Consider the following 55945-nt stretch of genomic DNA (forward strand, 5'->3'; position numbering starts at 1 on the left):
CTCGATCCTCATCGACGAAGCGCGCACGCCGCTGATCATCTCCGGCCCCGCCGACGAATCGCAGGATCTGTACCACGTCATCGACGCGATCGTGCCCAACCTCTCGCGCCAGAAGACCGAGGAAAGCGAAGGCGATTACTTCGTCGACGAGAAGGGCAAGCAGGTCCACCTGTCCGAAGCGGGCATGGAACACGTCGAAGACCTGCTGCGCGAAGCCGGCGTCCTCAAGGGCGACGAAGACGCGCTGTACGCCGCGCAGAACATCCACGTCGTGCACCATCTCAACGCAGCGCTGCGCGCGCATGCGATCTACCAGCGCGACGTCGACTACATCGTGCGCGACGACGAAGTGGTCATCGTCGATGAATTCACGGGCCGCACGCTGCCGGGCCGCCGCTGGTCCGACGGTCTGCACCAGGCGGTCGAAGCGAAGGAGCGCGTTGCGGTGCAGCGCGAGAACCAGACGCTCGCCTCGATCACCTTCCAGAACCTGTTCCGCATGTACGGCAAGCTTTCGGGCATGACCGGCACGGCGGATACCGAAGCCTACGAATTCCAGAACATCTACGGCCTGGAAGTCATCGTCATCCCGACGCACCGCCCGATGGTCCGCAAGGATCATTCCGACCTGGTGTTCCTCAACCGCGCCGGCAAGTACCGCGCCGTGGCGAAGGAAATCCAGGAGTGCAACGCGAAGGGTCAGCCGGTGCTCGTGGGCACGACCTCGATCGAAGTCTCCGAACTGTTGTCCGAGCAGCTGCAGGCGCTCGGCATCGTGCATGAAGTGCTCAACGCCAAGCAGCACGAACGCGAAGCGCACATCGTCGCCAACGCCGGTCGCCCCGGTGCGGTGACGATCGCGACCAACATGGCCGGCCGCGGTACCGACATCGTGCTCGGTGGTTCGCTGGAAGCCGAACTCCAGGCGCTCGGCGAAGACGCACCGGAAGCCGACAAGGCCCGCGTGCGCGAAGCCTGGCAGCAGCGCCACGACGCGGTGAAGGCGGCCGGCGGCCTGCATATCGTGGGCACCGAACGCCACGAATCGCGCCGCATCGACAACCAGCTGCGCGGCCGATCGGGCCGCCAGGGCGACCCGGGTTCTTCGCGCTTCTATCTGTCGCTCGAAGACAACCTGATGCGCATCTTCGCGGCCGACTGGGTGCAGCGCGTCATGGCGCGCATGGGCCTGAAGGAAGACGACATCATCGAAAGCCCGCTGGTGACCAAGCAGATCGCCAACGCGCAGCGCAAGGTCGAGGCCCACAACTTCGACATCCGCAAGAACCTGCTCGACTTCGACGACGTCAACAACGACCAGCGCAAGGTGATCTACCAGCAGCGCGACGAACTGCTCGACGCCGACAGCGTCGAAGAGAACGTCATCGGCATCCGCGAGGACGTCGTGGCCGATCTCGTCGCGCGCTTCGTGCCGCTGAACTCCATCGACGAGCAGTGGGACCTGCAGGGCCTGGACGCTGAGTTGAACAACGAGTTCAACGTCGAGCCCGGCATCGCCAGGGTGGTCGCCGAGCGCAAGGAAATCGACGCCGAAGGCATCGCGAAGGAAGTGCAGCAGCGCCTGGCGCAGCTGTTCGACGACAAGCAGGCGCAGATCGGCCCCGAGAACATGCGCATGCTGGAAAAGCACATCATGCTCAACGTGCTCGACCAGAACTGGAAGGAACACCTCGGCCGCATGGATTACCTGCGCCAGGGCATCCACCTGCGCGGTTACGCGCAGAAGCAGCCCAAGCAGGAATACAAGAAGGAAGCGTTCGAGCTGTTCGGCGAGATGCTCGAGAAGGTGAAGCGCGAAGTGGTTTCGCTGCTCGCCCGCGTGCGCATTCGCGACGAAGCGGAGATCGCGCAGGCCGAAGCCGCCGATCGCGCGCGCGCCGAAGCGATGGCCCGCCAGATGCAGTTCCAGCACCCCGAGACGGGTGGGCTGGGCGCCGACGAAGAAGCCGCGCAGGTCGCCGCCGGCACGCAGACCACGCTCGAGATGCTGCCGCCCGGCCGCAGCGAACGCGTCGGCCGCAACGATCCGTGCCCCTGCGGCAGTGGCAAGAAGTACAAGCACTGCCACGGCCAAATCGTCTGAGATGAGCGGTCCGGTCGAAGTCGTCGCGGGGGTCATCCGCGACAAGACCGGCCGCATCCTCCTCGCACGCCGCACCGAAGGCCGCGACCTCGCCGGCCTTTGGGAATTCCCCGGCGGCAAGCGCGAACCCGGCGAGTCGCCCGAAGCGGCGCTCGCCCGTGAACTCCACGAAGAACTCGGCATCGACATCACCTGCGGCGCGCCGGTGATCGCGGTGCCGCAGCGCTATCCGCACAAGCGCCTGCGCCTGGACGTGCGCCACGTCGCCAGTTGGCGCGGCACGGTGAAGGGACACGAAGGGCAGGCGCTCGTCTGGGCGCCACCGCATACGCTCAGTGCGTACGCGATGCCGTCGGCGGACATCCCCGTCGTCGCCGCACTGCTGCAGCCGGATCGTTATCTCGTCACGCCGGCGCCGAATGGATCGGATGCGGCGTGGCTCGAATCACTCGAAGCTTCGCTCACCGCCGGCATCCGCCGCGTGCAACTGCGCGCGCCGCATTGCCCGCCCGCGCGCTGGGCCGGCCTGGTCGAAGCCGCGGTGGACGCATGTCGCCGCCATGGTGCGGAGGTGTTGATCAACGGCGACATCGCACTCGCGCAGGCGATGGACGTCGGCGTGCATCTGCGATCGGCGCAGTTGGCCGAATTCGACACGCGGCCGTTGCCGAAGGAGCAGCGCGTCGGTGCGTCGTGCCACACGCTCGACGACCTGCGGCGCGCCGAAGCGATCGGTTGCGACTTCGCGGTGCTGGGCCCGATCGCGGAGACGGCGACGCATCCCGAGGGCCAGCCGCTCGGATGGGAAGGATTCGCGGCGTTGCGCGAGGACGTTGCGCTGCCGATCTATGCGATCGGCGGGATGGGCATCGCAGACATCGCGATCGCACGCGCGCATGGCGCGCAGGGCATCGCGGCGATTCGCGCCTTATGGGGTTGAGAGGGCGCGGTAGCGCCGATCCAGCGCCGCCACGTGCGCATCGAGATCCTCGAGCGCGCCATCGTTCACCACCACGTCGTCCGCGATCGCCAGCCGCGCCTGGCGGCTCGCCTGCGCCGCCAACATGCGTTCGGCCAGCACCGCGTCGATGCCGTCGCGTCGCATGACGCGCGCGACCTGGATGTCGCGATGCACGTCGACCACCAGGATGCGGGCGAGCCACTGATACACCGCGCGGCCGCCACCTTCGGCGAGCAACGGGATCGCAACGATGCAGTAGGGCCCCGGTGCGCGTTGCGCATCGTCGTGGAGCATCACGCGAATGCGGGGATGCAGGATCGCTTCCAGGCGCCGACGCGCGCCGTCATCGCCGAACACATGGCGACGCAACGCCGCCCGATCCAGTTGCCCGTCGGCCTGCAACACGTCCGCACCGAACACCTGCGCGATTTCCGCCAACGCCGGTTGCCCGGGCGCGACCACGTCGCGCGCGGCGACATCCGCATCGACCACTGCGATGCCGCGCTTTGCGAACAACGCCGCCACTGCACTCTTGCCCGAGGCGACCCCGCCGGTCAGGCCGATCGCGAACACCGGGCCGCCCGCGGCCATCGCCTTACTTCAGACCGAAGAAGGACAGGTAGGCATCGACCAGCGAATCGCTCCAGAAGAACGCGATCCAGCCGGCGATGGCGAGATAGGGGCCGAAGGGAATCGGCGTCGCGCGGTCGCGGCCCTTCATGGCCAGCCACGCAGAACCGATGATCGCGCCGACGATCGACGACACCAGGATCGTCGGCAGGATGCCCTTGAGCCCCACCCAGGCGCCGATGGCCGCCAGCAACTTGAAGTCGCCGTGGCCCATGCCTTCCTTGCCGGTGAGCTGTTTGAAGACCCAATACACCGACCAGAGCGAGAAGTAACCGGCCATCACGCCCAGCAGCGCGGCCTTCTGCCCGATGTAGACGTTCTCCACGCTCGCGATCAACCCCAGCCACAACAAGGGCAGCGTGAGTTGGTCCGGCAACAGGCGCGTGCGCAGGTCGATGCCCGCCAGCGCCACGAGGAAACAGGTGAACAGCACCGCGCCGAAACCGCGCCAGCCGAACCCGAACTGCCACACGCAGGCGAGCACGAGCACCATCGTCAGCGCTTCGACGAACGGGTACTGCATCGAGATCGGCGCGCGGCAATGGCGGCACTTGCCGCCCTGGACCAGCCAGCTGACGAGCGGGATGTTCTCGTACCAGCTGAGGCGATGCTTGCAGTGCGGACAGTGCGAGGGCTCGACGACGATGCCCGGCGGCGGCGGATCGTATTCCTCCGGCTCGCCGAGCACTTCGCGGCTGTCGCGCCGCCACTGCCATTCCAGCCGGCGCGGGAGGCGCAGGATGACGACGTTGAGGAAGCTGCCGAGCGCGAGCCCGAACGCGGCCGCGGCGGGAAAGCCGAGGCCGGGGTTCTGGTCAAGGAACGCCATTCAGGTCAGACGACCGAGGCGAGCTTGAAGATCGGCAGGTACATGGCGACGACCATGGAGCCCACGATCACGCCGAGCATGACGACGATGATCGGTTCGAGCAGCGAGGCCAGCGCGTCGACCGCGTTGTTGACCTCCATCTCGTAGAACTCGGCCACCTTGTACAACATGGTGTCGAGCGCGCCGGCTTCTTCGCCGATCGCGGTCATCTGCACCACCATGTGCGGGAACAGGTTGGTCTGCTTCATCGCCAGGTTGACCTGGTAACCGACCGACACGTCGTCGCGGATGCGCAGGACCGCCTTCTCGTACACCGTGTTGCCGGTGGCACCGGCGACGGTGTCGAGCGCTTCCACCAGCGGCACGCCGGCGGCGAAGGTCACCGCGAGTGTGCGTGCGAAACGTGCCAGCGCCGCCTCGTGCATGATCTTGCCGATCACCGGCAGCTTGAGGATCAGGCGGTCGAGGAAGTGCGCGAAGGCCATCGAGCGCTTCTTCAACATGAAGAAGGCGACGAAGGCGCCCGCGATCACCGCGCCCAGCAACCACCACCACTTGACCATGAACTCGGACAGGTTGATCACGAGCATGGTGAAGGCCGGCAGCTCGGCGCCGAAGTTCGCGAAGACTTCCTTGAACTGCGGCACCACGAACACCAGCAGGATCGCGCTGACCAGCAACGCCACCGCGACGACCATCGCCGGGTAGAACATCGCCTTCTTGATCTTGCCCTTCAGCGCTTCGATGTTTTCCTTGTACGTGGCGACCGTGTCGAGCACGGTGTCGAGCACGCCCGCGGATTCGCCGGCCTTGACCAGGTTGCGATAGAGCTCATCGAACTGCACCGGGTGCTTGCTCAGCGACTCCGACAGCGACGAACCGCTCTCGATGTCCGTCCGGATGCTGTTGACCAGGTCGCGCATCTTCGGGTTCTTCTGGCCGCCCGAGATGATTTCCATCGAGGTCACGATCGGCACGCCCGACTTGAGCATGGTCGCGATCTGGCGCGAGAACACCGCGATGTCCTTCGGCGTGACGCGCGAACCGCCGCCGCCGAAGAGCGGCTTGGTCTTCACCTTCACGACCGTCGGGGTGATGCCTTGCTTGCGAAGCTCGGCGCGCACCAGGTTCGCGTTGCGCGCGGAAGACTCGCCCTTCATCTTGACGCCGCGCTTGTCGTTGCCTTCCCACACGAAGATGGGCATGGCATCGGCGCGCCTGACGGCGGTCGGTTGCTTGGCGGCGGTACGTGCTGCGTTCTTGGTCACGGCCATGCGGCGTTCCCCCAATCCCTGTCTCGTTAGTCTTTCGTCACGCGGTTGATTTCCGCGAGGCTGGTTACGCCGTTGCGCACTTTCATCAATGCGGATTGACGCAGGTCTCGCACGTTGGAACGTTGCGCGGCTTCACCGATTTGCATCACGTTGCCGCCGGTCAGGATGATGTCCTGGATCTCTTCGGTCATCGGCATGACCTGGTAGATGCCCGTACGGCCCTTGTAGCCTTCCGTGCAATCCGGGCAGCCCACGGCTTCGTAGAGCTTGAAACCGGAGTGGATCTCGTCGGCGCTGAAGCCTTCGGCCAGCAGCGCGTGGTCGGGCAGGTGCACTTCGCGCTTGCAGTCGTGCAGGCGGCGCGCCAGGCGCTGGGCGATGACGAGCGTGACCGACGAGGTGATGTTGTAGGGCGCCACGCCCATGTTCATCAGGCGCGCGATGGTCTGCGGCGCATCGTTGGTGTGCAGCGTGGAGAGCACCATGTGGCCGGTCTGCGCGGCCTTGATGCCGATCTCGGCGGTCTCCAGGTCGCGGATTTCGCCGACCATGATCACGTCCGGGTCCTGTCGCAGGAACGAGCGCAGCGCCGCGGCGAAGGTCATGCCGCGCTTGACGTTCATCTGCACCTGGTTGATGCCCGGCACGCGGATTTCGACCGGGTCTTCGACGGTGGAGATGTTGCGCGTTTCGTCGTTGAGGATGTTGAGCGCGGTGTACAGCGACACCGTCTTGCCCGAACCGGTCGGGCCGGTGACCAGCACCATGCCGTAGGGCTTGAGCACCGCTTCGACGAAGAGCTTCTTCTGGTCTTCCTCGTAACCGAGCTTGTCGATGCCCAGCTTGGCGGCGCCGCCGTCGAGGATACGCAGCACGACCTTCTCGCCGAACAGCGAGGGCAGGGTGCTCACGCGGAAGTCGATCTGCTTGGACTTGGACAGGTTGAGCTTGATGCGGCCGTCCTGCGGGATGCGCTTTTCGGCGATGTCCAGCTGCGACATGACCTTCAGTCGCGCGGCGATGCGCGAGTGCAGCTTCACCGGCACCTTGGCGACCTGCTTGAGCAGGCCGTCGATGCGCAGGCGCACGCGGTATTCGGTTTCGTAGGGCTCGAAGTGGATGTCCGATGCACCGCGACGGATGGCGTCCACCAGCACCTTGTTGATGAACTTCACGACCGGCGTGTCGTCGCCCTTGGCGTCGACGCCCGAGTCGTTGGACAGGTCGTCGTCGCCGCCGGTGGTCTCGAGGTTCTCGAGGCCCTCGCTGTCGTTCATCTCGTCGGCGAGGGCGTCGGCGTTCTCGAGCCACTGGTCGATCGTGCGGCGGATCTTGTCGTCGTCGACGAGGATCGGCTCGACGGCCAGGTTGGTGTGGAACTTGATCTCGTCGAGCGCGTGGCTGTTGGTCGGATCGGCCAGGCCCACGAACAGGCGGCCGCCGCGCTTGAACAGCGGCAGGACACCGTGCTTGCGGACGAGCTCCTCGCTCACCAGCTTGATGGCCGACTGGTTGGGATCCAGCGAGCTCACGTCGAAGATGGGCATGCCGAACTCGGCCGAGTTGGCCGCGGCCAGCTGGGCGGAGGTCACCATTTTCTTTTCGGCCATGAACAACGCGAGCGGCTTGCGCTCACGGGTGGCCTGGTCCATCGCCTCGCGGGCGCGGGCCTCGTCCAGCACGCCGTCCATGACCAGTCGCCGGGCAATGCCCGTGATGCCCACCAGGTTGGCGGAAGCAACGGTCGCCATGTCTTTCCCCCAATACTTGTGTCGAAGATACCGCAAACCCCACGTCACACAACGGATGGCCGTCGCTATTCCGGTCGTTGGCGGACCGGTTAACCTGTACGGATCAGCGGAGCGGCCATGCGTATCTCGATCATCCTTCCGGCAAAGAACGAAGCCAACGGGCTGCGGCAGACCCTGCCCGGCCTCAAGGCCGCCTACCCGGAAGCCGAAATCATCGTCGTGGACGACGGGTCCACGGACGACACGGCGGCCGTGGCCACCGAACATGGGGTGCGGGTGCTCTCGTCCCCCTACTCGATGGGCAACGGCGCGGCCATCAAGCGCGGAGCCCGCGCGGCCTCGGGCGAGATCCTCGTGTTCATGGATGCCGACGGCCAGCACAACGCCGGCGACATCCCCAAGCTGCTCGAACGCCTCGAAGCCGGCTACGACATGGCCGTGGGCGCCCGCAACGCCGGCGGCCAGGCCAACGTCGGCCGGGGCGCGGCCAACGCGCTCTACAACCGGCTGGCGAGCTGGATGACGGGCCACCGCATCGCCGACCTCACCTCGGGCTTCCGCGCCGTGCGCGCCGAGCGCTTCCGCGAGTTCCTGCACCTGCTGCCCAACGGCTTCAGCTACCCCACCACCAGCACGATGGCGTTCTTCCGCAGCGCCTACCCGGTGGCTTACGTGCCGATCGAAGTCGCGCGCCGCATCGGCCGCTCGCACATCCGGCCGTTGCGCGACGGCGCGCGCTTTTTGATCATCATCTTCCGCATCGCCACGCTGTATTCGCCGCTCAAGCTCTTCGCGCCCGCGGCGCTGGGCTTCGGCGTGCTGGGCGTTGCGTATTACGCCTGGAGCTTCGCGAAGTACGGCCGCTTCACCAACATGAGCGCGCTGCTGATCAGCGCGGCGGTGGTGGTGTTCCTGATCGGCCTGGTGTCGGAGCAGATCACGGCGCTGACCTATCGCCGCGATGACTGACCCCGCAAGGCGACGCGCCTCCCACAAACCGACCGTCCTCGTCCTGGCGTCCACCTATCCGCGGTGGGCGGGCGATGTCGAACCCGGCTTCGTGCACGAGCTTTGCAAGCGGCTGTGCGCGCGCTTCCATGTGATCGCGTTGGTGCCGCATGCCGAAGGCGCGCAGTCCGGCGAGATCGACGGCGTCGAAGTCATCCGTTATCGCTACGCACCGGCGAAGCTCGAAACGCTCGTCTACGGCGGCGGCATCGCCGCCAACCTGCGGCGGTCGAAGTGGAAGCATCTGCTGCTGCCCACCTTCGTCGGCATGCAATGGCTTGCGGTGAAGCGCTTGTTGCGCACGCGCCGCATCGATGCGATCCACGCACATTGGCTCATCCCGCAAGGTTGGGTCGCGAGCAAGGCCACGCGCGATGTGCCGTTCCTCGTGACCTCGCATGGCGGCGATCTGTTCGGCCTGCGCGGCAAGTTCCTCGAAGCGATGAAGCGCGACGTCGCGAAGGCGAGCGCCGCGATGACCGTCGTGAGTTCGGCGATGGCGGCCGAAGCGCGCCGCATCGATCTCGCGCCGCCGCGCCTGGACATCCTGCCGATGGGCGTGGACCTGCGCGAACGCTTCGTGCCCGACGCCACCGTCGCGCGCGCCTCCGACGTGCTGCTGGCCGTCGGCCGCCTCGTGCCGAAGAAAGGCTTCAACTTCCTGCTCGATGCGATGCCCGCGATCGTGCGTGCGCGCCCGAACGTGCGCCTGGACATCGCCGGCTTCGGCCCCGAAGAAGCCGCGCTGCGCGCGCAGGCCGAGCGCCTGGGCGTCGCCGACCACGTGCGTTTCCTCGGCGCGATGCCGCAGGACAAGTTGCCGGCGCTGTATCGGTCATCGTCGCTGCTCGTCGCGCCGTTCGTGCGCGACGACGCCGGCGACCAGGAAGGCTTGCCCGTCGTGTTGATGGAAGCGATCGGTTGCGGTTGCCCCGTCGTCGTCGGCGATGTCGCGGGCGTGGACGATCTGCTCGGCGCGATGAAGGCCGAGGTCTGTGTCGATCCGCGCAGCACCGAACAACTCGCGAACGCCGTCATCGCCGCACTCGACGATCCGTCCGCACTCGCGCGCCGCGCCGAAGCGATTCGCGCGATAGCGGCCTCGCGCGTGGACTGGGACCACATCGCGACCGCCTACGGCCACCTCATCGCGCACTGCATCGACGGTGTGCGCGCGTGAACACCGCCGTGCGCCAACCGCACATCGCGCCGGACCTCGCGTCGCGCAAGCCGAAGGCGGAAAAGATCCTGCGCCTGCTCGACCTGCAGCCGCGCGCCACGCCGTATCGCGTGCTCGAAGTCGGCACCGGCAGCGGCGGCATCGCGCATTTCCTCGGCACGCATCCGACCATCCGTTGCGAGGTCACGTCGGTGGATGTCGTCGACTTGCGCATGGTGCATGACGGCTACACGTGGCAGCGCGTCGAAGGCACGGCCTTGCCGTTCGCCGACGCCGCCTTCGATGTGGTCATCACCAACCACGTGATCGAACACGTCGGCGAACACGCCGACCAACTGCATCACCTGCGCGAATGCCGCCGCGTGCTCGCGCCCGAGGGTCGCGGCTATCTCGCGGTCCCGAATCGCTGGGGCGTGGTCGAACCGCACTTCCACCTGGCGTTCCTGAGCTGGCTTCCGCGCGCGTGGCGCAGCCCGTACGTGCGCGCGATGGGGAAGGGCGAGGCCTACGACTGCGAATTGCTCACGCTGCCCGGCATCGAAGCGCTGTTCGCCGAAGCGGGGTTGCAGGCGCGCAACGTCGGCGTCGAAGCCTTGCGCGCGATGCTCGCGATCGAAGGCACGCGCGGGATGTTGCGCAAGTGCGTGGCCGCCGTTCCCGATGGCGTGTGGCGCGCGTTGTCGCCGCTGATTCCGACGCTGATCTACCGATTCAACCGCTGACCAGGCGCCGCATCGTCGGTTCGATGGAAGCGATCACCTCGCTCCAGTCGCGGATCGGCACGTCGGCCTTGCGCGGATTGCGCAGCTGCGTTTCGAGCTTGTCGGCGAGGTCTTCCGCGCTGCCCGCGCGGTAGAGGAACTCCGGCATGTCGGCGAACAAGTAGTGCATCGCGCCGACATCGCCCACGACGACGGGCAGGTCGCATGCCAGCATCTCGTAGGCCTTCTGCGGGAAGCAGTAACGCCCGAATTCGGTGTCGAGGATGCATATCGCGCCGACGTCGAGCGCACCGAACACTTGCGCGACGCGCTCGTGCGGCAAGGGCCCGAGCGAATGCACGCGGTCCCCGGTCGGCGGCGGAAAGCCGTGCGGACCGGCGAGCACGAGGTGCACGTTCGGCATGCGCTTTTCGAGGATCGCCCATGCCGCGTACAAGGCTTCGATGCCCTTCTCGCGATTGAGCCCGCCCGCGGTGCCGACGAGCAACGCATCCTGCGGCAAGCCGAGTGCGGCACGGCAAGCAGCGCGATCGCGCGGATGGAACACGGCGCGATCGATGGTGCTCGGCATCGCGACCACGATGCCCTTCGCGCGATACGTGTCGACGACCAGTTCGCGCAACGGCTCGCTCGTCGTCAGCACGAGGTCGGCCTTGCGCGTGGCCCAGCGCAGCAACGACACGAAGCCCGGGATCTTCGCCTGGCCGAAGCCTTCGAAGTTGTCGTACAGATCGACCACCAGCGGCACGCGCAACTTGCCCTTCAACCACGCGCCGAGCGCGACGTGCGGGATGTCGGTGCCCGCGATGATCAGGTCCGGTTTGAACTTGCGCAGCGCGCGCAGCAACCGCCACGGATACGTCGGCAAGCCCGGCATCGCCGGCTCCGAATGCCACGTCAGCGTGCCGGGCGCGGCGTCATGCGTCCACGTGCCTTCTTCGCGTTCCTTGCGATAACTCAGGCACCACGCTTCGACCTGGTGGCCGCGCGCGGCGAGTTTCGCGGGGACTTCGTACACGCGCGCGTAGCGGTCCAGGACCACGTCCTTGCTCATGTAGCGGCGCTTGCACAGGTACGCGATGCGCATCGTTGTATCAGTCCAGCAGGCGGCGCACGGCGGCGAGCGCCGCGCCGACCACCTGGTCCATGTTGTAGTAGCGGTATTGCGCCAGGCGCCCGACGAAAGTGACGTCGCGTTCGTCCGCGGACATCGCCTCGTAACGCTTGAACAGCAACTCGTTCTCGGTGCGCGGAATCGGGTAGTACGGATCGCCCTCGGCCTGCGGATATTCGCGCACGATCGACGTGCCCGCATGTTGCTGGCCCGTCAGGTGCTTGAACTCGGTGATGCGCGTGTAGGCGTGGTCGTTCGGATAGTTCACCGTGCCGACCGACTGGTACTCCGCGACATCCGGCAGATGCTCGTGCGCGAAGCGCAGCGAACGATACGGCAGGCGCCCGTGGCAATGATGGAAGTAGGCGTCGATCGGACCGGTGTAGACCGTGTGCGCGAACGTCCCGCGCCGGCGCACGTCCTCGAAGTCGACGTCGAGTTCGACGCGGATGTTGGGATGATCGAGGATTGCCTCGAACATCTTCGTGTAACCCAACTTCGGCATCGCCTGGAAGGTATCGGTGAAATACCGGTCGTCGGTGTTGGTGCGCACCGGAATGCGCGCGGCGACGCCGGCCTTCAACTCCGACGGATCCAGCCCCCACTGCTTGCGCGTGTAGTGCAGGAAGAACTTCTCGTACAGATCGCGGCCGACGCTGTTGAGCACGACGTCTTCGCTCGTGCGCACCGGCTCGCGCGGCTCGCGCACGCGTTCGAAGAACGCCGCCGCACCGGCCTCGTCGAGGTCCAGCCCGTACAGCGCATTGAGCGTGTCGCGATTGATCGGGAACGGATACTCGCGCCCATCGACCACGCCGCGCACTCGGTGTTCGTACTCGCGCCATTGCGTGAACCGCGACAGCCACTCCCAGATGCGCTCGGCATTGGTGTGGAAGATGTGCGGCCCGTAGCGATGCACGAGCACGCCGTGCGCATCGAGCTCGTCGAACGCATTGCCCGCGATGTGCGGCCGCTTGTCGATGACGCGCACGCGCTTGCCGGCATCGGCGAGTTCGCGGGCGACGACGCTGCCGGCATAGCCGGCGCCGACGATGAGGATTTCGGAAACTGCGCTGGACATCAGGGGGTGGTGCCTTCCGGAATGCGGTGGGGTTGGCCGGCGAGCGCCGCGTCGATCTCCGCGCGATCGCGCAGGTGTGCCAGGCGTTCGAGCCAGGCGTCCGACAGCAGGCGATGCCCGCGCAGCCAGTGCGCCACGATCCGCGGGCCATCTTCCCGGCTCCACAGCGCGCGCGCGGTGCGCAGCGTGATGGGCCGGCCGGTCGTGCGCAAGAGGTTGAACAGGTGGGATTTGCGCTGGGCGGGCGTCATCGCCCCGCGATACTTGCGCCAGACGCGCAGGACGCCCTTCCGGCGGCGGCTCGACGTGCTCACCCGCGCCCGCGCCGCCTGTGCGTGGACCACCTGCAGCGGCGCGGACAGGCCCACGCCGTCGCCCGCCTGCGCGGCGAGCCGGATCCAGAGGTCGTAGTCCTGCGAGGCCGTCAGCGCTTCGTCGAAGCCGCCGCAGGCGATCACGTCGGCCTTGCGCGCGAGCACCTGGTTTCCGACGACATTGCGCCTGAGCAGCATGTCGTGGGTGATGCGCGCCGGCCGGCGGGCGAGGTGGCGCGTGCCGTCGTCGCGTTCGACCACGTCGGCCGCGGCCACGAAGCCGACGCCCGGTTGCAGGGCTTCGACCAGTTGCCGAAGGCGATCGGGCAGCCACGCGTCGTCGTCGTCCAGGCCCGTGACCAGGTCGAAGCGCGCCTGCGCCAGCGCGAAGTTGCGTGCCGCCTGCGCACCGCGCGGCGCATCGAAATGGAAGGCGCGCACGCGCGGGTCGCCGGTGAAGGCATCCAACCACTCGCGCGTGCCATCGCGCGAACCATCGTCGACGACGATCACTTCGAAATGCGGCCAGGTTTGCGCGAGCACCGAACGCAGCGCGCGTTCGAGGAGCGCACGTCGTTCGTGCGTCGGGATGTAGACGCTGACGAAGGTGGGCGCGCTCATCGGCGCGCTCGCTGCGGCACGTGCGCCATCTCGCGGATCGCGAGCAACCACGGGCGATTGATGAGCGCGCTGAGGCCGAGATAGATCACGCCGCCGACGACGCCGCCGACCGCCATGCGCACCGTGCCGTGCGGCAATGCATGCGCCGCTGCCCACGCACCCGCGCCCGCGAGGAGCGCCGCGACGAGCGGGATCGTGATCTCGCGCAGATAGGCGCCGAAGGGCAAGGCGCACGAGGGATGCACCAGCCAGCGCCAGGTGGGCCACACCAGCAGCACTTGCGTGGCGACCACGGCGACCAACAGGCCGTCGAGGCCTTTGCTTTGCAGTCCGATCCAGTACGCGAGCGGGAACAGCACAAGCAGCACGAGATTCCAAACGAACGCGCGACGCGCCTTGCCGACGGCGTACAACACGCTGCCCGCCGGATTGCCGACTGACCGCAGCAATCCCCACACCGCGAACACGCGCATCAAGCCCGCCGCATCGCGGAAGCGCTCGCCGTACAACAGCATCACGACTTCATCGGCGAACACGCCGATGAAAACGAACACGGGGAAATTCACCGATGCGGTCATGCGCATCGTCTTCGCATAGATGTCGGCGAGCGCGATCGGATCATTCTTGACACGCGACATCACCGGGAACGTCACGCGCGTGACGACCTGGTTGATCATCATCGAAACGCGCAGGTTGAGATCGCGCGCCAGCGAATACAGGCCGAGCGTCGCGCTTCCGAGGAACCAGCCGCCGATGAAGATGTCGGATTGCCGCGTCAGCGTCGAGGCGGCGTTCTCGCCCATCATGTAGCCGCCGAAGCGCAGGAATGGCATCGCCTCCTGCAAGTCCATGTGGAAGGTCGGGCGGTGGCCGGCGGACAACCGGAGCCACGCGAGTGCGGCGCCGACGATGGCCGTCGCCAATGCACCCGCGACGAGTGCGAACACGCCCGCGTGCAGCCACACGGCGGCCACCACGCACGCGATGAAGCCCACGAGCGCCGCGGCCAGTTCGTTCTGCGCGGGCTTGGCGAACTCCAGTTCCTTCTCCGCGAGCACGTTGAACTGCTGCCCCAGGCTGCTGACGAACAGGATCTGCGCGGTCCACGCCAGCACCCACGTCAGCGCGGGCAAGTCATAGAAGCGCGCGATGAACGGTGCCGACACCACCACGAGGGTGGAAAGCGCGGCAGCCAGCAGTACGTTCAACCAATACAGCGACGAACGCGTGCGTTGGTCGACATGATCGAAGTGGATGATGCCGCGGCTGATGCCGAAGTCCGCCAGCACGCTCAACACGCCGAGCAGCGCCATCGTGATGGCCATCAGGCCGAAATCCGAAGGCGCTAAAAAGCGCGCCACGACCACCACCTGCAACATCTGCAGGCCGCTGCGGCCAAGCGCGGAGACCGTCGTCCATCGGCCCGCGGAGATGGCGCGCGTGCGCAGCTTCATGGCTTGCGCGCCGTGACGAAATAGCCGGCCGTCTCACGATCCTCGTGCCAGACCCGATCCAGTTGCGGCGCGATCGCCTGCGCGAGCCACCAGAACACGATCAACGGCGCGCGCATCGCGGCGCGCATCCAGCGCGGACCGCGCGGCAGGCGTGCGAGTTGGTAGTTGAGCTTCAGCGTCCACATCGACCAGAAACCGGTGGTGTTGCGCACGACGATGTCGACGAACCCGGCCTTCTCCAACTGGTAGCGCAGCCCGTGGCGCGTGAAGCGCTGGTAATCCCACGGCGCTTCGTGCTCCCACCACTGGAACGGTGCGGACAGGGTGAGCTGCCCATCGTTGCGCAGGATCCGCGCGGCTTCGCGCAGCATCGTCCCCGGTTCGGCCAGGTGCTCGATGACTTCGAACGACACCACGTGGTCGGCCATTGCGTCGGGCAAGGGCAACGGCTGATTGAGATCGGCGACGACATCCGCGCGCGAATCGTGCAGCGTGTTGGTCCAGTCCACCCCGACGTACTCGCGCGCGTTGACCAGGATGTCGTCGCGAAACGGCGCGGTGCCGCAACCGAGATCCACGACCGTGCCCGTGATCGCCGGCAACCGTTCGCGAACGAGCGCGTTGATCGCTCGTTTCAGCAACCGGTTGTGCGCGAACGGGTCTTCCGAATACATGGGTCAGGCGGCGACGCGGCGGTAGAAGTAGAAGTCGGCGAAGGAACTCACGCGGTTGTCGCCGGTGTCCGGATAGCGATTCGGCACATGCCGCTCGAGTGTCCATTCGCGCGCGTTGGCGTCGATCCAGTCCGTGAAGCGCCGGTGGCGCACGTGCGGCGAATCCGGAAGCTGCGGGCGATCGTCATTGGACGCGTAGATGCCGATGAACCGGCCGCCGGCATCGAACAAACGGCGCATGTACGCATCGAACACCGCGTCCTCCACCAGGTGGAAGATCACATCCAGCGACAGGGCGAGGTCGGCCTTGCGTCCATCGTACGCATCGACGCGTTCGAACGACTTGGTCGCGTCGGCCGCGAACTTGCTGCGGCAGATGTCCACGGCCCGCTGGCTGACGTCGTACCCGATGTAGGCCGGATACTGCGCCAACGTCAGCTGGTTGCCGTCGCCGCAACCGAATTCGATCACCGAGCGCACATCGTGCTCGCGCACGAAGGCGTTGAGGACCTCGGCCTTGAACTCGGCCAGGATCGAGTACGAGCCGGCGCCCGAGTTGCCGCCGGACCGGTATCGGCGTTCCCAGTAGGTCGCCGACGAATCGAATCGCGATCCGCGAAGGAAGCGCATCAACTTTGCAAACATTGCATGACTCCGGGTTGCACCTGCGTTGCGTTGGCGACGTGGTCGTAGACCGCCTCCAGGGCAGGTGTCAGCGAATCGATATCGAAGGTCTCCCGCACGAAGGCAGGGGCGCGCTGCGACATGTGGTTGGCCAGCGCGTCGTCGGACAGCAGCGTCGCGAGCGCCGTGGCGAGCGCATCGACATCGCGCTCGGAAAACGAGAATCCGGTCGTGCCTTCGACCAGTCCTTCGACTGCCCCGCCGCGCGCCGAGGTCACCACCGGCACGCCGCAGGCCTGGGCTTCGAGCAGGACCATGCCGAAGCCCTCCGCATCGCCGCTGGCGGCGACGATGCTCGGCAGGCAGAACACGCGGGCAGACGCGAGTTGCGCACGCACACCGACATCGTCGAGCGTGCCGAGGAATTCGGTGGGAACCGCGAGGTCGCTCGCGAGCGCGGCCAGTGTCGCGCGCAACGGTCCGTCGCCGACGATCGCCAGCGTCGCATCGGGCAAGCGGGCGCGCACGCGCGCCATCGCTTCGATCAGGTAGCGCACGCCTTTCTTTTCCACAAGGCGGCCCACGAAAAGCACGCGACGCGGGCGTTGCCCGGCCAACGTTCCGGCAGGCGTGAACTTGCGAACGTCGATGCCGATCCTGCGCGTCACGATTTTCTCGGGCGGCATGCCCAAGGTGATCGCATGCGCGCGAATGGCATCTGAGACGGCAATGAATCCGACCCGCGGCTCGCGAAACAGTCGCGCTAGCCGGGCGGGGTAGGGAATTCGCGTCAACCCACCGCGCCCACTCCACCACCAACCCTTGCGGGTGGTGATGTCGTATCCGTGCAGCGTGACGAGCATCGGCAGGCCCGCGCGCTTCACCGAAGGCCAGGCATCCACGGCATCCAGGCCGAAGTGCACGTGCACGAGATCGGCATGGGCCTCGAACGTTTCGACCAGCCCGCGATCCGCGACGCCCAAGCGTTGGCGGAGGCGCCGTTGCGACGCGCCGCCGCCCGGAAGCCGGACGTCCATGCCCGACAGGTCCAGGCCATCGCGCACGCGGAAGTTGCCGACCAGCGTCGGCTTCCACGCGCGCAAGGCCCTGGCCTGGTCGCGGACGAACGTCTCCGAACGCGGGAGCAGCACGTTGCGATAGATGGCGACCCGATTCACTTGAAACCCCACGCCTCCCGTCGATCAGCGCGTGGACGAGTGTGCGGGGGCACCCGGGGAAAGTCCAAGGCGCCGCTCCAGTTCCATGGCAGCCGCCTCGTTCTCCCCGAAGCGCCCGAGCTCGCGCAGCGCCGCGATTTCCCGGAGCGCGGCATCGCGCTTGCCCAGCGCGATCTGGACCTTGGCCAGGTTGACCCGGTATTGCGACTCGTTTGGACGCATGGGGACGACGCCTTCGAACAGCTTCAACGCACGCTCGGATTCACGGAGCACGTTGAGCGTGTAATCCGCATACATCGTCTGCATGTCGGGATTCGGGCGCGTGAGCGCCGCTTCGAACATGTCGACCATGTGCCGTTCCGAGAAGTCGCATTCGCGGCTGCGCGCGCAACGCATGATGCTGCCGACGGCATTGACTTCCTGCGGGCCGATCGGGCCTTTGCGCAGGCGTGCGGTCATGTCGGTCCACCACGCTTCTTTTTGCGGCAGGTTCGCGTGTGCGGCCAGCAACAGGAGGGCGCTGTGCGGGAGGATGCCGCTCTTCGGCAACGCGATCGCGCGCTCGAGTTCCTTGACGGCGGGCTCGACGTACGGCGAGTCGGGCTTGTACTGCGATGCGATCACCAGCATGCGGCCGTAGCCGTACGTCGAACGCGGCGACTCCGGGCGCTTGTGCGCTTCGCTCGCGGCGAAGCGCAGCGGGTGGGACCATTCGCGCGCACGCAGGTGCGTCGTTGCGCCGTAACCCAGCACCAACAGGATCGCGACCAGTGCACCGACGCGCCGCAGGTTGTCGCGCGGCAGGAGCAGCAGCAGGTCGGCGAGCACCATCAGCACGCCCACCGAGGCGAAGTAGTTGCGATGTTCGTACACCAGTTCCAGCGGCACGACGGTCGCGGTCAGTGCCTGCGCGGCGAGGAACCACAGGATGCCGAGCGCCATGAGCGGGCGGCGCGCACGCAGCCACCACGCGAAGGCCGCGAGCGCGGCGAGACCGAGCAGCGAATACAAAGTCGATGGCGGCGACATCCATCCGCGCGAGACGACGTAATCGTCGTGGTACAGCGTCAGTTCTCGAAGCGGTGGTGCCACGGTCCAGCGCAGGTAGTCGACGAGGACGCGGCCTTCGGTCAGCAGCCGCTCGACGAGCGTGAAGTCGCGGGTGATGAACGCGCGTGGCGCAGTCACGCGCGGGAATAGCCAGAACAGTCCGGCGACCAGCGGCAACCACAACACCGCCGCGAACAACTTGCGCACGTCGCCCTTCTGCGGCGAATTGCGCAGCGCCGGGATGCAGGCTTCGGCGAGCCATGCGTAGAGCGGCAACAGCACCGCCGACTCCTTGCACAGGATGCCGAGCGCCGTGCAGCCGAACAGGCCCGCGGCGATCCACCAGCGCCCGCTTTCGCCCGCCAGTTGCCGCTGCCGGCCGATCAGGTACAGCCACAGGCCCGCGAACACGAACGTATGCGCCAGGCTCTCCATCCGCTGCACGATGTACAGCACGCTCATCGTGTTGATCGGATGCACCGCCCACGCGACGGCGACGAAGGCGGCGGCCCACGTGCGGCGCCGCGCATCGACACCGGGCGCGGCGAGTGCGAACAACAACTGCACCAGGCCCAGCACCAGCAGCGCATTGATGCCGTGGATGACGACGTTGGTCGCCTTCATCGCGACTGGATCCATGCCCGCGAAATACGTGTTGACCGCGAAGCTGAGCATCGCGATCGGGCGCTGCAGGCTGCCGGCATCCGACGAGAACGCCGCCGCGCGCCACGCAGGCCCGTCCAGCGTGTCGATCTTGAGCGTCGGGTTCTCCACGATGTTGGGGTAATCGTCGAACACGAAGCCGCCGAACAGACCGGGCCAGTAGATCGCGAGCACGAGCAGCGGCAGCGCGATGCACACGAGCCATTTGCGGTTGAAGGCGGGGAAACGCATCTGTGTCATCGGCATTGGGTGGCGCCGTGTTGGCGCAGATCGTCGTCGAGGGTGGTGCGCATGTGCACGAGTGCGTTGGTCCAGTAACGCTGCTTGTGCAGCACCGTTTCGTGGAGCATGGACATCGCGCCGGTCGCGCGCGCGAGGTGCGGGATAGAGTCGCGGGCTTGCAGCGCTGCGAGATGATCCAGGTGGTCGCGCGCCTGCGCGTAGCAACCGGCGGAGGCGAGCATCGCGGCTTGTTGCAATGCGGCCTGCGGGGTGGGCCACGCGTCGAGCGCGCGGTCGAATTCGATGAGCGCCGCGTCGGGCTCGCGGCGCGTGAGCGCGAGATCGCCGGCGATCGAATGCAGTTCCTGCTGGCGCGGGGGCGCGGCGAAGCGCGGATTCGCGCGCGCGGCGGCGATCCAGGTGTCGACGGCCTCGAGATTCAGGCCACGACACGCGCGCGTCCGCGCGAGGTTCAGCGCGTCGGCCAGCCACGTCACTACCAGGGCGTCGCCTTCCGTCGCGTTGCGCAGCGCGTAGCTGACGGCATCGACCTGGCTGTGCCTGAGCCCGCGGGCGGCGCAACGTGCATCGGCCAAGTTCACCGCGAGCTGCAGGTCGGCGGGGTGTTTTTCGGAGAGGGGTTGCAGCCGTGCGATGGCGAGGTCCGGACGACCGGCGCGCATTTCGAAGATCGCCGCGGTGGCCTGCGCGCGCGAGGACGCGGGATTCGTGCGCGCCCACAGGGCCGCCATCTCATCCTGTCGGGCCCACAGCGATGCGCGTTGCCAGGTGATCGTCGCGAGTCCGCCGAACATCAGCACGACGATCGCGATGCGCGCGCCCGCCGGAATCTTCCAGCGCATCAGCGCGCGGCCGATCGGCCAGCCGAGCAGCAGCGCCGGCAGGTAGTTGCGATGCTCGTAGTACAACTCCAGCGCCAAAATCGTGGATTCGATCAGGTGCCCGGCGAAGAAGAACAACAGCGCGCACGCGAACACCGGTGCGCGGCGACGCAGCGCGAATGCCGTGGCGACCAGGGCGAGCACGAAGACGATCGCAAGCCAGGTCGACGCCGGCGACGCCAGGCCGGTCGATGCGACGTACGCATCGTTGTACAAACCGGTCGACAGCACGCGTGGCACTGCGAGCAACTGCAGGTAGTCGACAAGTACGCGCGGTTCGGTGAGCAGCCGTTGCGCAACGGTCCATGGGCGCGAGGCGAGGTCGACGTGCATGGCCGGCAGCTTCGAAAGCAACCAACCGAAGATGAGCACGCTGGGCAGGATCAGCATCACCGCGCGCAATGCGCGGAGCCGCAGCGTGGATTGGGTTGGATCGTTCCGGCGCAGGATCACCGAATCGATGACCCACGCAAGCACCGGCAACAACGCACCGTTCGCTTTGCTGGCCACGGCGAGCACGGTGCAAGCACCGAATACGACCACCATCCAAAGCAATGCGGTGCGTGGCGAGTCAGTGAGCCGCGCGCGCCCATGCACCCACGCCAACAACCCGAGCAGCGTGAACGTTGCCGGCAACATCGCTTCGCGCTGCACGATGTACAGCGTCGTCGACACGAACAACGGATGCAGCACCCACAGGCCCGCACCGACCAGGGCAGCGCCGTCGCGCGTGCGTGCATCGTCGGCAAGGCGGCCGCCGAGGACGCGCAGCAGCACGAACAACAGCGCGCCATTCAGCAGGTGCAACACCAGGTTCGTGCGCAGGAAGGGTGCAGCGTCCGTTGGCCAGTCGCGCGCATCGATCAGGAACGTCAGCAGCGAGAACGGGCGCCCGGTGGGATCGGCGAATCCGGAGGTGATGTAGCGCCAGAAGGCCGGTGCATCGACGATCGGCCCGTACTTGCCCAGCGCGGGCAGGTTGACCAGGTCGTCGAACAGGAATCCGCCCGACAGCCCCGGCCGATAGGCCAGGAAGGCAAGAAGCAGGACACCGGCGAAGGCCAGCGGGGCCAGGTGGTCCTGCAGTCGGGACGAGCGAGGGGTCATGCGGCGCCTGTGGAACGCCGCTTTCGGCGCAGGCGCATCCTAACGAAACCCCGTCGCCGGCGGCGACGGGGCGCAAGCAGAAATCAGATCAGTGACGGCAGATCGGCGGGACGTACTTCTCGCTGAGCGTGTTGGAGCGGTTGCAGACCCACTCGATGCTGCCCGTGTGGATGATGGGCGAGAAGATCAGGTGCTGCCCCTGGATGTTCGCGTGCGAAGTGCCACCGAACGTGACGTCGATGATGCCGTTGGACGCATCGAGCTGGCTCACGTAACGACCCGAGATGGAGACCGGAGTGGCCAGGCCGAAGGACTGGTTGTCGGTGCCGAAGCGCCCGAGGTTCTGGTAGTACTCGGCGATCGACGACTTGACGCCGTCGGCCAGGGACGCGCCTTCGGAGACCTGCGCGCGGATCGCGTAATCCTGGTACTGCGCGATCGCGATGGCCGCCAGGATCGCGATGATCGCGACGACGATCATCAGTTCGATCAAGGTAAAGCCGGAATGCTGGGATTTCATGCGGCGCCCCCCCGGGCATGAATGCGTGAGGTGTCTAACCGGTACGACGCAAGCAACGTGCCACACCGGCCGCTGGGAGTGTGCCCTCCCTCACAAAAGAGAAGGGCCGCTTGCGCGGCCCTTCGGGTCTTGCAACCAGCTGCGAGGATTAGTCGCGGCAGGGGGTCGGACGGTACTTGTTGTCGACCGTCGTGCCGGCCTGCGCGTCGCAGGACCATTCGATCGAACCGGCGTGCGGGATCGGCGAGAACACGAGGTTCGTGCCCTGGATCGCCGTGTGGGCGGACGCGCCGCTCATCGCCACGGTGATCTTGCCCGGGGCCGTACCAACGTCAACGCCGGAGACGTACTTGCCGACGATCGAGGCCGGGTCCGACAGACCATACGACTCGTTGTCGGCGGCGAAACGACCGTAGTTGTTGTAGAACTCGGCGACCGCGGTCTTCGTGCCGTCGGCGAGCGACGAGCCTTCCGACACCTGCGAGCGGATCACGTAGTCCTGGTACTGGCTGATGGCGATGGCGGCCAGGATCGCGATGATGGCGACCACGATCATCAGTTCGATGAGGGTAAAGCCCTGTTGCTTCTTCATTTGTGTATCCCCTAGGAGTGTTTTGAGCTTCACGTGCCTCGTTCGGCCCGGCTTTCCGGATCCGTCGGGCAGCCGTGCAACGGTGCACGTGCTCCGAAGGATACGCAGGTTGTGTGCCAAATGGGACAGGTGGAACCGTTATCGGGGCAAGAGTGCAACCCATCACGAATTCACGTGTTTTTCCGGGGTTTTCAGACGCTTGGCGCACCATCGCGTCACATTGTGACGCGCCTTGTCACGCCACTTTATGGCCGGTCGAGTTGATCGCGTCACTCGACCGCCGTCGGCGCGCCAAATCTGTGATGCAGGACAGCGCCGTCATGACCAGCACGGCCTCGAGCCCCCGGTAGGCGATCGCGTACCGCGGTTCGGCCTGCAGCACGACGTGCACGAGCGTGACGTACAGGGCCAGCGCACCGGTGGCGACGACGGGGAGATTCGCATCGCGACGCAGTGCGGCGAGCGTCAATGTCAGCGCCGCGATCAGCGCCAACGTCGTCAGCAAGGGGTTGAGCGTCCGGTACGTCACCAGGAGCGTGCGCAATGCGCCCGGTCGATCGAACGGCGAGCGCCGCACGTCGTGATAGGCGATGTCCGTCGCACCGATCCGGATGCGCCAGCCCCACAGCATCCACGGCTTGGTGGCGTACCACTTGAGGTACATCGCAGGGTCGGCGGCCATGCGTTCGCCCATGCGCGTCAGTCCGGCGGACGCATCGCGTCGCAAAGTGGCGTGCTCTGCGTCGATCTCGTGCGTGATGGCCACCGCGGTCGGATCGCCGAGCCGCAACAGGTTCGCGGCCTGGTGGTAATCGGGCCACGAGCCCTGCACGAAGTTGAGCAGCGCGCGATCGGTGCCGCGCCCCGCGCCTTCGATCTGTGCATTGCGCACGCCCATCGCGACCACGGGCAACAGGAACACGCCGAGCAATACGGCGGCGGGCACGCGCGCGCCACGCACGAACATCAGCAACGCCAGGCACGGCGGAAACAACAGCACGAGCGGATTGACGAGATACGCGTAACCGAACGCGATGCCCGTCAACACGAACCACGCCGCGCGCCTGCTTCGCCATCCACGCGCGAACGCATACAACGCCGCCATCATGCAGAACCCGAACAACACTTCCGAGAGCAGGGTGTTCGTCGCCGCCACGTGGTGCGGCCACAACGCGAGCAGCAAGCCCGCCGCGATCGACCACGTCGCGCTCAACCACTGCCGCGCAAGCAACGTCGTCAGCACGACCGTCAGCGTGCCGAGCAGCACCTGCACCTGCAGCACGAACGGATACCAGCCGCCCAGCGTGATCCACGACGGATCCTGCGGGAACAGGCGCATGCCGAGCGCGATCAGCCATGGATAACCGGGCATGCGGTAGTCGTCGGGAACGGGCACGCCGGGCGGCGGCGTGCTGCCGAACACGTGGTGTTCGACGACATTCCACGCGTAGAAAACGTACTCGCGAATGTCGCCGCGCACGGGATGGTCGACGATCGCCGTCAACACGTAGTGTTCGCGCACCACGAAGGCGAGGAGCGCGAGCAGGCCCAGCAACAGTCCGAAGCGTGGCGCCCGCGGGGCGGACACCGCTTCGCGCATCAGTCGATCCCCAGCTTCTTCAGCTTGTACCGCAGCGCGCGGAAGGTGATGCCCAGTTGCGCGGCGGCCTTGGTCTTGTTGTAGCGGTTGTCCTCGAGCGCCTGCTGGATCGCGTTGCGCTCGATTTCCTCGATGTAGCTGGGCAACGCGCTGGTCATGCTGTCGCGCGGATCGGCGTGGCGCGGGTCGCGCGCCATCGGTTCGCGCGGTGTTTCGCGCATCGGCGTCGACGGACGCGGCTGCGATTGCATCGACGGCGTCGGGCCATACACCGGCAGGCGCAGGTCGCTGGCTTCGATGCGGTCGTCTTCGGCGAGCGCGAGCGCGCGTTCGAGGATGTTTTCCAGTTCGCGCACGTTGCCGGGGAACGGATAGGCGCGCAGTGCGTCGACCGCTTCGGGCGTCAACGCGGGCAGGGCACGGCCCTGCTGGCCCGACAGGCGCTGCAGGATCGCGGCGCACAGGCCCGGAAGATCGTCGAGGCGCTCGCGCAGCGGCGGCACGCGCAACTCGATCACGTTGATGCGGTAGTACAGATCGTGGCGGAAACGCCCGTCGTCGATCTGTCCAGCGAGATCCTTGTGCGTGGCCGACAGGATGCGCACGTCGACCGGCACTTCGATGTTGGCGCCGACCGGACGGATGCACTTTTCCTGGATCGCGCGCAGCAGCTTGACCTGCATCGGCAGCGGCAACTCGGCGACTTCGTCGAGGAACAGCGTGCCGCCGTCGGCCGCCTGGAACAGGCCCGGCTTGTCGACATGCGCGCCGGTGAAGCTGCCCTTCTTGTGGCCGAAGAACTCGCTTTCCATCAGCTCGGCGGGAATCGCGCCGCAGTTCACCGGCACGAACGGACCGGTGGCGCGCGCGCCCTGCTCATGGATCGTGCGTGCGACCAGTTCCTTGCCCGTGCCCGATTCGCCGGCGATGTACACCGGCGCCTGGCTGCGTGCCACTTTGCCGAGCGTCTGCTTCAACGCGACGATCGCCGGCGAGTCGCCGTACAGGCGCGTGGCGAGCGCATCGCTGGCCGGTGCGCTGCCCGCGGGGCGGCGTGCGCCCTTCTGCGGAAGATCGAGCGCGTGCTTGACCAACCCGCGCAACACCGCGAGGTCGACCGGCTTGCTGACGAAGTCGAAGGCACCGGCCTTCAGCGCTTCCACCGCGGCTTCCATGTTGCCGAAGGCGGTGATCATCGCCACCGGCGTGTGCGGGTATTGCGCCGAGATCTCGGCGATGAGGTCGATGCCCGAGCCGTCGGGCAGGCGCATGTCGGTCAGGCACAGGTCGAAGCGGTGCGCGGCGAGGAGCGCGCGGGCTTCGTTGAGGCTCGATGCCGTCTCCGTGCGCAGGCCCATGCGGCCCAGCGTGAGGACGAGCAGTTCACGGATGTCCCGCTCGTCGTCGACGATCAAGGCGCTGCGTTGGTCGTTCATTGGGTTCCCTTGCCCCCTCTCGACACATTACCGCGCGATGCGGGGGCGACGGAAGCGCGCGCCGTCACGCCGGAAGCAATGAATGCGGGCCCGCGAGGCGAATCCGGAAGCAACACCCGCCTCCGGGCATCGCGACGTACTCCAGCGTGGCCTGGTTGGCCCGGCACAGCTCGCGCGCGATATAGAGCCCCAGGCCCGTGCCGTGGCCGGAGGTCGTGAAGAAGGGGCGGAACAGCTGCGAGGCCACCATTTCCGGGATGCCCGGCCCGCGATCCTGCACGTCGATCTGCGGCCCGTGCGCGTTGGAGACGTGGAGGTGCACGCGCGCCGGTTCCCCCGGCATGCGGCCGTAGGTCAGCGCGTTGTGGATCAGCGCGACGAGCACCTGGTGCAGCTGGCGCGGGTCGGCCAGCGCCGGCACGGACGGTTGGTCGGCGCTGACATGCAGTGTGTCGCCTTCGAGCGGATGGTTGGTGCGGTACTCCTCGATGAAGCGCCGCGCGAAGCCCACCAGTTCGACGTACTCCGGCTGCGCCCGTTCACGGCGCGCAAGGCCGAGCACGTTCTCGACGATGCCGTTCATGCGCTGCGTCTGCTGGTGGATGATCTCCAGCAATCGCCGATCTGCGTCGAGGATTTCCTTCGACTCTTCCAGCAACTGCGTCGCATAGCTGATCGCCGCGAGCGGATTGCGGATCTCGTGCGCGAGGCTCGCGGAGAAGCGGCCCAGCGTCGCGAGCGTGAGCGATTCGGCGCGGCGCGAGAGCAGCGAGGTGTCGTCGAGGAAGACGAGCGACTGGTCGCTGTCGGCGAGCAGGCGCGTGAAACGCGGCACGATTTCCGGCAGGTCGGGGCCGAATTGCATCGGCGTTTCATCCGCAACGCCGTCGTGGCGCCAGCGGCGCAGGCGGCGATCGAGATCCGGTGAAAGCCCGTGCAACGAATCGCCCTGCGAACCGGCGATCAACAGCAACGCAGCTTCGTTCGCCAGGCGCACCGCGCCTTCGCCATCGACGAGCAGCACGCCGGTGCGCATGCGGCGGATGATCAGTTCGCTGACCTCGGCCATGTTGGCGGCCTGCGCGCCGCGGTGTTCGGCGAGCGCGACGCTCGCGCGCATCTGGCGTCCGAGCAGGTTGGTGAGCGTGCCGACCGCGGCGAAGCTGATCGCGTACATCAACAGCTCGGCCGGCTGCCGCGAGGACGGCGCGCCATCGGCCGCGCTCCACAGGTATTCGAGGATCAAGGCGACGCCGGCCAGCGCGGCGATCGCGATGCCCGTGCGCATCGACAGGAACAACGCCGCGGCGCCCACGTTGAACAGCAGCATCAGCGCGATGCCCGACGCCGCGCCGGGGAGTGCGTGCATCGCCAGCGTCGCCGCCGCGATGTCGACCAGCACGCCGACCAGCGCCTGCACCTGCAGCGAGCCGCGCCGGCCGGTATAGAGCAGCACGACCGCGGCGATCAGATAGCCGGTGGCAGCGATGCCCCCGAGCATGGGCAGGCGCGGTTCGACGAAGTAATCGCCGAACGGGCTGAAGACCACCAGGGCCAGCAGGCCAGCCTCCAGCGCGCGATACAGGGTGAAGAAATAGAGTTCGCGACGAAGCGCGCTCTGCGTGCTGGCGGGGGCGGGCGTGCGCGGCAAGCGGGGGTCCCCGATGAGGTTGGCCGGAGTATAGGGGGAGCCGGCTTTGCTCCGGGGGTCCCGCTTCGGCGACAATGCTGCCCCTTTTCGCGCATAACCCCCCATGAACTTCCACGAATACCAGGCGAAGCAGTTGTTTGCCGATTACGGCATCGCGGTCCCGGCCGGGCGCGTTGCCCGCACGCCGGAGGAGGCCGTGGATGCGGCGAAGGCCATCGGCGGCGACTTCTGGGTCGTCAAGGCCCAGATCCACGCAGGCGGCCGCGGCAAGGCCGGCGGCGTCAAGCTCGCCAAGACCTACGACCAGGTGCGCGAGTACGCCAAGGGCATGCTCGGCACGAAGATGGAGACCTACCAGTCCGCCGGCGTGGCCCTGCCCGTCGATTGCGTGCTGGTGACCCAGGCCACCGACATCGCCAAGGAGCTGTACCTCTCGGTGCTGGTCGACCGTTCGAGCAAGGCGATCACCTTCATCGCCTCGGCCGAAGGCGGCGTGGAGATCGAGAAGACCGCCGAGGAAAACCCCGACGCGATCAAGACGCTGCACGTGAACTACGTGCAGGGCCTGCAGCCCTACCAGTGCCGCGAGATGGGCTTCGGCCTGGGCCTGGATGCCAAGCAGGTGAACCAGCTGACGAAGATCATGCTGGGCCTGGCGAAGCTGTTCAACGAGAAGGACCTCGCGCTCGTCGAACTCAACCCGCTGGCGATCATGACCGACGGCAACCTCGCGGTCCTCGACGGCAAGATCAACTCCGACGACAACGCGACCTTCCGCCATCCCGACCTGGCCGCGATGCGCGACATCCGCCAGGAAGACGAGACCGAGGTGCTGGCCAGCCAGCACGACCTCAACTACGTCACGATGGACGGCAACATCGGTTGCATGGTCAACGGCGCAGGCCTGGCCATGGCGACGATGGACGTCATCAAGCTCAATGGCGGCGAGCCGGCGAACTTCCTCGACGTGGGCGGCGGTGCGACGAAGGAACGCGTCACCGAAGCCTTCAAGCTGATCCTGCGCGATCCGCACATCAAGGCGATCTTCGTCAACATCTTCGGCGGCATCGTCCGCTGCGACATGATCGCCGAAGGCATCATCGCGGCGGTCAAGGAAGTCGACGTCAAGGTGCCGGTGATCGTGCGCCTGGAAGGCACCAACGTCGAAGCCGGCAAGGAAATCCTCAAGAATTCGGGCCTGGCGATCATCGCCGCCGACGACATCAACGACGGCGCCAAGAAGGCCGTTGCGGCCGCGGCCGGCAAGTAAGGGACCCACGAAACCATGAGCGTTTTGATCGACAGGAACACCAAGGTCATCGTGCAGGGCTTCACCGGCTCGCAGGGCACCTTCCACGCCGAACAGATGATCGACTACGGCACCAAGGTCGTCGGCGGCGTCACGCCCGGCAAGGGCGGCACGCAGCATCTCAACCTGCCGGTGTTCAACACCGTGCGCGAAGCGGTGGAAGCCACCGACGCCGACGCCTCCGTCATCTACGTGCCGCCGCCGTTCGCGGCCGACGCGATCCTCGAAGCCGCCGACGCGGGCATCAAGGTGATCGTGTGCATCACCGAAGGCATCCCGGTGCTCGACATGCTGCGCGTCAAGAACGCGCTGGCCGGTTACGAAGACGTCGTGCTGGTCGGCCCGAACTGCCCGGGCGTGATCACGCCGGGCGAGTGCAAGATCGGCATCATGCCGGGCCACATCCACAAGCCGGGCGTGGTGGGCATCGTGTCGCGTTCGGGCACGCTCACGTATGAAGCCGTGAAGCAGACCACCGACGTGGGCCTCGGCCAGTCGACCTGCATCGGCATCGGCGGCGACCCGATCAACGGCACGAACTTCATCGACGCGCTGCGCTGGTTCCAGGACGATCCGCAGACGCAGGGCATCATCATGGTCGGCGAAATCGGCGGCAGCGCCGAAGAAGAAGCCGCGGAGTTCATCTCGCAGTACGTCACCAAGCCGGTCGTCGGCTTCATCGCCGGTGCGTCCGCGCCGAAGGGCAAGCGCATGGGCCACGCCGGTGCGATCGCCTCGGGCGGCAAGGGCACGGCGGAAGGCAAGTTCGAAGCGATGGAGAAGGCAGGCGTCACGACGGTGAAGTCGCCGGGTGACCTCGGTGCTGCGATTGCGGCGCGTTTGAAGAAGTAATCGCGCTCGACGCCGGAATGAAAAAGCCCCGCAGTTGCGGGGCTTTTTTTTACGACGAACGCACCCTCGAGAATCGCTGGCGGATCTCCGGGAGGAAGTAAACCAGGGAGGCCACCAGTGCGGTCAGGGCCCCTTTTATTACCAACGGCATCATGAAGCTCGACGGCGTGCCTGCGTTGTAGCTCAATTTTCCGATCAGCAGACCGGACGCGCCTCCCACCAGAACCGGGATGAAAAACGGGCCGTACTTGATCTTCAGCGAAAGAAACAGCGCCACGAAGCCGATAACAAAAACAAAAAACAGCGAATACAGGTACGCAATGCCGCCCAGTACAAGGAACGTGGCCAGGTCCAACGAAGAATCTGACGAGGCCACAACGCTATAGCCCAAGGGAACCAGGCCTGCGATCAGAAAAGCAGGTACGGCACGAACCACGTTCATGCGTGCCGGTTTCCACGCTGTCTTTTGTGTCGCGATATTGGTGTTCATATCACGATGCGAGCCGCTTCTTTCTACCGAGCATCCAGACGACGCCTGTCGCCAGCAGCGCGCACAGCGGAAGCAGCGCCAACCACCACCAACGCACGACGGTCGCGCCGAGCGAACACGCGAAGCCTGTGTCCGTCTGACACTGCGCCACCTGGTGATTGATCAAGGGCTGCAATCCGAACGGGATCGTCGCTGCGAGCACCACAACGAAGAGGAAGAACGACAGCAGCCAGATTGGAATGTGCCTCAAGCCTTGCTCCCCTCGTTTGTCGCCGATGCCGGTCGATCGTTGGCGAACAGCATGACGGCGACCATCGCCGTCGACAATGCCAACGGGAGGAGGTTATCGCGCTCGAACCAAAAAACGCGTACTGCTCACCTCAATCCAGAGGGCTGCCCCTTCGATAACGATCGGGGCAGTGCGAAGCTTGCTTCGCACCCGCCAACGAAGGCTCGGGCGAAAGCGCCCGATCGAAAGCCAACCTCGCAAGGTGATGCCCCAGCGTTGTGAGTTTGAAATTTTTTTCCCAAAAAAATTTTGAACTCACAACGTTCGGGCGGCGCGCCAATGCTGGTGGAAAAACTCAGGGCTCCAAGAAAATCAGCCAGGCGGCAACAGCGATCAGCGCAAACCCCGCCCAATGATTCCACTTCAGCGGCTGCCCGAGATACCAGGCCGAGAAGCCGGCGAACACCACCAGCGTGATCACCTCCTGCATGCCCTTCAACTGCGGCGCCGAATACACCGCGCTGCCCCAGCGATTGGCCGGGACCATCAGCGTGTACTCGAACAACGCGATGCCCCAACTGGCGAAGATCGCCAGGGCCAGCGGCGCCGACTTGTACTTGAGGTGCCCGTACCAGGCGAAGGTCATGAAAATGTTCGATCCGAGGAGCAGGAGGATCGGGAGGAGGCGGTCGAAACCCATGGGCGGCGGTCCGTAGAGGGGCGGGAATGGCACGGATATTGACGCGGATGAGCTTCTTCACGGAGTCTCGACCCGAGGATCGGCACCTTCACGAACCTGAAGACCCACCCAGGAGCCCCTCCATGCGCAGCAGTGAAGAACCCGCTGGCCTTGTCCTCATCGTCGAAGACAACCGCAACATCTCGGAAATGGTCGGGGAATACCTCGAAGGCCGGGGATTCGAAGTCGACTACGCCTCCGACGGGCTCGACGGCTACCGCCTCGCGGCCGAGAACAGTTACGACGTGATCGTCCTCGACCTCATGCTCCCGCGCCTGGATGGCCTGGAAGTGTGCAAGCGCCTGCGCGAGGAAGCCCGCAAGTCGACCCCGGTGCTGATGCTCACCGCCCGCGACACCCTCGACGAGAAGCTCACCGGCCTGGGCGCCGGCGCCGACGACTACCTCACCAAGCCCTTCGCGATCCAGGAACTGGAAGCGCGCCTGCGCGCCCTGATCCGTCGCGAACGCCGCCAGGTGGGCGCCGAAGTGCTCAAGGTCGCCGACCTCGTGCTCGACCCCGCTTCGCTCCGCGCCACCCGCGCCGGCAGCGAACTGCAACTCTCGCCCATCGGCCTGAAGCTGCTGACCATCCTGATGCGCGAATCGCCGCGCGTGGTGAGCCGCCAGGAAATCGAGCGCGAGATCTGGGGCAACGGCCTGCCGGATTCCGACACGCTGCGCAGCCATCTCTACAATCTCCGCAAGACGATCGACAAGCCGTTCGAGAAGCCCTTGCTGCACACCGTGCAGAGCGCCGGGTACAGGATCGCGGACATCGAACAACCGCCCGCCTGAGGATCGAAGTGCCCCAAGGGTTGCCACGCAAGATCCGGATCGCCTTTCTTCTCCAGGTGGTGCTGGTCAGCCTCGCGGTCGTGATCGCGGGCTGGCTGGTGTCGCTGGTGATCCGCGTCGGTTTCATCCGCTCCGCCTCGGAAGCCGAGGCGACGGATTTCTTTGCGCAAAAAGCCCTCGATTCGACGTACCAACTTCCGCACGGGCGCAACTTCAAGAGTTGGTTCGTGCGCGATGGCTACATTCCGATCGGTTTGCCGGCCGGCGTCGCCCAGTTGCCCGTCGGCCATCACGACCTGCGATCGCAGGACATGCAGGTGCGCGTGGCGAAGGGCGCGGGCGGCACGCTGTACATCGTGTACGACCAGGATCGGATCGACCGGTTGATGTATGCGTACGCGGTGTTGCCGGTGGCGTTGGGCCTGGCGGCGGTGTTCGCGGTATCGCTGCTCAGTTATCGCGTGTCGAAACGGCTGGTGACACCGGTCAACTGGCTCGCGCGCGAAGTCGCCGCGTGGGATCCACGGCAACCGAACATCGATGCACTCGCGCCGCATCGGCTGCCGGCCGACATCGGCAGCGGTGAAGCGCGGCAACTCGCGAAAGCCTTGCATACGCTCGGCGAACGCGTGGAAGCCTTCGTCGCGCGCGAACGAAACTTCACCAGAGATGCAAGCCACGAGCTGCGCACGCCGCTGACCGTGATCCGCGTCGCCGCGGATCTTCTCGAAGGCGAGCGCGAACTCAGTGCGCGCGGCGAGCGATCGCTCCGTCGCATCCAGCGGGCGAGCCGCGACATGGAAGCGGTCATCGACGCTTTCCTGATCCTGGCGCGCGAAGCCGACATCGAACCGCAGGCCGAGCACTTCGCGGTTTCGGACATCATCGACGAGGAAGTCGACAAGGTGCAGCCGCTGCTGGCCGGCAAGCCGGTGGCGCTGACCGTCATCAAAGACGCCAACCCCGAATTGCATGCGCCCTCGCGCGTGCTCGCGGTGATGGTGGGCAATCTGCTCAGCAACGCCTGCCAGTACACCGACAACGGCGATATCGAAGTGCGCATCGGGCAGGACCGCGTCACCGTGCGCGACACGGGCATCGGCATGTCGCGCGAAACGCTGCAGCGGGCGTTCGATCCGTTCTATCGCGCCGACCAGGACACCGGCGGCATGGGCCTGGGCCTGTCGGTCGTGCGTCGCCTGGGCGAACGCTTCGGCTGGCCGGTGGTGTTGGAGAGCGTGCCCGGCAGCGGCACCCTGGCGACGATCCAGTTCGTCCCCTGAATCGCGGAACCTCCGATGGCGCGCGCGGTCAACGCGCGGCACGATTGCGCGTTCGCGTCGTCGACACCCCTTTTCCGGACCAGACCCCTTCCGCATGGCTGCTTCCCGTTCCGCGCCCGCCCGCAAGAAGCGTTTCGCCCCCCCGCCGCGTTCCGTGGCCGTCGTGCTGGCCCTCGTTGCGCTCGTCGGCGCCGGTTGGTGGTGGAGCCAGCGCAAGGCGGAGGCCGCCGAAGGCGCGTTCCGCACGGCGGCGGTGGAGCGCGGCGACATCCGCGTGGCGATCTCCGCCACCGGCACGCTGAGCGCGATTTCCACGGTCGATGTCGGCAGCCAGATTTCGGGCCAGGTCACCGCGGTGCTCGTCGACTTCAACGATCGCGTCAAGAAGGACCAGGTGATCGCGCGCATCGATCCGAGTACGTACCAGGCGCAGATCGCGCAGGGCGCGGCGCAGGTCGCGAGTGCGCGGGCCAACCTCGAAACCGCGCGTGCCGCGCTCGCCAACGCCGAAGCCGACTACACGCGCAAGGCCGATCTGTCGAAGGGACAGTTGATCGCGCGCAGCGATCTCGACCTCGCGAAGGCCGCACGCGACCAGGCACGCGCACAAGTGGCCGCCGCGCAGGCGCAGATCACGCAGCAGCAGGCCTCGACGCAGACTTCGCAACTCAACCTCGATCGCACGGTGATCCGTTCGCCGGTCGACGGCGTCGTGCTCACGCGCACGATCGAACCGGGCCAGACCGTCGCCGCGAGCCTGCAGGCGCCGGTGCTGTTCCAGATCGCCGAAGACCTGTCGAAGATGGAGATCGTGCTGCAGATCGACGAGGCCGACATCGGCCAGGTCAAGGCCGGGCAGGGCGTGAACTTCACCGTCGATGCGTTCCCCGATCGCTCGTTCCGCGGCCAGGTGCAGCAGGTGCGCCTGTCGGCGACGAATACGAACAACGTGATCACCTATCCGGTTGTCGTGTCGGTCGACAATCGCGATGAAGTGCTGCTGCCCGGCATGACGGCGAATGCGGAGATCGAAGTCAGCCGTCGCGACGGCGTGCTGAAGCTGCCGAATGCGGCGTTGCGCTTCAAGCCCGCGGACGACGCAGCGTCGGGCGGCGCGCCGACGCAACCGCGTGGCGCGCTTGCCGGTGAGTTGCCGAAGGTCGCGGCATCGCTGCAGTTGAACGCTTCGCAGCAATCCGCGTTCGACGACGCGCACAAGCAGATACGCGAACGCATGGCCGCGCGCCAGGCGCCCGCGACGACGCAGCAGGGCGGTGGCAGTGCGCTGTTCGGTCGCGGTCCGGGGGGCGGCCCTTCGAGCGGCGGCAACAACAACAGCGGTGGCGCGAGCGGCGCGGTGCGCCAGCGCATGCTCGAACGCTTCAGCCAGCAGTTCGCCGCATTCCGCGCGACGCTCGACGAAAAGCAGCGCGCGCAGTGGGATGCCGGCATCGCGGGCCTGGTGAGCGCGCGTCGCGCGCCGATCTACAAGCTCGTCGATGGCAAGCCGCAGATGGCGACGGTGCGCATCGGTGTGTCGGATGGTTCGAACACCGAAGTCTCCGGCGACATCGCCGCGGGCGACGCGGTCATCGTCGGCGCCGAGCGTGCGTCGCAGAAGGCCGCGCAATGAATGCCGTGGCCCGCGACGCCGCCCGCGCGGCGGCCGTGATCGAAACGCAGTCGCTCGGCAAGGTCTACGCGGAAGGTAGCGAGGCGGAAGTGGTCGCGCTGCGTGATGTCGACCTGCGCATCGGGCGCGGCGAGTTCGTCGCGATCATGGGGCCGTCGGGTTCCGGCAAGTCGACGCTGATGAACCTGCTCGGTTGCCTCGACACGCCGAGCTCCGGCACGTATTGGTGCGACGGCGTGGATGTCGCGTCGCTCGACGCCGAAGGCCGCGCGCGCCTGCGCCTGGACAAGATCGGCTTCGTCTTCCAGGGCTTCAACCTGCTGCCGCGGATGGATGCGCTGGAGAACGTCGCGATGCCGATGGGCTACGCGAACGTGCATCGCGACGAACGCTTGAAGCGCGCGCACGAAGCCTTGGAAGCGGTGGGCCTCGGCAATCGTCAGCATCATCGGCCGAGCGAGATGTCCGGTGGCCAGCAGCAGCGCGTCGCGATCGCGCGCGCGCTGATCAATCGTCCGCCGATCCTGCTCGCCGACGAACCCACCGGCGCGCTCGATTCGAAAACCGGCGAGGAAATCCTCGCGCTGTTCAAGCGCCTGCAACAGGACGATCACACGGTCGTGCTGATCACGCACGATCCCGACGTGGCGCATCACTGCGACCGCATCTTCACCATGCGCGACGGCCTGCTGACCGAAGAGGTGCGCGCATGAATCCGATGGAAGTCCTGCGCACCGCGTTTTATGCATTGCGCGGCAACTGGATGCGCAGCGCGCTCACCTCGCTCGGCGTGATCATCGGCATCGCGGCGGTCATCGTCATGGTGTCCGTGGGCCAGGGCACGCAGGCGGAAATCGACAAGATGGTCGCGGGGCTCGGCTCCAATCGCCTCGACATCAGCTCGGGCTCGGGCCGCGGCTTCGGCGGCGTGCGCATCGGCAGCGGCACGATGTTCACCCTGACCGAAGACGACGCGCACGCGATCCGCACGGAAATTCCCGAAGTGCAGTTCGTCGCGGGCAGCCTGCGCGGCAACAGCCAGCTCGTGTACGCGGAGAACAACTGGTCGAGCAACTGGCAGGGCGTGGAAGCCGACTGGTTCGACATCAACGGCTGGAAGATGGCCAGCGGCGACGGCTTCGACGCGCGTGCCTACACCGGCGCGGCGAAGGAAGTGCTGCTCGGCGAAACCGTGCGGCGCGAGTTGTTCGGCGAAGACGATCCGCTCGGGCAGACAATCCGCATCGGGCGCGTGCCGTTCACCGTGGTGGGCACGCTGAAGCCGAAGGGACAGGGCGGATTCGGCCAGGACCAGGACGACATCGTCGTGGTGCCGCTGGAAACCGCGCGTCGCCGTTTGATGGGCGCGATGGGCCTGCCGCCCGGCGCGGTGATGCAGATCGCGCTCGGCGTGGCGAATGCGAACGACCTGGATTACGTGCAGGGCGAAGTGGAGGCGCTGTTGCGCCAGCGGCACAAGATCCAGCCCGGCGCCGACGATGATTTCAACGTGCGCAACATCGCCGAGATCATCAGCACGCGGACGGCGACCACGAACCTGATGTCCAAGCTGCTCGGCGCGGTGGCGACGATCTGCCTGATCATCGGCGGCATCGGGATCATGAACATCATGCTGGTGTCGGTGACCGAGCGCATTCGCGAAATCGGCCTGCGCATGGCCGTGGGCGCGGGACCGCGCGACGTGCGGCGACAGTTCCTCGCCGAAGCGATGTTGATCTCGATGATCGGCGGTGTGATCGGGATCGTCATTGGAATTGCAGGCGCCTTGCTCGTCGGCAAGTTCAGCGAGTTGCCGGTGCAGGTGAACGCGAATGTCGTGGGCCTGGCGGCGGCGTTCTCGATCGCCACGGGCCTGTTCTTCGGCTACTACCCTGCGCGCAAGGCGTCGCTGCTCGACCCCATCGAGGCGTTGCGCCAGCAGTAGCGCTATGCTCCGGCGCATGTCTTCCGGAGACCGACATGCGCCGCTCCCTGCTCGCCCTTGCCCTGTTGTCCTGCGCCTTCGCGACCGCCGTGCACGCTGAGGAAACGGGCAAACCGAAGACCGCGCTCGTCCTCCACGGCGGCGCGGGCGTGATCGAACGCGGTTCGATGTCGAAGGAAACCGAAGCGCAGGTGCGCGCCGCGCTGGACAAGGCGCTCGATGCGGGCAATGCAGTGCTCTCGAAGGGTGGCAGCGCGCTCGACGCGGTGGTCACGACGATCCGCGTGCTCGAGGAAGACCCGCATTTCAACGCCGGCAAGGGCGCGGTGTTCAACGCTGACGGGCACCACGAACTCGATGCCTCGCTCATGGAAGGCCACACCCAGCGCGCAGGTGCCGTCGCGGGCGTAACGACGGTGCGCAGCCCGATCAACCTCGCGCGCGCCGTGATGGAGCGATCGCAGCACGTGATGTTGGCCGGCGCCGGCGCGGAGAAGTTCGCCGACACGCTGCCGGACATCGAACGCGTGCCCAACACGTGGCTCGATACCGACAACCGTCGCAAGCAGCTCGACGACGCGCGTGCCAAAGAGAAGGCGAACAAGCAGGCGGGCATCGATTTCCCAGGCACGTATTTCGGCACCGTCGGCGCGGTCGCGCTCGACGCGCAGGGCCACATCGCCGCGGGCACGAGCACCGGCGGCATGACGAACAAGCGTTTCGGTCGCGTGGGCGATTCGCCGATCATCGGCGCGGGCACGTGGGCCGATGCACGCTGCGGCGTGTCGGGAACCGGTTGGGGCGAGTTCTACATTCGCGCCGCAGTCGCGCACGACATCTGCGCGCGCGTGGCCTACAAGGGCGACACGCTTGCGGTCGCGGCCGAAGAAGTGGTCGACAAGATCGTCCCGGCGATGGGCGGCGACGGCGGCGCGATCGCCCTCGATGCGCAGGGCAACATCGCGATGCCGTTCAACACCTCGGGCATGTATCGCGCGTGGATCAAGCCCGATGGCTCGCGCGGGACTGCGATCTACCGCGACGAAGCGAAGAAGGACTGACGCTCAGGCGATGTTCGCCTGCGCGTATTGCGCCTTCGTCCATTCCTTCATGCGCGAAGCGAGGTCCTCGGGCGAGACGTCTTCCTTGTGCGTGCCCAGGGTCCACTTGTGGCCGAAGGGATCGACCACCGTGCCCATGCGGTCGCCCCAGAACTGATCGGCGACGGGCTTGTCGACGGATGCGCCGGCCTTGACCGCCTGGTCGAAGGCCGCGTCGCAGTCGGGCCCGTAGATGACGAAGCTGGTCGTCGCGCCGCCGCGGGCCTTCGGGCCGAGCGCGCCCATGTCCGGCCATTCATCGCAGAGCATCAGGTTGGTGTCGCCGATGCGGACCTCGGCGTGGCCGACCCGCTCGGCGCCGTCGGGGCCGGGAACGGGCAGGCGGTAGAGTTCCTTCGCGCCGAAGGCGGCGGTGTAGAAGTCGATGGCGGCGGCCGCGTCGTCGACGATGAGGTAGGCATTCACGGTGTGGTAGCCCTCGGGAATGGGGCTGACGGCCATGGCGGGGCCTCCGGTGCTGGATGCGGGCACCGTGCGCCGCCCCCCGTTATGCGTCGGTGACCGGGACGATTCGCGGTCGCCGCGGCCGGGGCGACGTGGCAGAATCCCGGCTTCTTGCGGTTCGCCGCGTCCGAAGATCGCCATGGCCGACCATTTCGGGCATTTGCCCCGCGCTCCGGGAAGGATCCTGAAGGCGGCGATGTGGTCGATGCAGGGCCTGCGGGCGGCGTGGCTCCACGAGTCGTCGTTCCGGCTCGAGGTCTACCTCTTCGCCGTCCTCGGCCCGCTCGGACTGTGGCTCGGTCAGTCGGGCGTCGAGCGCGCGCTGCTGGTCGGCAGCGGGTTGCTGGTGATGGGCGTGGAATTGTTGAACTCGTCCATCGAGGCGGTGATCGAACGGTACGGCCCGGAGTTCCATGAGCTGGCCGGGCGCGCGAAGGACATGGGTTCGGCGGCGGTGTTCGTGCTGATGCTCAATTTCCTGTTGGTGTGGGGCCTGATCCTGGGCCCGCGGTACTTCTGAAGTCGCTGGTCACGCAGTAAACGAATACGTAGAGGAATCCGATGTTCGATTGGTTGGCCGACCCACAGGCCTGGCTCACCTTGTTCACCCTGAGTGCGATCGAGATCGTGCTCGGCATCGACAATCTCGTGTTCATTTCGATCGCGGTCAGCAAGCTGCCGCACGAGAAGCGTGAGAAGGCGCGCAAGTTCGGCATCGCGGTGGCGTGCATCACGCGCATCCTGTTGCTGCTCACCCTGGCGTGGCTCGCCGGGCTGACGGCCGACCTGTTCTCGCTGTTCGGCCAGGGCATCTCGATGCGCGACCTGGTGCTGATCCTGGGCGGCGTGTTCCTGGTGGTGAAGGGCGTGATGGAAATCCGCGACCTCGTCGCCGGCGAGAACGAGTCGGAGGACATCCACACCAAGCCGCTGGCGTCGTTCGGCATGGTGATCGCGCAGATCGCCATCATCGACATCGTCTTCTCGCTCGACTCGGTCATCGCCGCGGTCGGCATGGCCAACCACACCACGATCATGGTCGGCGCGATCCTGCTCGCCGTCGCCGTGATGCTGCTGGCGGCCACGCCGCTGGGTCACTTCATCGAGCGCCACCCCACGATCAAGATGCTGGCGCTGGCCTTCATCGTGCTGGTGGGTGCCTACCTGGTGCTGGATGGCTTCGAGATGCACATCCCGAAGGGCTACCTCTACGGTGCGATGGGCTTCTCGGCCATGGTCGAAGGCCTGAACCTCTGGGCCCGGCGCCGCGCCGCACGGCGCAGTCTGGCGCCCTGACCGCCTCCGCGCGCCCCACGGGGCGCGTCTTGATTGCGGCGCAACACCGCCGGTGATGGAATGCCGCGTCCCCTCACGCGGAGCTTCCCTCATGCGATCCGAGTCACTGCGCCCCACGTCGAACGTTTCGATGGGCCTGCGCGCCCTCCTGCTCGTGTTCGTGCTGACCCTGCTCTCGGGCTGCGGGTACAACCAGATCCAGGCCAAGGACGAGGCGACCAAGGCCGCCTGGTCGGAAGTGCTGAACCAGTACAAGCGCCGCGCCGACCTCATCCCCAACCTCGTGAACACGGTGAAGGGCTATGCCGCGCAGGAGAAGGAAGTCCTCATCCGCGTGACCGAGGCGCGCGCGAAGGTCGGCCAGATGAACGTCAACGCCGAGGACGCGGCGTCGCTGGCGGCGTTCCAGAAAGCGCAGGGCGACCTGTCGCAGGCGCTCTCGCGGCTGATGGTGGTGACGGAGAACTATCCGAACCTCAAGTCCGACCAGTCGTTCCGCGATCTGCAGGCGCAGCTGGAAGGCACCGAAAACCGCATCACGGTCGCGCGCGGGCGTTTCATCACCGCCGTGCAGGATTACAACACCTACATCCGCCAGTTCCCGCAGAACTTCACGGCGAAGATGTTCGGCCACAAGGAAAAGCCGAACTTCACGGTCGAGAACGAAGCCCAGATTTCCAATGCACCGAGCGTCGACTTCGGCGCCACCGCGCCGGCGCCTGCGTCGACGCGTTGAAACGGACATCGTGATGCGTCGTTTCCTCGCCACGCTGCTGGCGTGCATGCTGTTCGCGTGCGCGCCGGCTTTCGCGCAGCAACTCGCGGCGATTCCGGCGCTCGACAGCCCGGTCATCGACACGACCAACACGCTCGCGCCGGCGCAGGTCGCCGCGCTCGATGCGCAGGCGCGCGCGCTGCAAAAGCGCAAGGGATCGCAACTGCAGATCCTGATGGTGCCCACGACGCAGCCCGAAACGATCGAGCAATACACCGTGCGCGCATTCGAGCAGTTCAAGCTGGGGCGCAAGGGCGTGGACGATGGCGTGCTGATCGTCGTGGCGAAGGACGACCGGCGCGTGCGCATCGAACCGGGCTACGGGCTGGAAGGCGCCATCCCCGATGCGATCGCCAACCGCGTGATCCAGGAATACCTCGTGCCCAAATTCCGCGCCAACGACTACGGCGGCGGGCTGGTGGATGCGACCGCGGCGCTGGTGAAGGTGATCGACGGCGAACCCTTGCCCGCGCCGATGGCGGACAACGCGCCGGCGCGCGATGGCGGCGGCGGGAACTGGTTGTTCGCGTTGTTCGCGGCGTTCATCGCCGCGCAGGTCGCGCGCGGCATCTTCTCGTTCCTGCCGGCGGGCATCCGCGGGCTCGTCAGCGGCGGGGTGTCGGGCGGGATCGCGTGGTTGATCGCCGCAAGCCTGTTCGCGGGCGGTCTCGGCGCAGTCATCGGATTGTTTATTGGCCTCGCTGGCAACGGGCCCGGCGGCCGCTTCGCGCGCCACGGCGGCTGGGGCGGCATGCCCGGCGGATGGGGCGGGGGTGGCGGCGGCGGTGGTGGCTGGTCGGGCGGCGGCGGCATGAGCGGAGGCGGCGGCGCCTCGGGGAGTTGGTGACCATGCGCCTGTTCCGACACCTCTTCGCGCCCTCTGCCCAGGCCTGGCTGCCCGAGGCGGCGATGGCGCGCATCACGCAGGCCATCGACAACGGCGAGCTGCGGCATTCCGGCGAAATCTGCTTCGCGGTCGAACCGGCGCTGCACTGGCGCCACGTATTGCGCGGCACCCACGCGCGTGAACGCGCCGAGCAAGCCTTCTCGAAGCTGCGCGTCTGGGACACCGAGGCCAACACCGGCGTCCTGCTCTACGTCCTGCTGGCCGACCACCGACTGGAAATCGTGGCCGACCGCGGGCTGCGCGGCGTGGATCCGGCGGCCTGGCGCGCGGTCTGCGAGACGATCGAAACGGGGCTGCGCTCCGACGATCCGGGCAGCGCGATCGTGCGCGGCATCGAGGCGATCTCCACGCTGCTGGCCGAACACGCGCCGCGCGTGGACGGACGCGAGGATCGCGACGAACTCCCCAACAAACCGCGCTTCCTCTAACGCCCGATGTTGCACAATTGGGCGACGCCCGCCGACGGATTCCCGCCTTGCCCCACTTGACGTACCTGCTCCAGGCCGACCCGATCGCGTTCTCCGTCGGCCCGCTCAAGATCCATTGGTACGGCCTGATGTACCTGCTCGGTTTCGCCGTCGCCTGGTGGCTCGGCAACCGGCGCGTGCGTGCCGGGCGCCTGCCGGGCGTGGATGCGCAGGGCTTCGGCGACCTGATGTTCTACGCGATGATCGGCGTCGTGCTCGGCGGCCGCCTCGGCTACATCCTGTTCTACGACCTCAACACCTACATCGCGCATCCGCTGCAGATGCTGAAGGTGTGGGAAGGCGGCATGAGTTTCCACGGCGGCCTGATCGGCGTGGTCGCGGCCGTGTGGTGGTGGTCGCGCAAGCATGCGCTGCACGTCGTGGACACGCTGGAATTCGTCGCGCCGCTGGTGCCGCCGGGGCTCGGCTTCGGGCGCCTGGGCAACTTCATCAACGGCGAGTTGTGGGGCAAGCAGACCGACGCCGGCTGGGGCGTGGTGTTTCCCTCGTCGCTGGACACGGAGCTCCGTACGATGGCGCCCGATGCGTTGCGCAAGCTGTTCGAAACCGGCGCGCTCGATCGCTTCGCGCGCCACCCTTCGCAGCTGTACCAAGCCTTCCTCGAAGGGCTCGTGCTGTTCACCGTGCTGTGGGTGTATTCGCGCAAGCCGCGGCCGCGCTATGCGGTGGCGGGCTTGTTCGTGCTGCTCTACGGCGTGTTCCGTTTCCTCGTCGAATTCGTGCGCGTGCCCGATGCGCAGCTCGAATACCTCGCCTTCGGTTGGGTCACGATGGGCCAGGTGCTGAGCCTGCCGCTGATCGTCCTCGGCCTGGTGTGGTTGTGGATGTCGCGCCGCGCGCCGACATTGCAGCCGCGCGTCGCCTGATTTTCCGGAGCATCCGATGCGCCAGTACCTCGACCTGATGCGCGAAATCCTCGAGCACGGCACGCCCAAGGGCGATCGCACGGGCACGGGCACGCTGAGCGTGTTCGGGCGGATGATGCGGTTCGACCTGCGCGAAGGCTTCCCGCTCGTCACCACCAAGAAGCTGCACCTGAAGTCGGTGGTCCACGAGCTGCTGTGGTTCCTGCAGGGCGACACCAACGTGGGCTATCTGCAGGAACGCGGCGTCACGATCTGGGACGAATGGGCGACGCAGGACGGCAGCCTCGGCCCGCTGTACGGCGCGCAGTGGCGCAGCTGGCCCACGCGCGATGGCGGCACGATCGACCAGATCACCGCGTTGATCGAAGGCATCCGGAAGAAACCGAACTCGCGCCGCCACATCGTCAGCGCCTGGAACGTCGAATACCTGCCCGACGAGTCGCGCAGCCCGCAGGACAACGTGCGCGACGGCCGCATGGCGCTCGCGGCGTGCCACACGCTGTTCCAGTTCTACGTGGCCGATGGCCGCCTGTCGTGCATGTTGATGGCGCGCAGCCAGGACTTCCTGCTCGGCACGCCCTTCAACATCGCCAGCTATGCGTTGCTCGTGCACATGGTCGCGCAGCAGTGCGATCTGGAGGTCGGCGAGTTCGTCTGGGTCGGCGGCGACGTTCATCTCTACAACAACCACCTCGAACAAGCCCGCCTGCAACTCACGCGCGAGCCGCGTCCGTTGCCGAAGCTGGCGATCCTGCGGAAACCGGACTCGATCTTCGACTACCGATTCGAGGATTTCGAGATCCGCGACTACACCCCGCACGCGGCGATCAAGGCCCCGATCGCGGTGTGAAGCGTCGCTGCCCGAAAGGGAGCCTTTGACCCGTCATCCGGCGGGCGTATGCTCGCCAGCGCCAGGGTTCAGGGCTCGCGCATGCGCATTCTGGTTGCAGACGATCACCCCATCATCTGCGTCGCGCTCGGCGAAATGTTGCGCGTGGCGTTTCCCTCGACACTCGAGGGCGTCGACACCGTGGTCGACAGCGACGCATTGCTCGCGCATCTGGCCAGCGACGCGGCGTGCGACCTGATCGTGCTCGATTTGTTCATGCCGGGCGCCGTCGGCAGCATTCCGCTGCTCGAACGCGTCGTGGCCCTGCGGCCCGGCCTGCGCGTGGTGACCTACAGCGGCGCCAACCAGCCGATGCTCGCGCAGCAAGCCTTATCCGCGGGCGCGAAGGCCTTCGTGTCGAAGGCGAGCGGGCCCGAGATCGCACTGCAGGCGGTGCGTGCTGTGCTCGCGGGACAGGTGTTCATCGACCCGCGCATCGACCTGGACGCCGCACGCAAGCATCCCTGGCACACGCTGACGCCGGGCGAACGTGGCGTCATCGTCGCGCTGGCCAGCGGGCATCACCTGCACGGCATCGCGCTCGACAGCGACCGCAGCTACAAGACCGTCACCGCGCACAAGTACAACGCGCTGCGCAAACTGCAGCTGGATTCGAAGACCGACCTGAAGCACTACCTCTCGCAGATCGGCCTGGGTTATCTGCTCGGTTCGTATTGAGGCGCGGTGGCGTCGAGCTGCGCTTCGACCAGGTCGAGCGCGGCCGCGGTGGCCGCGTTGCTCCACTCCTCGCATCCGGCTTCGCCGCGCGCGCAGGCCGCGGCCACGTCGTTCTCGCCGAGCATCATCGCCGCGCCCTTGATGCGATGGAGCAACGCGCGCAACTGCATGAGGTTGCCACTGCGCAAACAGGCGCGTGCCGCGCGCAGGTCTTCGCGTGAGGTGCTGACGAACAGCTCCCATTGCGCGGGATTGCGTGCGCTCGCGGTCGGCGCCGGCGCGCGCGTGCGCAACAAGGTGCGCAACAAGGCATCGAGCATCGCGAGCGGAATCGGCATCGGCAGGCACGCGCGCATGCCGGTTTGCATCGACAGCGGCGTATCGAGCGAAGCGTCGTTGCTGTAACCGACGATCGGGCACGCATCGATGCCGCGCGCGATCGCAAGATCGTTCATGCGCGCGGCGAGCGCGAAGCCATCGGTGCCCGGCATGCGGCATGCGGCGACGACGAGATCGAAATGACCGACGTCGAGCAATGCGAGCGCCTGTTCCGCATCGTCCGCGCACAACGGCGCATGGCCGAGCGTTGCGAGTTGTTCGGCGACCACGAGGCGATTCAGTGGATGCGCGTCGACGACGAGGATGCGATGCGGCATGCGAACTCCGGTGCATGAAATGCGAGCCCAGCATCGTGGCGGATTTGCGTCCGTGCAAGGCAGCCGATTCGTGCATCGGGGAAAACCTCAGGGAATTCGGGGAAGTTTCCCAATAGCTGTTTCCACCTAAACGCGCGTAGTTTGGAACTGTCGTCACCTCTGGGACGAATTGGCAGGGAGACAGGGCAATGAACGGGCTTGCGGATTTCGAAAAAGGCGCCAGTGCGATGGCGATGAACGATGGTTTGGTCCACGTCGTGGACGAAGAACTCTCGGTGCGGGAGACGTTGCGCCGCATGCTGGAGGCCGATGGATTCGCGGTGCGCTGCCATGCGAGCGCAGGCGAATTCCTCGCCGCCTGGCCGTCGGCGCCGGGGTGCGTGTTGCTCGATGTGCGCATGCCGGGGCCTGCGGCGTTCGACCTGCAACTGGCGCTGGCGTATCGCAACGATGCGTTGCCGGTCGTCTTCATGGGGGCGTACGGCGACCTGCCGATGAGCGTGCTTGCGCTCAAGCGCGGCACCGTGCATTTCGTCGCCGAACCGATCCAGCGCGAGGCGCTGCTCGCCGCGGTGGGCAAGGCGGTGGAACGCAGCCACGCGCAGCGGGAACTCGACACGCGTCGTCGTGCGATGCGGGAGCGCTTCACCACGCTCACCGCGCGCGAGCGGGCGGTGTTCGAACAGGTCACCGCGGGGCGGCTCAACAAGCAGATCGCCGCGACGCTGTGCACCTGCGAGCGCACGGTCAAGGCGCATCGCGCCAACATGATGCAGAAGCTGCAGGCGCATTCGGTCGCCGAACTGGTGCGCATCGCGATCCACATCGAAGCGGACGCAGACGTCGCCGCCTGATCGCGCGCCGTTTTCGTTTCGCCGGGGTGATGCAATGCCGCACATGTCGGTTGTTCCGCATCCCGCGCCGCTGGCACGCTGGGTCCGCGCGCAATGCCGCGCGCGCTTCTTCGAGCGGCCATGCATCGAATCGTCATCGCCGACGACCACCCCATCGTCTTTCGCGCCTTGCGTGACGCGTTGCCGAGCAACGGATTCCGCATCGTCGCCGAGTGCACCGACGCCACGGCCGCACTTGCGGCGGTGCGCGCGCACACGATCGCCACGCATCCGGTCACATTGATCCTGGACCTGCATCTGCCCGGCGGCGGCATCGCCGTGCTGAAGCGCCTGCGCGCGCAGCTGGTGCCGGCGCGCGTGCTCGTGCTCTCGGGTGAACCGGAACGCACGGGCGGCCTGCGTGCCTTGCGTGCGGGCGCCGACGGCTATGTGCCGAAGTCCGATCCGCTGGCCGACGTCGCGCTGGCCATCGATCTGGTCGCGCGCGGCAAACGCTTCTTCCGCCCCGTGGTCACGGCCGGCACCAGCCATGGCGCGCAGGACGACGACGCACTGCTCGGGAGCCTGAGCGATCGCGAGTACGGCGTGCTGAAGGGCCTGGCCGAAGGGCGCACCAACGGCGAAATCGCCTTCGATCTCGCGCTGACGCCCAAGAGCGTCAGCGCATGCCGCAACAAGCTGATGCGCAAGCTCGGCCTCGACAACCTGCCGGCGCTGATGGCCTTCGCGCGCATGAACCACGTCACGCACGACTAGGGCGTGCACGATCAGCGCACGGTTGCCTCCGGTGCGACCAGGCCCGCGAGCGCCGCCGCCAGTTGGTCCACCTGGAAGGGTTTTGCGAGATACGCATCCATGCCGGCCGCGATGCAGCGCTCGCGTTCGCCCTGCATCGCATTCGCGGTGAGCGCGAGGATCGGAAGGCGCACGCGGCCCCGCGCTGCTTCGTCTGCGCGGATACGCGCAACGAGGCCATAACCATCCAGGTTCGGCATGTGGCAATCGGTGATCAAGGCCGCGTAGCGCGCGGAGGCCTCCGCATCGCGCAGCACGGCCCAGGCCGCTTCTCCGTCGTCGGCCATGTCGCACGCCCATCCGAGTTTCGCGAGCTGCCCGGCGATCACTTCGCGATTCACCGGATGGTCTTCCGCCAACAGCGCGCGCAGGCCGCGCGGCGGCAGGACGGCCGTGGCGACCGGCGCGCACTTCACGGGCATCACCGCCGCCACGAGCGGCAAGGTCACCGTGAAGCGGCTGCCTGCGCCGAGCGCGCTTTCGCACACGACGTGGCCTCCCATGAGTTCCGCGAGCCGCTTCACGATGCTCAGGCCCAGGCCCGTGCCGCCGAACCGGCGCGTCGTCGCGGCGTCGGCCTGCTCGAAGGGTTCGAACAATTGCGCCAACGCTTCGGCCGTCATGCCGATGCCGGTATCGCGCACGCTCAGCTGCAGCGCGCTGCTGTCCACGCGCGCGTGTACGTCGACGCATCCATCGGCGGTGAACTTGACCGCGTTGCCCGCAAGGTTGAGCAGGATCTGCCGCAGCCGCACGGGATCGCCGATGACCGCCGGCGGCACATCGCGGCCAATATTCACGCCTATGCGCACGTTTCGCCGCTTCGCCTGCGGGGCGAGCGACGCGCACACCTCGTCGATGAGCGGGCGCAGGGCCACGGGCACGTGTTCGAGTTCCAGCTTGCCGGCCTCGATCTTCGAGAAGTCGAGGATGTCGTCGAGGATGGTCAGCAGCGCGACCGACGATGCACGGCAACTGTCGAGCAGGTGCTGTTGCGCGGGCGCGAGCGCGGTGTCGCCCAGTAAGTCGATCATCCCCAGCACGCCGTTCATCGGCGTGCGGATCTCGTGGCTCATCATCGCCAGGAAGCGGCTCTTCGCCGCCGCCGCCGCGCGCGCTTCTTCCACGGCCTGCGCGAGTTGTTGCTGCACGCGCCGTTCCTCGGTGAGGTCGATCGCGATGCCGACGATGCCGATCGCGCGCCCGCGCGCATCGAACACGGCTTTCTTGCGTGCGCGCACGTCGCGCAATTCGCCGTCGATGCGCATGCGTTCGTCGAACGTGCGCGCCTCGCCGGTCGCGAGCAACTGCCGGTCCTGCGCGACGAACCGATCGTGCAGGCGCTTGCCGAACAGGTCCCGGTCGTTGCGGCCCGCGATGCTGTCCACGTCCCATTGGAAGGTCGCCGCGAACGCACGGTTTACGCGCCGATAGCGCAGCGTGGTGTCCTTGAAGTACAGGATGTCGGGCACGGCATCGAGGATGGATTGCAGCGTGCGCTCGTTCGCGTTGTGCCGCCGCCGCCGACGCAGGTCGGCCACCGACAACACCGCCAGCGCCCCCATGCCGAGGATCATGAACGCGCGCTCGTGCCAGTGCTGCGAGACGAACCAGAGCGCGGTGCCCATCGCACAGATGAGCAGCGGCGTGGCGATGCCTGCGTCGAGCTGGCGGCGGAGACGATGGCGCAGGGTCGGCATGGGCCGAGCATAGGCGCGGTGCAAGGGCGCGCGCGGCGACAAAAGTCCACGCGCGAAGTCTCGCGCTGCATTGCGCCGGATTCCGCCGCGTGTTGCCCTTTGGGCCAATGTCGCGCGCGGGCGGTGTCGAGAAGAATCGTTCACCAGTCTCGACAGGAATCACGGCATGGAACGGTTGCGCACGCGAATTGCAGGCCTGCTGCTGTGCTTGATGCCCTTCGCTGCCAGTGCGGCGGCGCCCGGTGGCGCGTGGGATTGGGCCGTCGCACCGTATGTGTGGGGCGCGAGCATCGGCACCGACATCCACACGACGACACCGCCGACGGATGCAAGCGCGGATACGGCGTTCCCCGATGTCGTCGACATCCTCGACGGCGTGTTCGAGGTCCGAGGCGAAGGGCAGGGCGATGCGTTCGGCGTGTTCGCCGACTTCACCTACTTCGGGCTCGCCGATGAAACGCAGCGCCGTTTCCAGCGCACCGAGTCCGACATCGACATGCGGCTGATCGATGTCGCCGCGGTGTGGAGCCCGGGGCAGACGCGGTTCGTCGGCCTGGAAACCTTCGCCGGTGCGCGCGTGATCGACCTGGATTTCACGCTGCAGTTCCTGCCCGACAATCCGTCGTTCGCGCCGCGAGCGATCGACCGGGGCGAAACCTTCTACGACTTCATGCTCGGCGCGCGCTACACGTGGGCCTTCTCGGAGCGCTGGTCGCTCACCCTGCGCGGCGACGGCTCGTGGGGCGATACCGAGGGCACCTGGAACGCGAGCGTGCTCGGCCAGTACCACACGCGCAACGGCAGTTGGGCGTTCGGTTATCGCTATCTCGACGTCGATCTGGAGAGCAGGGGCGACAAGCTGAGCGTGTCGCTCGACGGCCCCGTGATCGGTTATGCCTTCCGCTTCTGAGGAGTTCCCATGCGTTCGTTCGTGAAAGTGTTCGCCCTTGCGTTGCTCGCCCTCGCCACCCTTCCGGCATGGGCGCAGAAGCCTTCCGCGTATCCCGCCAAGGGCCAGTCGGCCGAACTCAAGGCGCAGGACGATGCCGCCTGCGCCGCGTGGGCCAAGCAGGACACGGGCATCGACCCCGCCGCGACGGCGTCCACCACGACCGCCAGCACCGGCCCGCAGGGCGAACGCGCCCGGGGCGCCGTGCGCGGCGCCGCGGCCGGCGCGGTGATCGGCGAAGTCGCCAACGGCGATTCGTCCGATGGTGCGGCGATCGGCGCGACGGCGGGCGTGGTCGCGGGCGGTCGTGCCGCGCGCCGCAACCAGGCCGCGCGCACGCAACAGGCGCAACAAGCGCAGGCCAACGCACAGGCCACGTACTGGAACTCGTGGGGCGCTTGCATGGCAGGCAAGGGCTACTCCGTTCGCTGACCGGGTGTCCCTCGACAAACCGACCCGATCGGGCGATACCATCGGGCCACACCTCGCCGATGCCCAGGGCGAAGGAGGCCGGATGCACATGCCGCGCGCAGGTTGGATCGCAGTGCTGTTGGCGTCGTCGTTGGTCGCACCCGACCTGTTCGCACAGCAAGCGCCCGCACAGGCGCCCGTCGCGACCTCGGCCATGCCTGCGAAAGCCTCGTGCGGCACGCGCGAGCCCGGCGACACGCGGCCGCGCATCGGCCTGGCCCTCGGTGGCGGTGGCGCGCGCGGCGTCGCGCACATCAGCGTGCTGAAGGAACTCGAAGCGCTGCACATCCCCGTCGACTGCATCGCCGGCACCAGCATGGGCGCGCTGGTCGGCGGGTTGTACGCATCGGGCCGGTCGACGGACGAGATGGAGAAATTGATCCTCTCCACCGACTGGAAGCAATTGTTCAACGACAGCGTTCCGCGCGAAGAACGTTCCTATCGCCGCAAACACGACGATCGCGACGGCCTGGCCACCGTCGGCGTCGGCATCAGCGGCGGGCGCGTGCGCGTGTCCCCGGGTTTGTTGCAGGGCGAGCGCATCCTGTCGATGTTCGAACGCGAAACCCTCGGCGTCAGCGAGATCGACGACTTCGACAAGCTCCCGATTCCCTTCCGCGCCGTCGGCACGGATCTCAATACCGGTCAGTCCGTCGTGCTCGGCTCGGGCAGCCTGCCGATGGCGATGCGCGCGAGCATGTCGCTGCCGGGCATCTTCCAGCCGATGCAGATCAACGGCACGGTGCTGATCGACGGCGGCGTCGCCAACCAGGTGCCGATCGACGTCGTGCGCGCGATGGGCGCGGACATCGTCATCGCCGTGGACGTCGGCACGCCGTTGGAAACGCTGGATCGCAACGCCAGCCTGCTGCAGGTGGTCTCGCAGATGAGCGGCATGCTCACCGTCGGCAACACGCAGCGCATGCTCGCCACGCTGGACGATCGCGACGTGCTGATCGTGCCGAAGCTCGGCTCGGACGTGAAAACCGGCGACTTCGAAAAGGCGGCGCGCGCGCTGGAGATCGGCAACGACGCCGCGGAGGAGGCGCGCCCGCGCCTTGCGCACCTGTCCGTGGCGCCCGATGCCTACGCCGCATGGAAGCAAGGCCGCCCGGTCGTGGCGACATCGCCGCCGGTGATCGCCTTCGTCAAGCTCGACAACGAGACGCCGTACTCCGACGAGTTCCTGCTCTCGCAACTCGACATCGACGTGGGCAAGCCGCTCGACACGCAGCGCATGGAAGACCAGCTGATCCGCGTCTACAGCCTGGGCACGCTGGCGAGCATCACTTACGACGTCGTGCGCGAAGACGGCCAGACCGGCTTGCGCGTGCATGCACGCGAGAAGGCGCAGGGGCCGAACTACGTCCAGCTCGGCTTCACGCTGAGCAGCGATTTCCAGGGCACGTTCGAAACCTCGCTGCGCGCGGCGATCCTGGTCACACCGCTGTCGGAGAACGGTGCGGAAGGCCGCGTCACGGCGACCGTGGGCACCGAGCCTTCGCTCATGGGCGAGTACTACCGTCCCTTCGGTGCGACCAACCGTTGGATGACATACACGCGCGTTGGCTACTTCAATCCCAACTATCACATCTTCGACGACAGCGGCCACGACATCGCCGAGTACGACGTGCGTTCCATGCTCGCCGACTTCCAGTTCGGGCGCGAGTTCGGCAACTACGGCGCCGCCGGCATCGGTTACCTGCGCGCGGTGGGCAAGGCGAAGGTGGAAACGGGCGATCCGCAACTGCCGCGATTCAATTTCGATACCGGCCGCGCGTACGCGTTCGTCAGCGTGGATCGCTCGGACAGCCTGTACTTCCCGACCAAGGGCTACTGGGGGAACCTGTCGTATACGGTCGCGCGCGAAGGCCTGGGCAGCGACACCAATTACGACACCATCGACTTCGACATCATCGCGGCCAAGCCGTTCGAGAAGAACGCGATGCAATTCGGCGCGTCGTACCACGCCACCGTCGATGGGGTCTTGCCGATCCAGGATCGCTATCGCCTGGGTGGACGCGGCAAGCTCGTGGGATTCCGCACCAACGAGCTGACGGGCCAGAACTACGCACTCGTGTTCGTCGGATACACCTACCGGTTGGCGGAGGTCTTCGGGCGTTCGGCGCTGGTCGGCGGCACGATCGAATACGGCAACGCGTGGGAAAACCGCTCGGACATGGCCTGGGACGACGGCATCCTCAACGCGAGCGCGTACCTGGGTTTCGATTCGTGGTTCGGGCCGATGCTCTTCGGTTACGGCTGGCGCGAAGGCGGGGACGGTGTGCTGTTCCTGGAGATCGGCAAGACGTTCTGACGGCATACTGCGCGGCATGACGCTCTCGCTCATCGCCGCCCTCGACCGCCACCGCGCCATCGGCAAGGGCAACGCCCTGCCGTGGCACCTGCCCGCGGACCTCAAGCGCTTCAAGGCGCTCACGCTCGGCAAGCCCGTGCTGATGGGGCGCAAGACGGCCGAGTCGATCGGGCGCGCATTGCCGGGCCGACGCAACCTCGTGCTCACGCGCAGCGGGCGCGTGCCGTTCGACGGCATGGAAGCGGTGGCGTCGATCGAAGCGGCGATCGCGATGGCCGACGAGGTGTGCGTGATCGGCGGCGGCGAGGTGTATGCGCTTGCGCTACCGATTGCGACGCATTTGCACCTGACGCATGTCGACACGGTGGTCGAAAACGCGGATGCGTTTTTCCCGGCGTTCGATCCGGACGATTGGCGCGTGGTGTCGCGCGAAGGCCATGCGATCGACGACAAGCATGCGCTTGCGTTCGAGTTCGTCGACTACGAGCGCGCCTGATCGGTCTTGCGATCGTCCTTGTGATAGGGCGGACGCGCATTCGGCGGTGAGGCGGGCACGTCGCGGCCGGCGACCTGCACCACGCGCAATTCGTCGGTATCCAGTTGCAACGCGGTGAGCTTGCCGCCCCACACCGCGCCGGTGTCGATCGCGTGCACGCCGTGGCCGAGGAACAGGCCCAGCGTCGACCAATGGCCACACACGATCTTCAGGTCGCGCTGCGCGCGGCCCGGCACTTCGTACCAGGGATACAGGCCCGGTTGCTGCGAACCCGGCGCGCCCTTTTCCTCGAACGCGATGCGGCCGCGCGGCGAGCAATAACGCAGGCGCGTGAACACGTTGATGATCGCGCGATCGCGTTCCATGCCGGTCAGGCGCGGCGACCACGCGGGGCGGTCGCCGTACATGTTCTTGAGCAGCTTGCGGAAATCGTTGCCGCGCAGTTTCTGCTCGATTTCGCTGGCGTGCTTCTGCGCCAGTTGCGTCGTCCACTTCGGCGCCAGGCCCGCGTGCACCATCATCCAGCCGATGTCACGGTCGGCGTGCACCAGCGGTTGCAGGCGCAGCCAGTCGAGCAGCTCGCGCGCATCGTCGGCGAACAACACGCGCTGCAGGTCGGCGTTGACCTTGCGCTGTTCGTCCGGGCGTCGCTCTCCGATCGCGAGTAGCGACAGGTCGTGGTTGCCGAGCACGACGACGCTTTGCGCGCGCAGCGAATGCACCAGGCGCAGCGTTTCCAGCGATTGCCCGCCGCGGTTGACCAAATCGCCGCAGAACCACAGTCGATCGGCCGCGGGGTCGAACTTGATGCGCTCGAGCAAGCGCTGCAGCGAGTCGTAGCACCCCTGCAGATCGCCGATGGCCCAGGTCGTCATTCGCGTCGCATCCGTGCGTCGCCGTCAGTGCAGCGTGCGCGGAATGGTGAGCGTGAACGCCGGGATGGGCGCCGCGAAGCGCGTCCCGTCGTCGGCGAGCATGTCGTAGCTGCCGCGCATCGTGCCCAGGCTCGTTTCCAGTACCGCGCCGGAGGTGTATTCGAAGTCTTCGCCGGGGCGCAGCCAGGGCTGTTCGCCGACGACGCCTTCGCCCGTCACTTCCTCGATCTTGCCGTTGGCGTCGGTGATCACCCAATGGCGGCCGAGCAGGCGCGCGGGGACCTTGCCGCGATTGCGGATGTGGATGGTGTACGCGAAAACAAAGCGGCCTTCGTCGGGTGCGGATTCCTCGTCGAGGAATCGGGTGGCGACATCGATGTCGAAGGCGTAATCGGTGGTGCTCGTCATGCCGACAGTGTAGCCCGAGCGTCCGTGAATGTTAGGCGGCCGGCAGGTTCGCCAGCCTGATGAAGCCCGCCACGTCCACCTGTTCGGCGCGTGCATCGGGGCGTATACCCGCCGCTTCGATCATCGCCGAATCGGCCACGCCATTCAGTGCGTTGCGCAAGGTCTTGCGGCGCTGGCCGAAGGCCGCGCGCACGACGTGTTCGAAGCGCTTGCGATCGTTCACCGCGATCTGGTCGCGCGGCAGCGGCACCATGCGCACGACCGCCGAATCGACCTTCGGCGGCGGGCGGAACGCACCCGGCGGCACCTTGAACAGCGGCGTGACGCGGCAGTAGGCCTGCAGCATCACGCTCAGGCGGCCGTAGACCTTGTTGCCCGGCCCGGAGGCCATGCGGTCGACCACTTCCTTCTGCAGCATGAAGTGCATGTCGCGGATCACGTCGGCGTGCTCGAGCGCGTGGAAGAGGATCGGCGAGGACAGGTTGTAGGGCAGGTTGCCGACCAGTCGAATCTGCGAATCGCCGGCGAGCGCCGTGAAATCCACCGACAGCACGTCGGCGTGCACGATCGTGAGTTCGCCGTGCGGCTTCGCCGCTTCGGTCAGCGGCGCGATCAGGTCGCGATCGAATTCGATGACGGTGAGCGCGCCGTGGCGATCGAGCAACGGGAAGGTGATCGCGCCCTGGCCCGGGCCGATTTCGACGAGGCGATCGCCGGGTTTCGGATCCACCGCCTGCACGATCTTCGAGATGATCCCTTTCTCGTGCAGGAAGTGCTGCCCGAGGTGCTTCTTCGCTTCGCGCTGGAAGGTCGGCTTGTCGGTCATGCGGTTTCCTTCGCGCGCGCCAGGCGCGCGCAGGTCTCGACGGCGGCGAACAGGCTCGACGGATCGGCGATGCCGCGTCCCGCGAGATCCAGTGCCGTACCGTGGTCCACCGCAACGCGCGGATAGGGCAGGCCGAGGGTGAGGTTGACCGCTTGCTCGAAGCCGCTGAACTTCAGCACCGGCAATCCCTGGTCGTGGTACATCGCAAGCACGGCGTCGTAGTCGCGCAGTTTCGCGGGCAGGAATGCGGTGTCGGCGGGCAGCGGGCCGTCGAGCACCATGCCTTGTTGGCGCAATGCGTGGAGCACCGGCGCGATCGTGTCGATTTCCTCGCGACCCAGGTGACCGTCTTCGCCCGCATGCGGGTTCAGGCCGAGCACGGCGATGCGCGGGTGCGCGATGCCGAAGTCCAGGCGCATCGCGCGATGCAGGATGCGCAGCGTGCGTTCCAGGCCATCGCGCGTGATCGCATCGGGCACCGCGCGCAGCGGCAGGTGCGTGGTGGCGAGCGCGACGCGCACGGTTGGATTGGCGAGCATCATCACCACATCGCAACCGGCTTGCCGTGCGAGCAGCTCGGTCGTGCCGGTGTAGGCGATGCCGCCTGCGTTGATCGTGGCCTTGTGCACCGGGCCGGTGACCAGGCCGTCGAACGTGCCGTCGAGGCAATGCTGCGCGCCGACGTGCAGCGCTTCGATCACCGCCTGCGCGTTGCGCGGATCGGCGTGGCCGAATGCGACGGGCGCGACATTGGGCATCGGGTGGACGACGACATCGCCCGGTTGTTCGGCGCGCGCGCCCGGGGCGAGCACGCGCAAGGGAAGGCCGAGGGCATCGGCGGCCGCCTGCAAGGTGGCCGGATCGGCGAAAACCGCGAGCGTGCAATCCGTCCGCGGCGTCTGCGCGAGGCGCGCGCAGAGCTCGGGGCCGATGCCGGCCGGCTCGCCCGGCACCAGCGCCAGCCGCGGCAGCGTCACGTCAGCCGCCGTTGGCGGGCGGCGGCGTCGGCACCTGGGCGGGCGTCGCTTCGGCAGGCGCGGCACCCGGGGCCGGCGGCTGCGCCGGCTGGTCGCCGGTGGCGGCGGGCGCCAGGCGCAGTTCGACGAACGCTTCGCCGCGCATCTCGCGCAGGAAGCGGTTGTATTCGTCCTCGAGCTTGCGGCGACCGATCGCTTCGCGCATCTGCGTGCGCTGGCTCTGGTTGGTGCTGCCCTGGCGCGTGCCGACGCGCTGCACGATGTGGAAACCGGCATCGGTGCGGAACGGCTTGGACACGCCGCCATCGGCGAGCGCGGCGATCTGGCTGCCGAAGGTCGGACCGAAGCGATCGGACGGGAACCAGCCGAGGTCGCCGCCCTGTGCCTTGGTCAGGTCGTCTTCCGAATCGCTCTTGGCGAGCCCTTCGAAATCCGCGCCGCCGGCCAGGCGCGCGGACAAGGTTTCGATCTTCTGGCGCGCGGCGGATTCGGGATGCGAATCGTCGATGCGCGCGAGGATGTGGCGCGCGTGGAATTCGGTGACGGGCGTGCCTTCGCCGGTGGCGTCGCGCTGCTCGACCAGCTTCACCAGCTGGAAGCCGCTCGGGCCACGGATCG

General features: G+C 66.9%; 56 protein-coding genes (2 of these 56 running past the window's edge). 27 read left to right on the forward strand and 29 right to left on the reverse strand.

Going from position 1 to position 55945, the window contains the following annotated elements; genetic code table 11:
* Nucleotides 1-2104 carry the 3' portion of a preprotein translocase subunit SecA gene (gene secA / locus GN331_RS06250; RefSeq protein ID WP_156641030.1) on the forward strand. Its footprint begins 635 nt before the window's first position, so the window shows 2104 of its 2739 coding nt (coding positions 636-2739); its start codon lies off the left edge, out of view; it ends in the stop codon at nt 2102-2104.
* Between the two features lies 1 nt (nt 2105).
* A complete protein-coding gene (locus tag GN331_RS06255; RefSeq protein ID WP_156641033.1) occupies nt 2106-3044 on the forward strand; it encodes a Nudix family hydrolase in 939 nt (312 codons plus the stop codon).
* On the opposite strand, the gene coaE is transcribed toward GN331_RS06255, so the two are convergent.
* From coaE to pilB, 4 genes are read right to left on the reverse strand one after another with little or no spacing between them, the layout of a single operon-like run.
* Nucleotides 3033-3656, reverse strand: a complete 624-nt coding sequence (gene coaE / locus GN331_RS06260; protein ID WP_156641035.1) for a dephospho-CoA kinase — start codon at nt 3654-3656, stop codon at nt 3033-3035. The two genes, GN331_RS06255 and coaE, sit on opposite strands and share 12 nt — an antisense overlap.
* Nucleotides 3657-3660: 4 nt before the next feature.
* The gene (locus GN331_RS06265; RefSeq protein ID WP_156641037.1) at nt 3661-4524 is read right to left on the reverse strand and encodes a prepilin peptidase; all 864 of its coding nucleotides are present in this window, start codon (nt 4522-4524) and stop codon (nt 3661-3663) included.
* Nucleotides 4525-4529: 5 nt separating this feature from the next.
* Nucleotides 4530-5798 (reverse strand): type II secretion system F family protein, encoded by a 1269-nt coding sequence (locus GN331_RS06270; RefSeq protein WP_156641039.1) that lies wholly within the window; start codon nt 5796-5798, stop codon nt 4530-4532.
* Nucleotides 5799-5824: 26 nt separating this feature from the next.
* On the reverse strand, nt 5825-7549 hold the full coding sequence (gene pilB / locus GN331_RS06275) for a type IV-A pilus assembly ATPase PilB (RefSeq protein WP_156641041.1): 1725 nt from the start codon (nt 7547-7549) through the stop codon (nt 5825-5827).
* Nucleotides 7550-7666: 117 nt separating this feature from the next.
* Between pilB and GN331_RS06280 the strand changes: the two genes are divergently transcribed.
* Genes GN331_RS06280 through GN331_RS06290 form a run of 3 tightly spaced genes read left to right on the forward strand, consistent with a single transcriptional unit; the run spans nt 7667 to nt 10459 of the window.
* Nucleotides 7667-8518, forward strand: coding sequence for a glycosyltransferase family 2 protein (locus GN331_RS06280; protein ID WP_156641043.1), 852 nt, complete (start codon nt 7667-7669; stop codon nt 8516-8518).
* Nucleotides 8511-9737: a glycosyltransferase gene (locus GN331_RS06285; protein ID WP_156641045.1), complete on the forward strand. Its 1227-nt coding sequence runs from the start codon at nt 8511-8513 to the stop codon at nt 9735-9737. Before GN331_RS06280 ends, GN331_RS06285 begins: the two co-directional genes overlap by 8 nt.
* The gene (locus GN331_RS06290) at nt 9734-10459 is read left to right on the forward strand and encodes a class I SAM-dependent methyltransferase (RefSeq protein WP_331713379.1); all 726 of its coding nucleotides are present in this window, start codon (nt 9734-9736) and stop codon (nt 10457-10459) included. Before GN331_RS06285 ends, GN331_RS06290 begins: the two co-directional genes overlap by 4 nt.
* On the opposite strand, the gene GN331_RS06295 is transcribed toward GN331_RS06290, so the two are convergent.
* The 14 genes from GN331_RS06295 to GN331_RS06360 form a co-directional block, all read right to left on the reverse strand.
* Complete coding sequence (locus GN331_RS06295) at nt 10449-11546, reverse strand: glycosyltransferase family 4 protein (protein ID WP_156641047.1); 1098 nt, start codon at nt 11544-11546, stop codon at nt 10449-10451. The two genes, GN331_RS06290 and GN331_RS06295, sit on opposite strands and share 11 nt — an antisense overlap.
* Nucleotides 11547-11553: 7 nt before the next feature.
* A complete protein-coding gene (gene glf, locus GN331_RS06300) occupies nt 11554-12654 on the reverse strand; it encodes a UDP-galactopyranose mutase (protein WP_156641049.1) in 1101 nt (366 codons plus the stop codon).
* Nucleotides 12654-13589 (reverse strand): glycosyltransferase, encoded by a 936-nt coding sequence (locus tag GN331_RS06305; protein ID WP_156641050.1) that lies wholly within the window; start codon nt 13587-13589, stop codon nt 12654-12656. Before GN331_RS06305 ends, glf begins: the two co-directional genes overlap by 1 nt.
* The gene (locus GN331_RS06310; protein ID WP_156641051.1) at nt 13586-15043 is read right to left on the reverse strand and encodes an MOP flippase family protein; all 1458 of its coding nucleotides are present in this window, start codon (nt 15041-15043) and stop codon (nt 13586-13588) included. Before GN331_RS06310 ends, GN331_RS06305 begins: the two co-directional genes overlap by 4 nt.
* Nucleotides 15040-15717: a class I SAM-dependent methyltransferase gene (locus tag GN331_RS06315; protein WP_156641052.1), complete on the reverse strand. Its 678-nt coding sequence runs from the start codon at nt 15715-15717 to the stop codon at nt 15040-15042. Before GN331_RS06315 ends, GN331_RS06310 begins: the two co-directional genes overlap by 4 nt.
* Nucleotides 15718-15720: 3 nt before the next feature.
* Entirely contained in the window at nt 15721-16362 is a 642-nt protein-coding gene (locus GN331_RS06320) for a class I SAM-dependent methyltransferase (protein ID WP_156641053.1), read from the reverse strand.
* The gene (locus GN331_RS06325) at nt 16347-17519 is read right to left on the reverse strand and encodes a glycosyltransferase (protein ID WP_156641054.1); all 1173 of its coding nucleotides are present in this window, start codon (nt 17517-17519) and stop codon (nt 16347-16349) included. The genes GN331_RS06320 and GN331_RS06325 overlap by 16 nt, the downstream gene beginning before the upstream one ends.
* Nucleotides 17520-17543: 24 nt before the next feature.
* On the reverse strand, nt 17544-19472 hold the full coding sequence (locus GN331_RS06330) for a hypothetical protein (protein WP_156641055.1): 1929 nt from the start codon (nt 19470-19472) through the stop codon (nt 17544-17546).
* Nucleotides 19469-21463 carry a tetratricopeptide repeat protein gene (locus GN331_RS06335; RefSeq protein WP_156641056.1) on the reverse strand — a complete coding sequence of 665 codons (1995 nt, stop codon included), beginning with the start codon at nt 21461-21463 and terminating at the stop codon, nt 19469-19471. The genes GN331_RS06330 and GN331_RS06335 overlap by 4 nt, the downstream gene beginning before the upstream one ends.
* Nucleotides 21464-21551: 88 nt before the next feature.
* A complete protein-coding gene (locus GN331_RS06340) occupies nt 21552-21983 on the reverse strand; it encodes a pilin (RefSeq protein ID WP_156641057.1) in 432 nt (143 codons plus the stop codon).
* A gap of 148 nt (nt 21984-22131) precedes the next feature.
* Nucleotides 22132-22575: a pilin gene (locus tag GN331_RS06345; protein ID WP_156641058.1), complete on the reverse strand. Its 444-nt coding sequence runs from the start codon at nt 22573-22575 to the stop codon at nt 22132-22134.
* Between the two features lie 235 nt (nt 22576-22810).
* A complete protein-coding gene (locus tag GN331_RS06350; RefSeq protein ID WP_156641059.1) occupies nt 22811-24175 on the reverse strand; it encodes an ArnT family glycosyltransferase in 1365 nt (454 codons plus the stop codon).
* The gene (locus GN331_RS06355; protein ID WP_156641060.1) at nt 24175-25611 is read right to left on the reverse strand and encodes a sigma-54-dependent transcriptional regulator; all 1437 of its coding nucleotides are present in this window, start codon (nt 25609-25611) and stop codon (nt 24175-24177) included. The genes GN331_RS06350 and GN331_RS06355 overlap by 1 nt, the downstream gene beginning before the upstream one ends.
* A gap of 64 nt (nt 25612-25675) precedes the next feature.
* Nucleotides 25676-27262, reverse strand: a complete 1587-nt coding sequence (locus tag GN331_RS06360) for a sensor histidine kinase (RefSeq protein ID WP_231734343.1) — start codon at nt 27260-27262, stop codon at nt 25676-25678.
* Nucleotides 27263-27365: 103 nt separating this feature from the next.
* Between GN331_RS06360 and sucC the strand changes: the two genes are divergently transcribed.
* Both sucC and sucD read left to right on the forward strand, forming a co-directional pair.
* Entirely contained in the window at nt 27366-28532 is a 1167-nt protein-coding gene (gene sucC, locus GN331_RS06365) for an ADP-forming succinate--CoA ligase subunit beta (protein WP_156641062.1), read from the forward strand.
* 15 nt (nt 28533-28547) lie between these two features.
* Nucleotides 28548-29423 (forward strand): succinate--CoA ligase subunit alpha, encoded by an 876-nt coding sequence (gene sucD / locus GN331_RS06370; protein WP_156641063.1) that lies wholly within the window; start codon nt 28548-28550, stop codon nt 29421-29423.
* A 49-nt stretch (nt 29424-29472) separates the two neighbouring features.
* Here the strand turns inward: sucD and GN331_RS06375 are convergent, their stop codons facing one another.
* The 3 genes from GN331_RS06375 to GN331_RS06385 all read right to left on the reverse strand — a co-directional run bounded on the left by GN331_RS06375 (nt 29473) and on the right by GN331_RS06385 (nt 30842).
* On the reverse strand, nt 29473-29913 hold the full coding sequence (locus GN331_RS06375) for a hypothetical protein (protein ID WP_156641064.1): 441 nt from the start codon (nt 29911-29913) through the stop codon (nt 29473-29475).
* Nucleotide 29914: 1 nt separating this feature from the next.
* Nucleotides 29915-30163 carry a hypothetical protein gene (locus tag GN331_RS06380; protein ID WP_156641065.1) on the reverse strand — a complete coding sequence of 83 codons (249 nt, stop codon included), beginning with the start codon at nt 30161-30163 and terminating at the stop codon, nt 29915-29917.
* A 334-nt stretch (nt 30164-30497) separates the two neighbouring features.
* Entirely contained in the window at nt 30498-30842 is a 345-nt protein-coding gene (locus tag GN331_RS06385) for a DMT family protein (RefSeq protein WP_156641066.1), read from the reverse strand.
* Nucleotides 30843-30964: 122 nt separating this feature from the next.
* Here GN331_RS06385 and GN331_RS06390 point away from each other — a divergent pair, with 122 nt between their 5' ends.
* The 6 genes from GN331_RS06390 (at nt 30965) to GN331_RS06415 (ending at nt 37600) form a co-directional block, all read left to right on the forward strand.
* Nucleotides 30965-31678 carry a response regulator transcription factor gene (locus GN331_RS06390; RefSeq protein ID WP_036170123.1) on the forward strand — a complete coding sequence of 238 codons (714 nt, stop codon included), beginning with the start codon at nt 30965-30967 and terminating at the stop codon, nt 31676-31678.
* An 8-nt stretch (nt 31679-31686) separates the two neighbouring features.
* The gene (locus GN331_RS06395) at nt 31687-32961 is read left to right on the forward strand and encodes a sensor histidine kinase (RefSeq protein ID WP_331713380.1); all 1275 of its coding nucleotides are present in this window, start codon (nt 31687-31689) and stop codon (nt 32959-32961) included.
* A gap of 94 nt (nt 32962-33055) precedes the next feature.
* Nucleotides 33056-34594, forward strand: a complete 1539-nt coding sequence (locus GN331_RS06400) for an efflux RND transporter periplasmic adaptor subunit (protein ID WP_156641067.1) — start codon at nt 33056-33058, stop codon at nt 34592-34594.
* On the forward strand, nt 34591-35307 hold the full coding sequence (locus GN331_RS06405) for an ABC transporter ATP-binding protein (RefSeq protein ID WP_156641068.1): 717 nt from the start codon (nt 34591-34593) through the stop codon (nt 35305-35307). Before GN331_RS06400 ends, GN331_RS06405 begins: the two co-directional genes overlap by 4 nt.
* Nucleotides 35304-36539 carry an ABC transporter permease gene (locus GN331_RS06410; RefSeq protein WP_156641069.1) on the forward strand — a complete coding sequence of 412 codons (1236 nt, stop codon included), beginning with the start codon at nt 35304-35306 and terminating at the stop codon, nt 36537-36539. The genes GN331_RS06405 and GN331_RS06410 overlap by 4 nt, the downstream gene beginning before the upstream one ends.
* A gap of 35 nt (nt 36540-36574) precedes the next feature.
* Entirely contained in the window at nt 36575-37600 is a 1026-nt protein-coding gene (locus tag GN331_RS06415) for an isoaspartyl peptidase/L-asparaginase family protein (RefSeq protein ID WP_156641070.1), read from the forward strand.
* 3 nt (nt 37601-37603) lie between these two features.
* Here GN331_RS06415 and GN331_RS06420 read toward each other — a convergent pair whose 3' ends face one another.
* A complete protein-coding gene (locus GN331_RS06420) occupies nt 37604-38101 on the reverse strand; it encodes a VOC family protein (protein WP_156641071.1) in 498 nt (165 codons plus the stop codon).
* Nucleotides 38102-38243: 142 nt separating this feature from the next.
* Between GN331_RS06420 and GN331_RS06425 the strand changes: the two genes are divergently transcribed.
* From GN331_RS06425 to GN331_RS06460, 8 genes are all read left to right on the forward strand, one after another.
* A complete protein-coding gene (locus GN331_RS06425) occupies nt 38244-38624 on the forward strand; it encodes a diacylglycerol kinase (RefSeq protein ID WP_156641072.1) in 381 nt (126 codons plus the stop codon).
* 41 nt (nt 38625-38665) lie between these two features.
* Nucleotides 38666-39400: a TerC family protein gene (locus GN331_RS06430; protein WP_156641073.1), complete on the forward strand. Its 735-nt coding sequence runs from the start codon at nt 38666-38668 to the stop codon at nt 39398-39400.
* 130 nt (nt 39401-39530) lie between these two features.
* Nucleotides 39531-40136, forward strand: coding sequence for a LemA family protein (locus GN331_RS06435; protein WP_425489274.1), 606 nt, complete (start codon nt 39531-39533; stop codon nt 40134-40136).
* A gap of 13 nt (nt 40137-40149) precedes the next feature.
* A complete protein-coding gene (locus GN331_RS06440; RefSeq protein WP_197427019.1) occupies nt 40150-41022 on the forward strand; it encodes a TPM domain-containing protein in 873 nt (290 codons plus the stop codon).
* Between the two features lie 2 nt (nt 41023-41024).
* Nucleotides 41025-41510, forward strand: coding sequence for a TPM domain-containing protein (locus GN331_RS06445; protein ID WP_156641075.1), 486 nt, complete (start codon nt 41025-41027; stop codon nt 41508-41510).
* A 56-nt stretch (nt 41511-41566) separates the two neighbouring features.
* Nucleotides 41567-42436, forward strand: a complete 870-nt coding sequence (gene lgt / locus GN331_RS06450) for a prolipoprotein diacylglyceryl transferase (protein WP_156641265.1) — start codon at nt 41567-41569, stop codon at nt 42434-42436.
* Nucleotides 42437-42452: 16 nt separating this feature from the next.
* The gene (thyA, locus tag GN331_RS06455; protein WP_156641076.1) at nt 42453-43286 is read left to right on the forward strand and encodes a thymidylate synthase; all 834 of its coding nucleotides are present in this window, start codon (nt 42453-42455) and stop codon (nt 43284-43286) included.
* A gap of 81 nt (nt 43287-43367) precedes the next feature.
* The gene (locus tag GN331_RS06460; protein ID WP_197427020.1) at nt 43368-44003 is read left to right on the forward strand and encodes a response regulator; all 636 of its coding nucleotides are present in this window, start codon (nt 43368-43370) and stop codon (nt 44001-44003) included.
* On the opposite strand, the gene GN331_RS06465 is transcribed toward GN331_RS06460, so the two are convergent.
* Complete coding sequence (locus GN331_RS06465; protein WP_156641078.1) at nt 43982-44659, reverse strand: Hpt domain-containing response regulator; 678 nt, start codon at nt 44657-44659, stop codon at nt 43982-43984. The genes GN331_RS06460 and GN331_RS06465 overlap by 22 nt on opposite strands.
* A 188-nt stretch (nt 44660-44847) precedes the next feature.
* On the opposite strand from GN331_RS06465, the gene GN331_RS06470 reads away from it, so the two are divergent.
* Nucleotides 44848-45513: a response regulator transcription factor gene (locus GN331_RS06470; protein ID WP_197427021.1), complete on the forward strand. Its 666-nt coding sequence runs from the start codon at nt 44848-44850 to the stop codon at nt 45511-45513.
* 120 nt (nt 45514-45633) lie between these two features.
* A complete protein-coding gene (locus GN331_RS06475; protein WP_197427022.1) occupies nt 45634-46269 on the forward strand; it encodes a response regulator transcription factor in 636 nt (211 codons plus the stop codon).
* Between the two features lie 11 nt (nt 46270-46280).
* On the opposite strand, the gene GN331_RS06480 is transcribed toward GN331_RS06475, so the two are convergent.
* Nucleotides 46281-48008 (reverse strand): PAS domain-containing hybrid sensor histidine kinase/response regulator, encoded by a 1728-nt coding sequence (locus GN331_RS06480; RefSeq protein ID WP_156641080.1) that lies wholly within the window; start codon nt 48006-48008, stop codon nt 46281-46283.
* Between the two features lie 166 nt (nt 48009-48174).
* On the opposite strand from GN331_RS06480, the gene GN331_RS06485 reads away from it, so the two are divergent.
* From GN331_RS06485 to GN331_RS06500, 4 genes are all read left to right on the forward strand, one after another.
* Nucleotides 48175-48918: a hypothetical protein gene (locus GN331_RS06485; RefSeq protein WP_156641081.1), complete on the forward strand. Its 744-nt coding sequence runs from the start codon at nt 48175-48177 to the stop codon at nt 48916-48918.
* Nucleotides 48919-48927: 9 nt separating this feature from the next.
* The gene (locus tag GN331_RS16735) at nt 48928-49389 is read left to right on the forward strand and encodes a glycine zipper family protein (RefSeq protein WP_156641082.1); all 462 of its coding nucleotides are present in this window, start codon (nt 48928-48930) and stop codon (nt 49387-49389) included.
* Nucleotides 49390-49471: 82 nt separating this feature from the next.
* A complete protein-coding gene (locus tag GN331_RS06495) occupies nt 49472-51745 on the forward strand; it encodes a patatin-like phospholipase family protein (protein ID WP_156641083.1) in 2274 nt (757 codons plus the stop codon).
* Between the two features lie 16 nt (nt 51746-51761).
* Complete coding sequence (locus tag GN331_RS06500; protein WP_156641084.1) at nt 51762-52241, forward strand: dihydrofolate reductase; 480 nt, start codon at nt 51762-51764, stop codon at nt 52239-52241.
* On the opposite strand, the gene GN331_RS06505 is transcribed toward GN331_RS06500, so the two are convergent.
* The 5 genes in view from GN331_RS06505 to GN331_RS16740 are tightly spaced (at most 31 nt apart) and all read right to left on the reverse strand, a layout consistent with a single transcriptional unit that may run on beyond the window.
* On the reverse strand, nt 52226-53116 hold the full coding sequence (locus GN331_RS06505; protein ID WP_156641085.1) for a symmetrical bis(5'-nucleosyl)-tetraphosphatase: 891 nt from the start codon (nt 53114-53116) through the stop codon (nt 52226-52228). The genes GN331_RS06500 and GN331_RS06505 overlap by 16 nt on opposite strands.
* 24 nt (nt 53117-53140) lie before the next feature.
* Nucleotides 53141-53524 (reverse strand): Co2+/Mg2+ efflux protein ApaG, encoded by a 384-nt coding sequence (gene apaG / locus GN331_RS06510; RefSeq protein ID WP_156641086.1) that lies wholly within the window; start codon nt 53522-53524, stop codon nt 53141-53143.
* A gap of 31 nt (nt 53525-53555) precedes the next feature.
* Complete coding sequence (gene rsmA / locus GN331_RS06515; protein WP_156641087.1) at nt 53556-54350, reverse strand: 16S rRNA (adenine(1518)-N(6)/adenine(1519)-N(6))-dimethyltransferase RsmA; 795 nt, start codon at nt 54348-54350, stop codon at nt 53556-53558.
* Nucleotides 54347-55327 (reverse strand): 4-hydroxythreonine-4-phosphate dehydrogenase PdxA, encoded by a 981-nt coding sequence (gene pdxA / locus GN331_RS06520; protein ID WP_331713382.1) that lies wholly within the window; start codon nt 55325-55327, stop codon nt 54347-54349. Before pdxA ends, rsmA begins: the two co-directional genes overlap by 4 nt.
* A gap of 1 nt (nt 55328) precedes the next feature.
* Nucleotides 55329-55945 carry the 3' portion of a peptidylprolyl isomerase gene (locus GN331_RS16740; RefSeq protein ID WP_156641089.1) on the reverse strand. The gene runs 787 nt beyond the window's last position, so 617 of the gene's 1404 nt are visible here — the last part of the coding sequence; its start codon lies off the right edge, out of view; the stop codon is at nt 55329-55331.

Source organism: Noviluteimonas gilva (assembly GCF_009740395.1).
GTDB classification, from domain to species: Bacteria; Pseudomonadota; Gammaproteobacteria; order Xanthomonadales; family Xanthomonadaceae; genus Noviluteimonas; species Noviluteimonas gilva.

Excerpts from the sequence above, each read along its gene's own strand:
- GN331_RS06495 (WP_156641083.1), top strand. The coding sequence starts at position 49,472 with ATGCACATGCCGCGCGCAGGTTGGATCGCAGTGCTGTTGGCGTCGTCG.
- GN331_RS16735 (WP_156641082.1), top strand. The coding sequence starts at position 48,928 with ATGCGTTCGTTCGTGAAAGTGTTCGCCCTTGCGTTGCTCGCCCTCGCC.
- GN331_RS06465 (WP_156641078.1), bottom strand. The coding sequence starts at position 44,659 with ATGCCGCATCGCATCCTCGTCGTCGACGCGCATCCACTGAATCGCCTC.
- GN331_RS06415 (WP_156641070.1), top strand. The coding sequence starts at position 36,575 with ATGCGCCGCTCCCTGCTCGCCCTTGCCCTGTTGTCCTGCGCCTTCGCG.
- GN331_RS06470 (WP_197427021.1), top strand. The coding sequence starts at position 44,848 with ATGAACGGGCTTGCGGATTTCGAAAAAGGCGCCAGTGCGATGGCGATG.
- GN331_RS06305 (WP_156641050.1), bottom strand. The coding sequence starts at position 13,589 with ATGAGCGCGCCCACCTTCGTCAGCGTCTACATCCCGACGCACGAACGA.
- GN331_RS06405 (WP_156641068.1), top strand. The coding sequence starts at position 34,591 with ATGAATGCCGTGGCCCGCGACGCCGCCCGCGCGGCGGCCGTGATCGAA.
- GN331_RS06315 (WP_156641052.1), bottom strand. The coding sequence starts at position 15,717 with ATGTATTCGGAAGACCCGTTCGCGCACAACCGGTTGCTGAAACGAGCG.
- GN331_RS06335 (WP_156641056.1), bottom strand. The coding sequence starts at position 21,463 with ATGACCCCTCGCTCGTCCCGACTGCAGGACCACCTGGCCCCGCTGGCC.
- coaE (WP_156641035.1), bottom strand. The coding sequence starts at position 3,656 with ATGGCCGCGGGCGGCCCGGTGTTCGCGATCGGCCTGACCGGCGGGGTC.
- GN331_RS06320 (WP_156641053.1), bottom strand. The coding sequence starts at position 16,362 with ATGTTTGCAAAGTTGATGCGCTTCCTTCGCGGATCGCGATTCGATTCG.
- GN331_RS06350 (WP_156641059.1), bottom strand. The coding sequence starts at position 24,175 with ATGCGCGAAGCGGTGTCCGCCCCGCGGGCGCCACGCTTCGGACTGTTG.
- GN331_RS06265 (WP_156641037.1), bottom strand. The coding sequence starts at position 4,524 with ATGGCGTTCCTTGACCAGAACCCCGGCCTCGGCTTTCCCGCCGCGGCC.
- GN331_RS06435 (WP_425489274.1), top strand. The coding sequence starts at position 39,531 with ATGGGCCTGCGCGCCCTCCTGCTCGTGTTCGTGCTGACCCTGCTCTCG.
- GN331_RS06400 (WP_156641067.1), top strand. The coding sequence starts at position 33,056 with ATGGCTGCTTCCCGTTCCGCGCCCGCCCGCAAGAAGCGTTTCGCCCCC.
- glf (WP_156641049.1), bottom strand. The coding sequence starts at position 12,654 with ATGTCCAGCGCAGTTTCCGAAATCCTCATCGTCGGCGCCGGCTATGCC.
- GN331_RS06410 (WP_156641069.1), top strand. The coding sequence starts at position 35,304 with ATGAATCCGATGGAAGTCCTGCGCACCGCGTTTTATGCATTGCGCGGC.
- GN331_RS06420 (WP_156641071.1), bottom strand. The coding sequence starts at position 38,101 with ATGGCCGTCAGCCCCATTCCCGAGGGCTACCACACCGTGAATGCCTAC.
- GN331_RS06375 (WP_156641064.1), bottom strand. The coding sequence starts at position 29,913 with ATGAACACCAATATCGCGACACAAAAGACAGCGTGGAAACCGGCACGC.
- GN331_RS06440 (WP_197427019.1), top strand. The coding sequence starts at position 40,150 with ATGCGTCGTTTCCTCGCCACGCTGCTGGCGTGCATGCTGTTCGCGTGC.
- GN331_RS06340 (WP_156641057.1), bottom strand. The coding sequence starts at position 21,983 with ATGAAATCCCAGCATTCCGGCTTTACCTTGATCGAACTGATGATCGTC.
- thyA (WP_156641076.1), top strand. The coding sequence starts at position 42,453 with ATGCGCCAGTACCTCGACCTGATGCGCGAAATCCTCGAGCACGGCACG.
- GN331_RS06310 (WP_156641051.1), bottom strand. The coding sequence starts at position 15,043 with ATGAAGCTGCGCACGCGCGCCATCTCCGCGGGCCGATGGACGACGGTC.
- GN331_RS06460 (WP_197427020.1), top strand. The coding sequence starts at position 43,368 with ATGCGCATTCTGGTTGCAGACGATCACCCCATCATCTGCGTCGCGCTC.
- sucC (WP_156641062.1), top strand. The coding sequence starts at position 27,366 with ATGAACTTCCACGAATACCAGGCGAAGCAGTTGTTTGCCGATTACGGC.
- pilB (WP_156641041.1), bottom strand. The coding sequence starts at position 7,549 with ATGGCGACCGTTGCTTCCGCCAACCTGGTGGGCATCACGGGCATTGCC.
- GN331_RS06385 (WP_156641066.1), bottom strand. The coding sequence starts at position 30,842 with ATGGGTTTCGACCGCCTCCTCCCGATCCTCCTGCTCCTCGGATCGAAC.
- apaG (WP_156641086.1), bottom strand. The coding sequence starts at position 53,524 with ATGACGAGCACCACCGATTACGCCTTCGACATCGATGTCGCCACCCGA.
- GN331_RS06255 (WP_156641033.1), top strand. The coding sequence starts at position 2,106 with ATGAGCGGTCCGGTCGAAGTCGTCGCGGGGGTCATCCGCGACAAGACC.
- GN331_RS06270 (WP_156641039.1), bottom strand. The coding sequence starts at position 5,798 with ATGGCCGTGACCAAGAACGCAGCACGTACCGCCGCCAAGCAACCGACC.
- sucD (WP_156641063.1), top strand. The coding sequence starts at position 28,548 with ATGAGCGTTTTGATCGACAGGAACACCAAGGTCATCGTGCAGGGCTTC.
- GN331_RS06505 (WP_156641085.1), bottom strand. The coding sequence starts at position 53,116 with ATGACGACCTGGGCCATCGGCGATCTGCAGGGGTGCTACGACTCGCTG.
- GN331_RS06425 (WP_156641072.1), top strand. The coding sequence starts at position 38,244 with ATGGCCGACCATTTCGGGCATTTGCCCCGCGCTCCGGGAAGGATCCTG.
- GN331_RS06390 (WP_036170123.1), top strand. The coding sequence starts at position 30,965 with ATGCGCAGCAGTGAAGAACCCGCTGGCCTTGTCCTCATCGTCGAAGAC.
- GN331_RS06480 (WP_156641080.1), bottom strand. The coding sequence starts at position 48,008 with ATGCCGACCCTGCGCCATCGTCTCCGCCGCCAGCTCGACGCAGGCATC.
- GN331_RS06475 (WP_197427022.1), top strand. The coding sequence starts at position 45,634 with ATGCATCGAATCGTCATCGCCGACGACCACCCCATCGTCTTTCGCGCC.
- GN331_RS06430 (WP_156641073.1), top strand. The coding sequence starts at position 38,666 with ATGTTCGATTGGTTGGCCGACCCACAGGCCTGGCTCACCTTGTTCACC.
- GN331_RS06280 (WP_156641043.1), top strand. The coding sequence starts at position 7,667 with ATGCGTATCTCGATCATCCTTCCGGCAAAGAACGAAGCCAACGGGCTG.
- GN331_RS06345 (WP_156641058.1), bottom strand. The coding sequence starts at position 22,575 with ATGAAGAAGCAACAGGGCTTTACCCTCATCGAACTGATGATCGTGGTC.
- GN331_RS06500 (WP_156641084.1), top strand. The coding sequence starts at position 51,762 with ATGACGCTCTCGCTCATCGCCGCCCTCGACCGCCACCGCGCCATCGGC.
- GN331_RS06285 (WP_156641045.1), top strand. The coding sequence starts at position 8,511 with ATGACTGACCCCGCAAGGCGACGCGCCTCCCACAAACCGACCGTCCTC.
- GN331_RS06355 (WP_156641060.1), bottom strand. The coding sequence starts at position 25,611 with ATGAACGACCAACGCAGCGCCTTGATCGTCGACGACGAGCGGGACATC.
- GN331_RS06295 (WP_156641047.1), bottom strand. The coding sequence starts at position 11,546 with ATGCGCATCGCGTACCTGTGCAAGCGCCGCTACATGAGCAAGGACGTG.
- GN331_RS06445 (WP_156641075.1), top strand. The coding sequence starts at position 41,025 with ATGCGCCTGTTCCGACACCTCTTCGCGCCCTCTGCCCAGGCCTGGCTG.
- GN331_RS06330 (WP_156641055.1), bottom strand. The coding sequence starts at position 19,472 with ATGACACAGATGCGTTTCCCCGCCTTCAACCGCAAATGGCTCGTGTGC.
- rsmA (WP_156641087.1), bottom strand. The coding sequence starts at position 54,350 with ATGACCGACAAGCCGACCTTCCAGCGCGAAGCGAAGAAGCACCTCGGG.
- GN331_RS06485 (WP_156641081.1), top strand. The coding sequence starts at position 48,175 with ATGGAACGGTTGCGCACGCGAATTGCAGGCCTGCTGCTGTGCTTGATG.